The following is a 55,651-nucleotide window of genomic DNA, read 5'->3' as shown; positions in this document are numbered from 1 at the left end:
GACGGCGGGCTCGAGGTGCGGGAACTGACCGGGCCGTAACGTTTTCCGGCGGCTCGTCGCCGTTAGGGGCAGGGACGTACTCCAAGAAGCATCCCTCCCCAGGGGCGGCCCCGGCGTTCGCACCGCGCCGGGGCCGCCCGCTTTTTTGCGGGGCGACCCGCACAGTCATTCTTGCGAAACATGTTCGCCTCTGTCCCGCTGACGGGGAAATCCACCCAGCTCACGGTGTCGGTGCCGGCTCGTACGATCGGCTTGAACCGGCCGCCCCCGGGTCGGCCCGCCGTCGAGTTCGGAGACGTCATGGCAACCCTGAAGACCGCACCGACCGCCGCCAGCGTGGACGACTTCCTCGCCGCCGTGCCGGACGAGACCCGCCGCCGCGACGCCATCGCCGTCCGCGACCTGATGCGGCAGGTCACCGGCGAGCCGCCGACCATGTGGGGGGACGCCATCGTCGGCTTCGGGCAGCGGCACCTGCGCTACGCCAGCGGTCGCGAGTTGGACTGGTTCCTGGTCGGGTTCTCGCCGCGCAAGGCGGCCACCACCCTCTACCTCGGCGAGGGATTCCCCGAGAAGGAGCAGTTGACGGCCCGGCTGGGCCGGCACACCGTCGGCAAGGGCTGCCTCTACGTCAAGCAGCTCGCCGACGTCGATCTCGACGTGCTGACCGAGCTGGTCCGCGCCTCCGTCGCCCAGGCCCGCGCCGAGTGACCGTCACTGCGCGCTGGTGGTGATCAGCACCTTGCCGACCACCGAATCCTCCACCGCCTGGTGCGCGGCAGCCGTTTCGGCCAGCGGGTAGTGGTGCAGGGGCAGGCCGACCTCCCCGCCCACCCGTACGCCGCCCTGTGCCACCGCCGCCGCCACGTCGGTGACCGCCCGCGCCTTGGCCGCCGCCGGCTCGGTGTAGACCAGCACGAACTGCCAGCGGGCGTTGGGCACCATGAGCGGCCGGATCGGCAGGGTGACCTCGGCGCCCCCGTCGTCGGCGTACACGCAGACCGCGCCGCCGGGGCGGAGCAGTTGGACGTCGGTGGCGGCGTTGCGGGCGGCGGAGACCTCGACGATCGTGTGCACCCCCTCGGGGGCGATCTTGCGGACCTCCTCGACCACGTCCTGTTCCCGGTAATTGATCACGAAGGACGCGCCGGCCGCCGCCGCGAGCTGCGCCTTCTCCGGGCTGCTGACGGTGGTGATCACGCAGGCGTCCGCCCAGCGCGCGAGCTGGATCGCCGCGTTGCCCACCGCGCCCGCGCCGCCCTGCACCAGCACCACGTGGTCGCTGAGCGCACCGGCGTGCAGCTTGGTCGGCATGTACTCCCCGGCCGTCAGGCAGCGGTGCGCGGTGAGGAACGGGATGCCGAGGCAGGCGCCCAGGTCGAAGTCGGCGGAACCGAGGCCTACCGCCTGGCGCACCGGGACCACGGTGTACTCGGCTGCGGTGCCCCAGGGGCGCTGCCAGGCGGCCTCCCAGAGCCACACCCGCTTGCCGATCAGGATCTGGTCGACGCCCTCGCCGACCGCCTCGATGACCCCGGCGCCGTCCTGGCCGGGGGTCTGCCAGCCGGCCGGCAGCGGCCACTGCCGGCGACCCTTCCAGTCGGTCGGGTTCACCCCGGAGACGGCCACCCGGACCAGCACCTCGCCGCGCCCGGGTTCCGGCACCGGCCGGTCCACCAGCTTCAGCACCGAGGGGTCGCCGGTCTCCTCGTAGACGATCGCCTTCATCCCCGTCTCCCTCCGACAGTCGCGTCCCCCATCTTCGCCGATCCCGCGCGGGTCGGGGTGGCGTCGCCGGTCGCGATCACCTCCGGCCCGCGCACCCGCACCTCACCGGGGCGACCGTCGACCTCACCCTGTGTGACGTCGCCGGGCTGGAGTGCGGGGTCCGGTGCCGCCCGACCGATCCCGCCGGGCCCGCCGTCCGTATCACCGGATAGCCGGCGGAGGAGGGGTCATGCGGGACGTACCAGAGGTGGCGTCGACGCCACCCGTGACGCTCGGTGGCGGGGCCGGTCCGACCGACGCCGGGTGCGCGGCACCGGCTGAGGCGACCGGCGAACCGGGTCCGGCCCCGGCCGGCGACCGCCGCGACACCCCGTTCCTGCCCCGGTCCAGCCGCAGCCGCCGGATCTGACGGCCGGCCGCCTGCGCCGGGCGGAGGCGGGTCAGCCGAGCCCGGCCACCAGGTCCGGAGTGAGCTCGTGCACCGACGACAGCACCACGGCGGCGAGGGCCGCCGCATCCGGGTCCAGCGGGTACGACCCGTGCGGGATCGCCACCACCCGCATGCCGGCGGCGGCCGCGGAGCGTACCCCGTTGGAGGAGTCCTCCACCGCGACGCAGCGGGTCGGGTCGACGCCGAGCCGGTCGGCGACGGCCAGGTAGACGTCCGGCGCGGGCTTGCCCCGCGCGGTCTCCTCGGTGGAGAGCGTCACCCGGAAGGCGTCGGTCAGGTCCATGGCGGTCAGCGCCGCGGCGATCAGCCGGGTCGGCGACGAGCTGGCCAGCCCCAGCGACCACCGCGCGGCCACCCCGCGCACGACCCGGTCGGCGTCGTCGATCAGGGGTACGTGCCGCGCGTACCGCCGGGTCATCTCCTCGACCACCTCGGTGGCCACCTGCCCGGCGTCGCGGTCGACGCCCAGCTCGCCGCTGAGGTAGTCGGCCCACTCGCCGGTGCTCATCCCCATCAGCCGGCGCTGGGTGTCCGGCTGCCAGGTGCCGCCGTGCGCCGCCACGTACGCCCGCCGGACCTCCTCCCAGACCGGCTCGGAGTCCACGATCACGCCGTCGAGGTCGAACACCACCGCATCCACCGTCACCCGCCCATCCTCCCCGACCGGGGCCGGGGGCGGGGGTGTCAGCCCTGCAGGGCGGGCAGGCCGATCGGGCTGTTCTCCGGGATCACCGTGTGGCAGGCGCGGGCCATCGGTTCGAGCAGTTCGCGCAGGCGGTCGGTGCGGTCCGGCCCGAGGGTGCGCCAGGGGCGGGCGGCGGCGAGGTCGGTGGCATCCTCGACGGCCTGGAACCGGGCCCGCCCGACGTCGGTCGGCTCGCCGTCCGGGCCGAGCCAGCCGCGCTCGGCCAACCGGCCCCGCGCCGCCTGCCACTGCTCCTCGGACCAGCCCCGGCCGAGCAGGTTCTGCAGGGGCATGTCCACCGCGACCCGCCAGGCCAGCGTCTCCACCGGATCGAGGTCGGCGGCGACCAGGGCGGCGACGTGCCCGTCACCCCGGTGCTCGCGCAGCGTGGTGGCGGCCTGCCAGAGCCGGGCCAGCGGGTATTCACCGCGCGGCAGGGCGGCGTTGGCCGCGCCGAGCACCCGGCCGGCAGGCTCCACCGCCGCGGCCGCCTCCTCCAGCAGGTCGGCGGCCTCGACCAGGTGGGACTCGGGCAGCTCGTAGGTCAGCTCGGCGAGCGCCTGCACGGCGCCGGTCAGCCGGGCCCGCAGCGCCTCCTGCGGGGTGGCGAGCCGCCAGACCGCCGGCAGCGCCCGGCTCACCATCGGCGGGGCGAAGTTGAAGAACGCGGCGAGCACCGGGGCCGCCTCGGTGGGCCCGAGCGGGGCGGCCCGGCCGGCGAAGTACCCCCGCCAGTAGCCGCGTAGCCCGACCGCCTCGTACGCGGCGCGGGCGCGCGGATGGAAGTAGGTGACCGCGTGGACGGGTTCGAAGTGCGTCCACATGAGCCGGGCGGTCCGCCCGGGGTCGTCCAGCGCCGGCACGCGTACCTCCACGATGGTGAGGGGTCACCGTGCGGCGGTGTGGACCGCCCACGGTGACCCCGAACCTACTGCGCGTAGGTGACAGCCGGGAAGACCTCTGTGGGCTACTGCACCGCCAGCACGTCGACGATGAAGCGCAGCGGGCCGGACGGCGCGCCCGGGCGCTGCGGCTTGTCGCCGTACGCGAGGTCGGCCGGGATGTCGAGCTGCACCCGGCTGCCCACGGTCTGCCCCTGCAGGCCCTGGTCCCAGCCCGGGATCACGTTGCCCTGGCCGAGCATGAAGGAGAACGGCTCCGAGCGCTTCCAGGAGGCGTCGAACTCCTCGCCCGTCCGGTACGACACCCCGACGTAGTTCACGGTGATCTGCTGGCCGCTCTGGGCGGCGGCGCCGGTGCCCCGGATCAGCGGGGTGGCCTTCAGGCCGCTGAGCTCGCCCTCGCCCTTGCCGGCCGGCGGCTTGGTGCAGAGTGCCCGGTCGGCGCCGTCGGGCAGGGTCGGGAAGCCGCCCGGGCAGCCGGCGGGCGACGCGGCCGGCTTCGCGGCGTCGTCGTCACCGCCCCGGGTCACCACGAAGACGCCGACGATCACCGCGATCACCGCGAGGCCGGCGAGCGCCCCCAGCCAGGCCTGCCGGCGCTTCTTCGCCTCGGCGGCCTTCTGCGCCGCGAGCTGGGCGGCCAGCCGCCGCTGCGCCTTCGTCTCCGGGCCCTGGCCCGCCGACCGGTTCTGCGTACGCTCGCTCACGTCCTCGACTCCCTGCTGGTGTGGGTGGACCGGCCCGACGACCCGCGGCCAGCGCACACGGTACCCGGATCGATGCCGCCGGTGTCCCGTCGCCCGCCCGCTCTCCCACCCGCCGTCCCGCGCCTCCCCGTCATCCCGGTTCGTCCGGGTGCCGGAGCGCTTCCGGCGGTAGGTTCTTGACCATGGCGATCCTCACCGACGAAGACCTGGCCCTGCTCTCCGAGCCCCAGCTGGCCCACGTGGCCACCGTCGAAGCCGACGGCACCCCGCACGTCACCCCGGTGTGGGTGGACACCGACGGCGAGCACATCGTGTTCAACACCGCCCGGGGGCGGCAGAAGTACACCAACATCGAGCGCAACCCGGTGGTGGCGGTCTCGGTGGTGGACAAGGCCGACGACTTCCGCACCCTCTGGGTGAAGGGCACCGCCGAGCTGATCACCGAGGGCGCCGACGAGCACATCGACCGGATGGCCAAGAAGTACCTCGGGCAGGACACCTACCCGTTCCGGCAGCCGGGCGAGGAGCGGGTGATCGTCCGGATCACCCCCACCCAGAAGCTCGGCCGCGGCTGACCCGCCGGCGGGGTCTCCGGCGTACGACGGCGGAGACCCCGGCGTTCAGGCGGTCTTGCGGGGCGCGGCCTTCTTCGCTGCGGCCTTCTTCGCCGGCGCCTTGGCGGCCTTCTTCTCGGCGGTCTTCTTGGCGGCGGCCTTCTTCGCCGGCTCGGCCTTCTTGGCGGCGGCCTTCTTCTCCGCCGCCTTCTTCGCCGGGGCCGCCTTCTTCGCCGCCTTCGCCGCCTGCTGCGCGGAACGGGCCGACGAGATCGGCGTCGGCTCACCCGCGCCAGCGGCTGGCTGCTCGCCCCGGGCGGACCGGGCCCGCTCGACCGAGGCCTTCAGCGCCGCCATCAGGTCCACCGCGGCGGCCGGCGCGGCCTCTACCTCCTCCGGCTGCACCACCTCGCGCCCCTCGACCTTGGCGTCGATGACCTCCTGCAACGCCGCCCGGTAGTCGTCGGTGAAGGCGTCCGGCTCGAACGTGCCGGCCATCGAGTCGATCAGGGAGCTGGCCATCGCCAGCTCCGGGGGACGGACCTTCAGGTCCTCGTCCAGGAAGCCGAAGTCGGGGGTACGCACCTCGTCGGGCCAGAGCATCGTGTTGAGCAGCAGCACGCCCTCGCGGACCCGCAGGGTGGCCAACTGCTCGCGCTGGCGCAGCGCCACCTTGACGATCGCCACCCGCTCCGAGTCGGCGAGCGCGTCCCGCAGCAGCACGTACGGCTTGGTCGCCGAGCCCTCCGGCTCCAGGAAGTACGCCTTGTTGTAGAGGATCGGGTCGACCTGCTCGGCGGGGACGAACTCCAGCACGTCGATCGCGCGCGAGCTGGTCAGCGGCAGTTCCGCGAAGTCCTCGTCGGTCAGGATCACCATCTCGCCGCCGCCGAGGTCGTAGCCCTTGGCGATGTCGTCGTAGGTGACCTCCTCGCCGCAGACCTGGCAGGTGCGCTTGTAGCGGATCCGGCCGCCGTCGGCCCGGTGCACCTGGTGGAATCGGATGTCCTTCTCCTCGGTGGCCGAGTAGAGCTTCACCCCGATCGACACCAGCCCGAAGGACACAGCCCCCTTCCAGATCGCCCGCATGCCGCGCTCCTCTCCCCGGTTCTGCCCAAGGATCCCAAACGATCGAACGGGGCGCACGCTCTTCGCTGCCCAACTACAGTCGAAAGGTGCCCGGCGCGCCGCTGAAGCCGATGCTCGCGATGACCGGGCCGCTCCCGGTGGGTGACGGCTGGGCGTACGAGTTCAAGTGGGACGGCGTCCGGGCGCTGGCCGACATCACCGGCGGCCGGCAGCACATGTACGCCCGCAGCGGCGTGGAGATCACCGCCGCGTACCCCGAGTTGATCACCCTGGCCGAGCAGGTCGACGACGCGCTGCTCGACGGCGAGGTGGTGCTGCTCAACCAGACCGGGCAGCCCTCGTTCACCGCACTGGCCGAGCGGATGCACGTCCGGGACCCGGCGAAGGCGGCCCGGCTCGCGGCGGCGGCCCCGGTGACGTACATGATCTTCGACCTGCTCCGGCTGTGCGGCGAGGACCTGACCGGACGCTCCTACCGGGAGCGGCGGGCGGCCCTGGAGGCGCTCGGGCTCGGCGCGGCCCGGTGGGCGGTGCCCCCGGGCTTCGCCGACGGCGCGGCCACCTACGAGGCGGCCGGCGAGCACGGGCTGGAGGGGGTGATGGCCAAGCGGGTCGACTCGGTCTACCGGGCCGGCGTGCGCTCGCCCGACTGGCTCAAGGTCAAGCTGGAGGTGACCGGCGACTTCGTGATCGGCGGCTGGCGGCCCGGCGCGCGGAAGATCGGCGGGCTGCTGGTGGGGGTGCCCGGGCCGGACGGGCGGCTCATCTACCGGGGCCGGGTCGGCGGCGGGATCGGCGCGGCGCTGGAGCGGGAGCTGCTGCGCGAGCTGGAGCCGCTGCGCGCGGCGGCGTCGCCGTTCTCCGGTGACGTGCCACGCGAGGATGCCCGGGGCGCGATCTGGGTAACACCTTGGGTCGTGGTGGAGGTCAAGTACGGCCAGCGCACGCCCGACGGGCGGCTGCGGTTCCCCCGGGTGCTGCGGCTGCGGCCGGACAAGCCAGCGGAGGAGGTCGACGATGCCGGCTGAGCGGTTCCGGGTCGAGGTCGAGGGGCGGACGCTGGAGCTGTCCAACCTGGACAAGGTGCTCTATCCCGAGGCCGGGTTCACCAAGGGCGAGGTGATCGACTACTACACCCGGGTCGCCCCGGTCCTGCTGCCGCACCTGGCCGACCGCGCGCTGACCCGGATCCGCTTCCCCAACGGGGTCACCGGCGGCTCGTTCTTCGAGAAGAACGCCCCGGCCGCGACCCCCGACTGGGTACGCACCGAGACCCTGCCCGCCCCGGGGTCGAGCAAGGGACGGGAGACCATCGACTACGTGGTCGCCGACGATCTGCCCACCCTGGTCTGGCTGGCCAACCTCGCCGCGCTGGAGCTGCACACGCCGCAGTGGAAGGTCGGCGAGCACCCGGACATGATGGTGGTCGACCTGGACCCGGGCGCGCCGGCGGCGCTGCGGCAGTGCTGCCAGGTGGCGCTGCTGATGCGGGATCGGCTGGCCGGCGACGGGGTGGAGTCCTATCCCAAGACGTCGGGCAAGAAGGGCATGCAGCTCTGCTGCCCTATACGCGGCACCCAGTCCGCCGATGACGTGTCCGCCTATGCGCGTCGCATCGCACAGGAACTGGAGAAGGCGCACCCCAAGCTGATCGTGTCGAAGATGGCGAAGAACCTGCGGCCGGGGAAGGTCTTCATCGACTGGAGCCAGAACAACGCGGCGAAGACGACGGTGGCGCCGTACTCGCTGCGCGCCCAGTCGGTGCCGTCGGCGTCGACGCCGCTGACCTGGGACGAGGTGGAGGCCGGGGCGGCCGGGAAGCGACCGGCGACGAAGCCGTACACGGCGACCGAGGTGCTCAAGCGGGTGGAGAAGCAGGGCGACCTGCTCGCCCCGCTGCTCGAGGGCGGCCCGGAGCTGCCCGCGCCCTGAGGGGCATCCTCGCGGGTCGATGTCCCGATACAGTTGCGCATGGACAGCGGTGAACTCGTCAGCGCACTGCGCACCCTGCCGGCGCTCCAGGTTCGGCCCGACGGTCCCGAGCTGCGCGTGGCCGTGCCGGCCATCGCCGACGCCGTACGGCTGCACCCGGACTCCGTTCTCCGCGCTTCACAAATCTTCTCCCCGCGCGGAGATCCGGCCTTGGAGCTGGTGGTGCGGCAGGACGAGGCGCTGCTGCCACTGATCGTCCTGAACGACGACGTGGTGTGGGCACCGGTCGACCCCGCCGCCCAGCTCGACAGCGTCATCCCGGTACGGATCGCGGACGCGCCGCCGCTCGTCGCGTACACGGAGATGGAACGGAACGCCGTCGGCGCGGCGCGCGCCATGGACGGGCCGATGGTCGACGTGGATGCCGTCAGCGCCACCCTCGTGCTGCACCGCTGCTTCATCGTGGGCGCCATGCGGTTCGGGCTGCGGCCGGTACGCGCGGCGGCCTGGTGGCAGCACCTCGCCGCCAAACTGGGCGACGACTTCTGCCTCGGGCGGTTCCGACCCGACCGGGACTGGGACGGGCTGCTGGCGGAGGCCGGCGGGGTACGACTGCTCCACCCGGCGCCACCCCCGGCGCGGGATCTCCGGGCCGAGATCGACGCCATCACGATCGCCGACCTGACGGCGATGGAGCCGGTGATGACGGTGGCTCGGGCGGACGAGGAGTTCATCGCGTCGTGGCGGCGCTGGGTGCCGATTCCGCCGCGCCGGTTCCGCGAGCTGATGTCGGCGGGTCTGCCGGAGGCGCGGTTCGAGGTCTCGCTCTACCCCGACGGCGGCTGTGCCGTCGACCTGCGGATCGCGCCGGCCGGCACCGTGCACGCCCTGCTCGGAATGCGGTTCTCCTTCCCGGAGCGGCGCGCGTCGCTCGACGAGATCCGCCTCACCGACCAGGCAAGGGGCACCGGGCTGTTCCAACGACTCATGTTCAACACCGAGGAACTCAGCCGGGAACTCGGCATGGCCTCGCTCAGCGTCCTGGCCACGGGCGTCGGCTCGTACGCGCTGGCCAGGTACGGCGGCTATCCCCGGGACCCGGAGCTGCGCCGGTCGGGTGGGCTCAGCGGCGAAGCTCCCGACCCGCCAGGTTTCGCCGCAACTCGGCGAACGCCTCCGGCCCGACGGTCTCCCGAGTCGCCGTGAGCAACCCGGCGCAGAGCTGCGTCGCGGTCTCCAGCCTGGCCCGGGCCTGTTCGATGTCCCGCAGCACCGGGTCGCGCTCGGCGTCGGTGGCCGTGCGGATGTCCCGTACCTCCCGCCGGCGCACGCTGCGCATCTCGTCGGCCACCACCAGCACGAAATCTGTCCGGTCCAGGTCGAGCGAGGTGGCGTCGGGGCGGGGCCGGCTCGCCGCCACGGCCCGGGTGACGCTCTCGGCGGGCAGGAAGAGCAGCGTGGTGGTGGAGAACTGACTCGTGGCCGCCTGCTGCTGCCAGCGGGTCAGGAGCCCCGACTTCGCGTCGAGGAACGGCGCCACGCTCAGGGCGAACTCCACCTCGACGGTGGCGAGCAGCGGGCGCGCGGTCTCGATCCGGCTTCTGAGCTGGTCCACCAGCGTGGACTGCCGGCGGAGGGCGGCGGCGAACTCCGTCACGTCGTCGGGTCGCGCGGTGCCCGAGACGATCGTGGTGGCGAGGGCGAGGATCCGGTGTCCGGTGAGGCACACCTCCTGGAGGGCCAGGACGACGGCCATCAGTTCGGCGGCGACCTTCGCGTCCCGGGACACCGCCCGCCGGTCCAGCATCCTGGTGAAATACGAGCTGACGAGCTGCACGACTGTCGACAACAGTTCGCCCATTCGACTGCCCCGTTCCAGAGCGGATGTGGCCGCGAGTGTAGTCGGCCTGGCGTGGTGGCCGGCGCCGTCGGCGTTCTCGCTGGTCCCGCTCGGTCGGTAGGGTGAGGCGTCGTCGTCACGAGGAGGACGCCCGATGGACACCGTCCAGGACCCGGTCGTGTGGGGGCGGGCTGCGGCGGACGGCGGCGGCCCGCCGCTGCTGACGTACCTGGACGGGGCGACCGGCGAACGGACCGCGCTGACCGCGCACCAGCTCGGCGGCTGGGCGGCGCGCTGCGCCGGGCTGCTGCGCGACGGCTGCGGGCTGGGCCCGGGCAGCCGGGTGGCGGTGCTGCTGCCGCCGCACTGGCGTACCGCCGCGGTGCTGCTCGGGGCCTGGTCGGTCGGGCTGGCGGTGTCGTTCCGGCCGCGGGCCACCGCAGGGCTGCCGGTGCTCGAGCCGGGCGGCGACCGCCCGTACGACGCGGTGTTCGTGACCCCGGGGCGGCTGGACGACTGGCTGGAGGACGTGCCCGACGGGACGCACCGCTACCTGGTCGGCACCGGGCCGGGGTCGCTGACCGACGTGCCGGTGGGCTGGCTGGACTGGTCGGCCGAGGTGCTCCGGCACCCGGCCACCCCGCCCGACCACCGCGCCATCCATCCCGCCGACCCGGCCACCCCGGACGGCACCAGCTATGGCGAGTGGGGCGCGCTGGCGCACGAGGTCGCCGCCCAGCTCGGCCTGCGGGCGGGCGACCGCCTCCTGGTCGACGCGGGCGAGCACGAGCAACCGCTGAAGTGGCTGCTCGCCCCGCTGTCGGTCGGCGCGTCCGTGCTCATTCACCGCACCGTGGACGCCGACCGGCTCGCCACCGAAAGGGCCACCCACGTCCTCTGAACCCCGCACCGCGCCCGGTCAGGCGCGGCGTACCTCCATGACCATCACCGGGTACGGCCCGGCGGCCATCGCGGCCGTGGCCTGGTCGGCGGGGATCACGTTGTCCATCCGCATTCGCAGGGTCGCGGTGTCGGCGGCGTCGAACACGATCCGTCAGCGCCAACCGCCGCCGTAGTCGCCCTCGAACTGGAACGTGTCGCCCGCCCCCCGGCCCGCCGGGCAGCGCGACATCGGCACCGGCTTCTGATGCCAGGAGTCGCCCCACACGGCCGTGAGTGAGCCGTCCTCGCCGGCAGCGGCGATGAGGAGCAGGCCGTTCTGGTGTCCGTCGTCCGGGTGCCGCCAGGAGTAGGCGATCGAGGTGAGGTGTCCGCCGGCGGCCGTCGCCACGGTCATCGTGGCGGGAAACTCGGCGAGCAGATGATCGGGCATCAGCCGGAAGCCGTTGCTGCCCACCCAGGACCCGGCGAACTCGGAAAGGACCATCCGTCGACCGTAGGCCGCCGCGGGCGAGCCGGGAAGCGTCGTCGGTCCGACCGTTGCGAAACCGGCCCTTGCCATCTGGCAATCGACCCGCTCGTGGTCTGTTGTTAACGCCGCTGACGTGTTGTTATGACGGAACGACGATGTCGGTCCCGTATCCCGGTGACCCTCGTCCCTGCCGCTGACGTGGCTCATCCCCCGTACGTGAAAGGGCAACTATGCGCAGAAGAAGATCGGCTTTCCAACTGGCGGTCCTGACCGCCACCGCCGCCACCTTCCTGGGGGCCGGCGGAGCTTCCGGGGCGGTTGCCTCGGCAGCGCCCGCGACGACCTCGCCGGGTGCCGCGGCCTGTGCGCCCGGAGCTGAGGCGCAGAGCGTGGCCCGGGTAGCCGAGGGCGCCACTGCCCAGGAGCCGGAGCTGTACTCGAAGAACGAGGCGAACGCCTACGGCGTGATCAAGGATTCGCCGCGCCTGGCCAACGGCAGCGTCACCGTGCCGACGGTCTTCCACATGGTCTCCGACCACCCGCTCAGCGCGGCCGAGACGACCAGGTTCAACACCCTGATCGCCAACCAGATGAAGGTGCTCAACGACTCGTTCGCCGGCAGCACCGCCGCGAACGCCGCCGACACGCCGTTCCGGTTCGACCTCGTCAACACGACGTGGACGGTGAACAGCGACTGGTACACGGTCGTGCCGGGCAAGAACGAGCGGGACATGAAGCAGGCGTTGTACACCGGCGACGCCCGCACCCTGAACGTGTACGCGGCCAACATCGGCGGCGGGCTGCTCGGCTGGGCGTACTTCCCGAAGGGTTACAACAACGGCCGCGACTTCATCGACGGCGTGGTGATGCTCGACGAGTCGATGCCGGGCGGCACCGCCGGCAAGTACGCCCTGGGTGACACCCTGACGCACGAGGTCGGGCACTGGCTGATGCTGGAGCACACCTTCGCGCACGGGTGCTCTGCTTCCGGCGACTACGTCGCGGACACCCCGCGTGAGGCGCACCCGCAGTTCAACTGCCCGGTGGGCGCGGACACCTGCACCGCACCCGGGGTGGACCCGATCCACAACTTCATGGACTACTCGCAGGACTCCTGCATGGACATGTTCACCGCTGGACAGGCGGACCGGATGAGCGACGCCTGGGTGGCGTTCCGGGCCGGCGGCACCAAGTAACCCAAGCATTGCCGGGGGCTGGCGGGCCGCACTCAGCGGCCCGCCAGCCCCTTTCCTGTTGCGCCCACGTTCCCGGCCCCTTTCACCGCCGGTTGAGCCAGGGCGCGCGCCGGGAGCAGGGCGCGGTGTGGTCGGCCGGCAGGGCACACCGCCCGCCGCCGGGCAGTCGCCGGTCGCAGAAGACCCAGTGGCGTACGCCCTGCTGGTCCTCGGCCGAGACGGTCACCCCGCCCGGCTCGACGCGGGCGCTGAGCCGGGCCAGCACCCGGGCGGCGGTCCGGGCGAAGATCCGGGCCCGGAGCAGGTCGGGTGCGGTGACCGGCAGATGGATCACCCAGCGGTCGCTCATCGGTAGCGGTGGTTCGCCGACTGGGCGCTCTGCCATGCGCGCAGCGCGTTCTTGATCCGTACGTTCTCCTCCTGCACCGCGACCAGGGCGGTCTGCGCGACGGTGAGTTCGTCGGCCACGCGGTGCAGGAAGGTGCGGATCTCGACGGGGTCGAGGCCGCGCCGGCGCACGTTGAAGCACCGCTCGCGGATCTGCCAGGGCCGGAGGGGGTGTTTCTGGTTGGCTGCTGCCATCGGTGGTCTTTCCTCGCGTCGGCTCACCAGCCGGCGGATCAGGTCGCGCACGGGGGGACCGCCCTTCGTCGGGTCGCGTCGGAGTGGAGGGGGCGGCCTCCGCCGGTTGCGGTCGACGGAGACCGCCCCGCCCTGCCACCGCAGCCTCGATCGGCGGTACGGCAGCAGGGCCGCGCCGGGGGAGCGCGGAGGGTGGGGTCTCGGCGGCGATGCGAGACCGGTACGAGAGGCGCCAACCGACCGCAGCAGCACCGCATCACCGAGAGCGACGCTACCGACACCTCTCACCTCTGTCAACGCTCTCTTACCTGTCGAATCTGGCTGATGCTCCTGCCTGCTGCTCCTACGTCAGTTATTGCCGCTGTTTCACCTGTTGCTCGATACTGGGAGGGCCAACCGACTGCAAGGGGCCTCCACGTGCCGATTCCGCCGACCATGAACGAGTTGATCAACGATCTGCTGAGGCGGATCGAGGTGGGTGAGTTCCCGCCAGCGTCGCAGATACCGTCCACGCAACAGCTGGCTGACCACTATGACGTGTCGGTCTCGACGATCCACCGGGCGGTAGCGGCGTTGCGCGAGCAGGGCGTGCTGGTCGGCCGGCCAGGTCGCCAGGGCCCCGGCAAAGTCGTCAGGTGATGCCGAGTAGGGCCAGTGGTCGGTTGCTGTCGCGGGCGTGGTGGCGGTTGCCGGCGGCGATGTTGGTGACGCCGGCCTGGCGTAGGGCGCCGATGGCGGCGTTGCGTAGGGCTGCCATGACCTGGGGTCCGGTGCCGGTACGGATCTGGGATCGGTCTTCGTCGTAGGTCACGTCGCGGACCCAGTGGACTCTGTTCTCGATCGACCAGTGACCGCGGATCCACGAGGCGAGCTGCGCCGGCCTGGCCTGGTGAACGAGCAGGTCGGTGATCGCGTAGACGGTCTCGGTGGTGAAGCGTTTCGGCTGGTCGAGCCGGCGTCGACGCCGTCGGATCTGCAACGCCTGGGCGGCGTGGGGAAAATCGATCCCGGTGGAGACGGACAGGATCTTCAGGGTGCGGATCTCCCGGCGGCCATGGCCGCGGCAGGTGTCACGGTCGGCGTCAGGCACGGCCCGCCAGGGCAGAGCGGCCAACTGGTGGTGCAGGCTGGGCTGGTTGCCCTTCACCGTGAGGATCCAGTGGGCGCCGCGCTCGGCGAGGTAGGCGACGTGCTCACGTTGGCAATGCAACGCGTCGGCGGTCACGACCACGCCGTGCAGGTCTGGGATCTGGTCGAGCAGGGGTGCGAAGCGGGTGATTTCGTTGGTCTTACCGTTGACGTCGGTGCTGGCCAGCACGACACCACTGGCCTGGTCGGCGGCGGCGAGGACGTGCCGGGCGGTCGTGTCGCCGGTGCGGGAACCGCGGATCGTCTTGCCATCCACGGCGATCGCCCTGCTCGACCCTGCCGGCGCTGCGGGAGTGCATCCGGCCAGCCAGGTCCCGATCACGACGGCGAGCACCTCGGGGTCCAGGGCCTGCAGCAGTCGGCGGATCATGGCCTCGGACGGCCGGCGGCTTGCGTCGATCCCGAGCAGGACGGCGGTATCGGCGGGCAGGTCAGCGACCCACTCCCCGATCGCCGTGTAGGAGCGGTAACCGGCCACGACCGCGCAGACCGCCGCGGCGACCACGGTCACCAGACGGTGCCGTACTCCACGGCGGGCGCGAGGATCGGGCAGATCCGCCAACGCCGTGAGCAGCCCACCCGCACCATCCTCCACAGAGGTCCCGGCCGGTGCGGTTGACAACGATGAGATCAGCGATGATGGCAACGCGGGCATGACTCACTTCAGATAGATCAACAGGCCTCGAGAACCTCGATGATCTTCCGGAGCGGTCATGCCCGCCTTGCTACCCACACCCAGGGCGCGTCTGCACCAACCACCTCAAGCCGGACACCCCTCACGACTTTGCCGGAGCCCTGGCCAGGTCGCGGCGTCTTTGTCGCCGCTCAGAACCCACAACGCTGACCTGCCTCGCCATGCCGCTGGCAGCGTGATGACGATGTGGGCATCCGGGCCCGCTGCGCGGAAGCCGGTTGACCGGCCGGCCGGGGATCTTCGTCGGTGTTACGGTCGCGGAGAGGCGACTCTGGATGATGCCCCGTAACGCCGCAAGCGCGGCGACGGCGAGACCATGGTCTTTTGCCGCCGTCCTTTGCCGACGCGCATGTGCTTCTTGGGTGCGCCGTCTGGCAGACTCTGTCCATGCCGACCATGAACGCTGCACAGCCTGCGCCGCGAGGACACCGCATGAGCCGGCTCGCCGAGGGTGGCAGCGCAGAGCAGTCGGCTAAGGTCTCCCTTCAACGTGTGACCCGCCAATTCGCGCCTAGGCACCAGATCAACCCTTCTGAAAGTGAACGGTTCATACGGCGGCTCGCGTCGTGGTGCCGCGCCAATAGGCGTGATCCCATGCCTAAGTCGGCGGTTCCCGGTCCTACCGAGAAGGAGCGCGGCTTGCTAGCCGCGCTGGGAGGGGTTGCCGGTGCTCTACTCGACACCATCGATGAAGGCGACACGCGAAACTTGCCGCCTACTGTGGTTGCTTGGGCAAGTTCCGCTCCTCGATTAGACACCGATCTCCTTAATGAACTTCGCCGCAACTTAGAGCGTGGCTTGGAACCTCTTGCTGAGGTATACGAGCGCCTCGTTGCCGCCCCGCGACGCCGGCCGCTCGGCACATTCTTTACGCCTCCGTCAATTTCAACTTACATGACGGAACTCGTTAAGTCCCGCGGACTGCGGTTCGCTACGGTTGCCGATCCCGGTGCAGGAGTGGGCGCTTTCACTCGATCAGCGCTTGAAGCGTGGCCGAATGCCCACGTACACGCGATCGATGTCAATGTGGTGACACTCGGCCTTCTGGCTGCGACACCAGCCATCAGCTCATACGTGCCTAACCGGCTGAGCTTGCATGACCAGGACTTTTTAGAGTGGCTGTTTAACGGGTGGAAAGGAACCCCTGGGCCCCGGCTTATCTGGGGAAACCCCCCGTACACCAGACACCAAGGCTTGAAACCAGAGGTGAAGTTGCGCGCTCGCGCTGCATCAGGAAACCTCGCACCGGGCGGCCGCGCAGGGCTCTCGACCTATTTCCTCGCCGCCTCTCTCGCAAACCTAGCACCCCAAGACAGCTTGTGTCTTCTATTGCCTTCGAACTGGCTTGAGGCGGAGTATGCACAATCTGTCCGTGAGTATCTGTGGCGCGCAACTAGGCGGCCGATTGAACTGCACATATTTCCACACGGACTTAACCTCTTTCCCGTCGCGTCGGTTGCTGCGATGGTCATTTGGGTGGGGCCTGAGACGGGGCGCGAATCCCCGCTTCTGGTTCACCGGCTAGAGGGGCACTTGAGCTCGGGGTTTCGGACGGTGCAGACTGAAGCACGTGACCGAGTCGGTATAGCTCCAAAGAGCTTCCTGTTTAGTAGGAAGCAGTCCGGTGGTTGTAAGGAGTCGGGACAAGCGGTGGAACTTGCCCGCCTTGTGCAGATACGACGAGGTGTTGCTACCGGTGCCAACCGCTTCTTTCTGCTTACGGACGATCAGGTGCGCTGCCTCCCTCCCGGCACATTCGTCCCGGCCGCCACTCGTCTACGAGATCTAGCCAGCGACACGTTGGACCACCCGACCCACGACGCGCTAGGTCTGAAGGGCGATCGCCGGTGGCTCCTCTGGCTGACGAAGGAGGACGCAAACGATCCAGCTGTCAGCCAGCTTATTGATCTAGGCAAGTTCAATCGTGTCCACGAATCGTACCTGTGCTCGAGTCGCGATCCTTGGTACGCCGTCGAGCGAATCCCGGCACCCGACCTGCTGTTCGGACCGATGGCCAAGGGGCGATTCCGGATAATTCGAAATGACATCGGAGCCATCCCGACGAACACTTTCTATGGCATTACGTTCCGACGTCGACCGGCTAGTATGGATTCCATTGAAATCCTTGGGAACTGGATTCGGGGCCCCTTGGGGCAACGGGCACTTTCGGAACTCGCCCGACAGCATGGTGGTGGCACTCTCAAGATCGAGCCACGAGACCTGGCTCAGCTGCAGATCCCGGTCGAAGTCTTGGAGCGTCTAGACCGAGCGTAGCGGTGCCGCTACGTTCAACGAGCCGTCGAAAGGAGCAGGTGTTGGCGCAACGGGAGATCCGGGAGCAGTTCGGCTTCTCGGTAGACACCCACCTCTTCAGAGAGTTGGGCGAGCTTCTCGTGGGCCGCGATAGCACTGCCTTGATCGAGCTGATCAAGAATGCGTATGACGCGGACGCATCCTTGGTCGTGGTACGTGGTAAAAGACTCCGCTACGACGACGGACATATCGTCGTCAGTGACAACGGCGTTGGTATGACTCCCGAGGTGTTTCGCGGCGCCTTCCTGCGCATCGCGGGACGTTATAAGGAGAGAGGCAGCAGGCGAAGCCCAAAGTACGGCCGCCAGTACACGGGCGCGAAGGGCGTCGGTCGCCTCAGCGCCCACAAACTCGCCCGACGTCTAACCATCAAGTCCATACCAGCACAGGCACTCACTGTGCGCCGAGGCGTACAAGCGCTGATCGACTGGGAGCGAGTCGAAAACGACTATGAAACCATCGACGATGCCAAAAATGGTCTTGATGTTTTCACCTTCGACGTGCGGCACGATCAATCGCATGGTACAGAACTCAGGCTAGAGAAGCTCAGGCGGCGGTGGACTTCGCAGGCTCTGTCGACCTTCGTTACGCAGGTTGCCTCATGCAGGCCGCCGAATGAGCTTCTAATTGATCCACCCGGAAAGCTATTTGCTCCCGAAGCGTTCTTGGGCGAGTTGACCGTCTCCTCTCAGACCGACGGAGACCCAGGCTTTCGCATCAAATTCGAGGGCGATCTCAATGCAGGTGACGATCTCTGGCCGCTACTTCTTGAGCAGGCGGATTGGTTACTTGAAATATCCGCCCGGCCGGACGGTGTCCGCTTCAACATCCAACCATCGATAGCGCAGCAGACTAGCGACCACGAGCTGCGTTCGTACAAGCTTCGGCGGGAGCATCCAGACCCAAAGAATGGGCCGTTCTTTTCCGCGAGAATCTACGCCCGCGTTGGGCGGATCGGCGGAATCGGGGAGCGAACTGCAGCGCTTCAAAAGTTCGCAAGGGCATCGCGTGGGGTACGCGTCTACGTCGAAGGTTTTCGCGTCCTGCCCTATGGCGATGGTGGTGACGACTGGCTCTACCTTGACCGAGACTACTCGCGGCGGGAGCGAAGTTTCGAGGATCCAAAGCTTGATGCCGCGTCGAGCCGGCTATTGGAACCAGTTGGCACCGAAACCTTCTTGATGCAAGGCAACGATCAATACGCTGGCGCCGTCTTTATGACTGGGGATGACGCTGCGTCGTTACGCCCTGTGGTTAACCGCGAAGGCTTCGTGCAAGATGCTGCGTTCGAGACACTCCGGGAACTGGTCCGTAACGGCATTGATTTGCTTACGCGGGTTCGAGCGGCTCACAGGAACGCAGCAAAGCAACAGCGACAAAGCGCACTGAAGGAGGACCTGCAGCGCGCTGTTTCCTCGTCTGGCACCCAAACGCCTACTGCGGATCCGGGAGAGCGGCCAAGCTCAACGGCCCCCCCTTCGGGCGATGTCAGTGTGAACGAAGACATCAAGATGTCCATCTCAGTAACCCGTCGGCAGCTAAAAAGTCTGCAGAGTGAATTCGGCAGTGAATCGGAGGCAAGTGTACGACTGGAGATAATTGAGCGGGCGATCGACTATATTGAAGAAGCCCAAAAAGGTGATGAAGGGCGAGCCACCCTTCAGATTCTCGCCGGTGTTGGACTGCAGCTCGCTGCGTTCGTGCACGATATCAATGGCATTCTTGGACTTGCCCAGTCGGTCCGCACACTCGCCGTGGCGGCCCGGCGAGAAGATGATGCTACTCGACGTAGATCACTGCTCAAGGATGCCGAGGCTGCAGCTGACGAACTCGTCCAGTCCCTCGCTCGCCAAAGTAGCTATCTAGTGGAGGTTGTAGGCCCGGACGCACGGAGAAGAAGGCGTCGTCTGCCGTATGGTCAGGCGATTGAGCCAAGCCTTCGGTTGCTTACTACCTCCATTAGGGATCGCCAAATCGAGGTCTTACAGCAGCTTGAAGGCAGCGCAAGGACGCCTCCAATCTTCCCGGCTGAGATTACCATCATCATGACGAATGTTCTCACCAATGCAATCAAGGCAGCGGGAGACAAAGGCCGGATCCTTATACGGGCAGAACCATCTAGCGACGGGGGGCTTATTCTGCGTGTCGAGAATACCGGCGTTAAGGTTGACCTCGCGAACGCGGAACGGTGGTTCAGGCCGTTCGAGTCTACAACCACTGACGTTGACACTGTCCTAGGTCAAGGCATGGGCATGGGTTTGCCGATCGTGCGGCGGCTTCTCACCGAATACAACGGGAGCGTACGGTTCGTTGAGCCGTCCCCCGAATACCAGACCGCAATCGAGATACGAGTGCCGGGTCGGAGGATAGGCGAGTGAGCTCAAACACCCCTCGAGTTCTTGTGATCGACGACGAGGTCAAGAAGGAGGAATCAGTTGCCGCTGGCCTGCGTGCGTCCAATCTCGAGGTAGAGGTGCGCCCGCCGGACGCGGTAACGGCAGATGAAATGCAGTGGGCTGACGTCATCGCGATCGACCATCGGTTTGACTGGTCGACGATCTCGCATCCTCCTGAGTGCCTGTACTGGCCTCAGGATGGTCTCGCGATTGCTGCCGTGGTTTCGGGTCACCTGCGGAAACGTGACCATCACGCTGCGGTAGTCCTGCGCACGGGCGAACTTCCTGCACTTGCCGATGGACTTCCAGTAGAGATCCGCAAGCCTGCCATCGCCGCCCAATACGGCCTGGACTGGGTCCTTAAGAAGGAGGACGGCAATGTTGCGGATCAGCTCCACAGCCTTGCCGAAGCGGTCGAAGGGCTACGGCCACTGCTTTCTGATCCGTTGCGATGGAACGAGGGTAAGGGTTGGTTGAACTTGCCCGACGCGAAATGGACCGAGGGGGCATTAGCGGACGTTCAGGTGTGCAATCCCCCCGAAAATACTGTTGCCGCATATACCGCGGGCACCGCTTGGCTCCGATGGTTCGCACATCGCATCCTTCCTTTCCCGACGTTCCTCCTCCCCAGGCATTGGGCGGCGACCCTTCTCCGGCTCGACGTGGTTGACTTCGATGCGATCCTCCGAGGCACGTCCCCGCTCTCGGCCGCGCTGGGTGAGTGTAGGTATACGGGCCACCTCGCAGCATTGAGCGATGGGCGTTGGTGGCGTGCGGGTCTGGATGCGTTGGTTGACGATCTCCTGATGGAGGCGTCCCCCGAGCTCACCGAGGCGGCGGCCCTCGCGGAACAAATGACAGCGATGCACGGACAGCCGGTGCGCACGCTCAGCATGGACGCGCCCGTTATGACCATTGACAGCGACTACGCCCCGATTGACGTTGCAGATGCCTCTAGCTGTGTCCGCTTAGCGCCTGACTTCTGGCCAGTTTTCGCTCAGGAACCGTGGGCTCGGTTCGACGAGCTCCAGGACGACCGGGCTCTATACCGTATGATTGCGCGAGGCGACAGGCGGCGAGCGGAGGCGGGCAGCCAAGATGTCTGAGACAGCGTCTTTCCCAACGAAGATGGTCGCGTTCGACACTGGCCCGCTTTTGTGCTTTGGCGGCATGCCTGGCGGAGTTCGATTTATTCGAAGTAGATACCACCAGCGCATGCGATGGACTGCAGCGGTTGCGGACGAGGTTGCACATCACGCGCAGAGGCGTCCCTCAAGCCAGCGGAACCTTGAGCTTGCTGCTGCTGCACGACCGTGGATCGGAACCAGCAGGAGCGCTCTGGGGGAACCGCATGTGTGCGCGGACCGCGCACAGGTTGACAAAATGCGGGACCTTGTTCGTGCCGAACAGCGGGAGCCGTCCGCAGGAAATACGGATCTCGGTGAGTCGGAAACTCTAGTGTTTGCGCAGGAGACGGCGTCTATAGCGCTGATCGACGAGAGCCCGGCACGGAAAGTGGCCGATAATCTGGGAATTCGAGCGCATAGCACCGTAGATGTTTTGATTGCTGCTCTGCAGGAGGACGCAATCGCGCGCGTTAAGTTGAGAAGCATGTGGGAGCAACTTAGCGACAAGGGCCTCACTGGAGGGCTCGTGTTGCCGATGAGTCGGGAACAGTTGAAGCGGTGGCCAACCCCGGCGCCCAGGTAGCCCCTACTGCAGCATAGCGAAAATGAGAGGCGTGCTCTTGGTCTCCATTCGCATGGGCGGTAGGAGCGCGTTGCGGAAGAGCAAGAGGGTGCGTGTGGGGTGAGCCCGACGCCGCAATATCGCGGGAGCGGTCGACTGGCACGAAATCAATCGACGGTGGGCAGCTTCGGCCCCAGTACGTCATCCGCGTCCACGATCGTGTACGCGTACCCCTGCTCCGCCAGGAACCGCTGCCGGTGCGCCGCGTACTCCGTGTCGATCGTGTCCCGGGACACCACCGTGTAGAAGTGCGCCTGCCGGCCGTCGGCCTTCGGCCGCAGCACCCGTCCCAGCCGCTGCGCCTCCTCCTGCCGCGACCCGAACGTCCCCGACACCTGAATCGCCACCGCCGCCTCCGGCAGGTCGATGGAGAAGTTGCCGACCTTCGAAATCACCAGGGTCCGCAGCTCACCCGAGCGGAACGCGTCGAAGAGCCGTTCCCGCTCCTTGTTGGTGGTCGAGCCTTGAATGATGGGCGCGTCCAGGTATTCGCCGAGCTGATGCAGCTGGTCGATGTACGCACCGATCACCAGGGTCTGCTCGGCCGGGTGCCGGTCGACCAGCGCCTTCACCACCGGCAGCTTGGTCCGGGCGGTCGCCGCCATCCGGTAGCGCTCCTCGGCCTCCGCCGTCGCGTAGGACATCCGCTCGGCGTCGGTCAGCGTCACCCGTACCTCGGTGCACTGGGCCGGGGCGATCCAGCCCTGCGACTCGATGTCCTTCCACGGCGCGTCGTACCGCTTGGGGCCGATCAGGCTGAACACGTCGCCCTCCCGGCCGTCCTCGCGTACCAGAGTCGCCGTCAGGCCCAGCCGGCGGCGGGCCTGGAGGTCCGCGGTGAACCGGAAGATCGGCGCGGGCAGCAGGTGAACCTCGTCGTAGACGACCAGGCCCCAGTCGCGGGCGCCGAACAGGTCCAGGTGGGTGAAGGCGCCGCCGCGCCGCGAGGTGAGCACCTGGTACGTCGCGATGGTGACCGGCCGGATCTCCTTGCGCTCGCCCGAGTACTCGCCGATCTCCTCCTCGGTCAGCGAGGTGCGGGCGATCAGCTCCCGCTTCCACTGCCGGCCGGCGACCGTGTTGGTGACCAGGATCAGCGTCGTGGCCTTCGCCTCGGCCATGGCCGCCGCCCCGACCAGCGTCTTGCCCGCGCCGCAGGGGAGCACGACCACGCCCGACCCGCCGGCCCAGAACGCCTCCACCGCCTCCCGCTGGTACGACCGCAGCGTCCACGGCTTGCGGCCGTCCTTGCCGGCCTCGGCCAGCTCGATCTGGTGCGCCTCGCCGTCGACGTACCCGGCCAGGTCCTCCGCCGGCCAGCCGAGCTTGAGCAGCGCCTGCTTGAGCCGGCCGCGCTCGGAGGGGTGCACCTGGATGGTGTCGTCGTCGATCTTGTTGCCGAGCATGCCGGCGAGCTTCTTGCTCTTGGCTACCTCGATCAGCACCAGCCGGTCCAGTGCCCGCAGCACCAGGCCGTGCGCCGGGTCGTTGGCGAGCTGGAGCCGGCCGTACCGGTCCATCGTCTCGGCGACGTCCACCAGCAGCCCGTGCGGCACGGGGTAGCGGGAGTACTTGATCAGCGCGTCCACCACCGCCTCGGCGTCGTGGCCGGCGGCCCGGGCGTTCCACAGCCCCAGCGGGGTGAGCCGGTAGGTGTGCACGTGCTCCGGGGAGCGCTCCAGCTCGGCGAAGGGGGCGATCGCCATCCGACAGGCCTGCGCGTCGGGGTGGTCGATCTCCAGCAGCAGGGTCTTGTCCGACTGCACGATCAGTGGTCCACCGCTCACGCCAGCGTCCTCTCCTCGGCCGGGCTTGTCGGCTACCCGTCATCGGCGGGGACACCCCCGCCGCAGGCCGACCATCCAGTGTTGCACGGGGTCGGGGGCGCACAGAAAAATGCCCAAACGACGCAACGTTTCCCAACGGCCGAACGTCTACCCAGTGGGACGGCTATCGGGAGGCTCAATGAGGCATAGAGGTTTCACCATCCGGATGGCCGCCCTGGCGGTGGTCACGCTGGTCGGCGCCGGTGGATGCGCGCTCGACCCGCAGGCCGATCCGGGTGGCACTGGAGGAGGGCTCGCCCCGGTCGGCAATGCGGAACAGGTAACGGGGGCGAGCGGCGTCGCGCCGCCCGACCAGCTGACCCAGCCCACCACCCCGGCCCCGAAGCTGAAGGCCGCGGCGACGACGCCGCGCCTCACCACGCCGCCGAAGCCGGAGCGCGGCCGCCGGATCGCCAACCCGACGCCGCAGAACAAGACCCGCTGCGAGCAGGGGGAGTACCAGCGCGAGGTGGAGGGCTACCTCGCCCGGCTGGGCGGGTTCGGCACGGTCAGCGTCGACGGCCGGCAGTCCGACGCCGACTGCGCGGCGATCAAGAAGTTCCAGCAGCGGTACGACATCCGCCCGGCCGCCGGCCGGGCCGGACCGCTCACGTACGACGTGGCGAAGCGGCTGGCGAACACGGACACCAGCCGGTGCAACGCCGGCTCCGGCACCACCTTCTGTGTGGACCTGACCAAGCAGACCACCTGGGTGATGCGCGACGGCAAGGTGGTGGCCAAGCCGACGGTCACCCGCACCGGCATGTCCGGCTACGCCACTCCCGCGGGCACCTACAAGGTCAACCTCCGGAAGCTGAAGGAGTGGTCGGACCCGTACGACGTGTGGCTGCCCTACTGGCAGCGCTTCAACGGCGGGATCGGCTTCCACGAGACCACCACCTACCTGCACAACTCCTCGATCGGCTCGCACGGCTGCGTCAACCTGCTGCACACCGACGCGGTCCGCTGGTGGGAGCTCGGCTCGGTCGGCTCCCGCGTGACGCTGGTCGGCCGCCGCCCCGGCACCTGAGCCGCGGCCCGCAACATGAATCGCCGCCCCGACAGTCCGACTGTCGGGGCGGCGATTCAGGGTTTTGGCCCCTGGGCGGCCAGGAATCCGGGTGCCACGCTGGAGGGCGGGAGCCGGACGGGGCGGGAGGGCTGGCAATGAGCGTCGACCAGGAAACGGCCACCGACGACGAGCCGCCGCCGGCCGACGAGGTCTCCACGGCGACGCTGGTCGGCTACACCGCCGCCGCGCTCGCCCTCGTCGCCTGGTTCCTCTTCGGCTGGCTGGTGCAGCGGCAGGGCTTCGTCGCCTCGGGCGGCGAGACCGCCGGCGCCGCGTTCGCCCTGCTGCTCGCCGTCTCCGTGATCGGCACCGTGCGCCGCAGCCGGCGCTGACCGCTCAGTCCTCCCGCACCGCCGCGGTGATCCGGTGCAGCGCGAAGGTGTGCAGCATCTCCGTCCGGTCGTCCTCGGCGCGCAGGTAACCGGCGCCGATCGACACCGGCCGGAGCAGCCGGGACGCGGTCGCCCCGTGCGCGTCGACGTAGCCGACCCAGACCAGCGCCTTGTCCCGTACCGCCTGTTGCAGCACCGCCAGGGCCTCGCTGTGGCTGTGCGCCGGCATCGGGCCGGCGGCCACCCGGGCCGCGCTGCCGCGCACCACCGCCGGGGCCCGCCGGGCCGCCCGCGCCGCCGCGTCGCCCCGCCGGATCTGCTCCACCACGCCCAGCAGCCGGGGCATCGCCAGCTTCGGCGCGGCCAGCGGATCCAGCGCGCGGGTACTCACCGACGCCCGGGCGGGCGCCCGCCGGGTCTTCGGCCGGGACAGCACCGTCGCGCCGCTGGTGTCCTCCGGCACCGGCGCGTACCCGGCGTCGCGCAGCGCGATCAGCATCCGCCCCACCTGGTACGGGGTGACCAGCACCGTCGGCGCCAGCCGGCGGAACGCCATCGACTCCAGCCGCCGGTCGGCCAGCACCTCGGCGAGCAGCGCCTCGTCGTCGCTGCGCACGTACCCGCCGGCGGAGCCGAGGCGCAGCCCGCCGTGCTTGCGCGCCACGTCGTCCACCAGGTACGTCAACCCCTGCGGGATCGGGGTGCGCGACCGGCGGCGGAACAGGGCGTGCAGGTCGTCGGCGGTGTACCCGGCGTCCAGGGCGCGCCGCACGCTCGCCGTCGTGATCCGGTGCACGCTGGCCCCGCCGGCCGACTCGTGCTCGGCCACCACGTCCAGTTCGGCGGCGAGCGCCGGGTCGGGCGGGCCGGGCACCACCACGCTCAGGTCGGCCTGCACCAGGAAGTGGTCGACCGGGGCGGGCAGCAGCGCGTCCAGCGCCCGCACGGCGTTCGACGGGTCGCCGCTCTCGGCGTCCGAGCGCAGGCCGAGCGGGTCGTCGCCGCCGCGCTCGTCCGCCTCGGTGACGTCGGCCAGCAGCAGCCGCCCGTACGAGGTGAGCGCGCCGAGCCCGGTGACGCCCAGCTGGGCCGCCTCGGCCAACACCTCCCGGTGCGCGGCCTCCCGGCCCCGGCTGCGCCGGGGAGCGCGCCAGTCCAGCAGCTCCAGCACCTCGTCCGGGGTGGGTGCGGTGGCCGGCTCCAGGTCGGCCAGCACCCCGAGCACCGCCCGCCGGGCGGCCGGCGCACCGGCCCGTTCCGCCTCGGCGGAGAGGGCGCTGATCGGCCGGTCCCGGTCGTCGCGCTGGCCGACCAGCCCGACCTGCCGGGTCATCGTCAGCCAGGCCCGGGCGAGCTGCTCCCAGCGGTGGGCCAGCGACATCGCCCGCCACACCTCGTACCCGCCGGTGGGCAGCACCTGCTGGTCGGCGCCGTAGCGGCCGGTGGTGGTCCCGGGCAGGTCCAGCTCGCCGACCAGCCCGGCCGCGTACGCCACCTCGAAGACCAGCGCGGTGGCCGGCTCGTCCAGCCCGACGCCGCGGGCCAGCCGGCGCAGGTCACGGACGCCGACACCGCCCGAACGCAGCACCGGGGCCGGCTCGGCCGCCAGGCTCTCCAGCAGCGCCTCGGTGTGGCGTACCAGCTCCATGGTCTGCCCGGCCCCGGCGGAGTCGACGGCCTTCGGCTCGCGCGGCGGCGCGGTGACCGACGGCGGGCTGGTGCGCAGCGGGCCCAGCGGGCCGCTGTCCCGGCGCAGCAGCAGCCCCACCTCGCGGGGCAGCTCCACGGTGCCGGCCGAGACCGGCACGAGCAGCCGGGCGTCGACCAGCCAGCGGATGGGCGAGCCGGTGGGCGCGCCGCCGTTGGTGGCGTCCGGCGGCAGGTCGTCCTCCGCGCCGACCGGGGGCGCCTGGAGGGCGCCCGGCGGCACGCTGCCCACCGGCGGCCCGGCGGCGAGCCGGTCCAGGATCGCCCGGGCCGAGGGCGGAGCGGCCAGCAGCGTCCGCCGCAGCTTCGCCGGGTCCGCGCAGAGCGCCGCCGTCCGCGCGTCCAGCTCCGCCGCCGGTCGCCCCAGCCCCGCCGGGTACGCGGAGACCTCGTCGACGCTGCCCGCGACGTGCAGGGCGTGCTCCGGGCCGTACAGCAGGAAGCGCGCGCGCAGCCGGTCCACTGCACCCCGGACGGTGGTCGGGGCGGGCGGGTGCGGCCCGGCGGTGGCCATCGCGAGGACGGCGTCGGTGGAGGTGGTGCCCTCCTCGGGGTGCCGGGTGAGTCGGGCGGCGTCGAGGATCTGGAGGGTGAACTGGTCGAGCCCGTCCAGCGCGCGGGCCACGGAGACCCGCGACTCGGCCCGGATGGCGAGGGCGGAGACGTCGGCGGGCACCGGCACCACGAGGTCGGGCCGCAGCTGGAGCAGGGCGGCCAGCGACTCGTCGGGCAGGGCGCGCAGGTGGTCGGCGAGTGAGGTGGTCATCGTCGTTCCACGCTAGCCCGCTGCGAGCCTGTCCCGCCCCTCGGACGTCCGGCTCGGTCCGGCTTGGGCGGGTACGTTCTCGGGGTGCTTCCACTGATGGTCGGTTTCGACCTCGACATGACCCTGGTCGACTCCCGCCCCGGCATCGCCGCCTGCTTCCGGGCGCTCACCGCGCAGACCGGCGTACCCGTCGACGCGGACCTCGCGGTCTCCCGGCTCGGGCCGCCCTTGCGCACCGAGATCGCGCACTGGTTCCCGCCTGAGCGGGTGGAGGAGGCGGTGACGATCTACCGCGAGCTGTACCCGGCGTACGCGATCACCCCGACCGTCCCGTTGCCGGGCGCGCGGGAGGTGGTCGAGGCGGTGCACGCGCGCGGCGGCCGGGTGATGGTGGTGACCGCCAAGCTCGGCCGGCTGGCCCGGCTGCACCTGGAGCACCTCGGGCTGAGCGTCGACGAGGTGGCCGGGGACCTCTTCGCCAAGGAGAAGGCGACCGCGCTGCGCGAGCACGGCGCGACCCTCTACGTCGGCGATCATGTGGCGGACATGGCGGCGGCGGGCGCGGCCGGGGTGCCCGGCGTCGGGGTTGCCAGCGGGCCGTGCAGCACGGACGAGCTGTGGGCCGCCGGGGCGTACCAGGTGTTGGACGATCTCACCGGATTCCCGGCGGCGCTGGACCGGATCATCGGGCTAGCCTTGAGGCAGCAGTAGACGTCTCAAGCGAAGCAGGGGTTCTCAGGTGCCGACGGGTCGAGTGAAGTGGTATGACGCGGCCAAGGGATACGGGTTCGTCACCAGTGACGAGGGTGGCGACGTGTTCCTGCCCAAGGGCGCGCTACCCGCGGGTGTCACCGACCTGAAGGGTGGGCAGCGGGTCGACTTCAGCGTGGTGGACAGCCGCCGGGGCGCCCAGGCGATGGGGGTCAAGCTGCTGGACGCGCCGCCGTCGATGGCGGAGCTGCGCCGGCGCCCGGCCGAGGAGCTGCACGGCCTGGTCGAAGACATGATCAAGGTGCTGGAGGCGAAGGTCCAGCCGGACCTGCGCCGGGGCCGGTTCCCGGACAAGAAGACCGCGCAGAAGGTCGCTCAACTGGTCCACGCGGTGGCGCGCGAGCTCGAGGTCTGAGGGCCGGAGGTCGGTGGGATCAGCCCGGCGTCGGCGGCCCGGCCCAGCAGCGCCTCCACGGCGGCGAAGCCCGCGTCCCCCAGGTCCGCGGTGAACTCGTTGACGTAGAGGCCGATGTGCCGGTCCACCACGTCGGGCTCCATCTCCTGCGCGTGCGAGAGCACGTAGTCCCGGCTGGCGGCCGGATCGGCCCAGGCCTGGCGGACGGACTCCCGGATCCAGCCGGCCGCCGCCACCGGGTCGACGGCGCCCTTGCGGGCCAGGATCGCGCCGAGCGGGATCGGCAGGCCGGTGTCGCCCTCCCACCACTCGCCCAGGTCCACCAGCGCGGTGAGCCCGTGCCGGTGGTAGGTGAACCGCGCCTCGTGGATGACCAGCCCCGCGTCGTACTTCCCGGCGGCCACCGCCGGCATGATCTCGTGGAACGGCACCACCTCGATCCGCGCCGGCGGCCGCTCCGCTGACCAGAGCCGGAACAGCAGGTACGCCGTGGTCCGGTCACCGGGCACCGCCACCGTGGCCCCGCTCAGGTCGGCCCGGTCCGGCCGGCCGGCACCGGCGGTCGCTCCGTCGCCGGCTGCGCTGTCGCCGGCTGCTCTGTCGCCGGCTGCGCTGCGGGTGAGCACCAGCGGACCGCAGCCGCGGCCGAGCGCTCCGCCGCAGGGCAGCAGGTGGTAGTCGTCCAGCAGCCAGGGCAGTGCCGCGTAGCTCACCTTGACCAGGTCGAACGCGCCCCGCTCGGCGGCCGTGTTGGTGACGTCCACGTCCGCGTAGGTCACCTCGACCGGCGGCGCGCCGGGCACCCGGCCGTGTACCAGCGCGTGGAAGACGAACGTGTCGTTGGGGCAGGGCGAGATCGCCAGGGAGAGCGCCACGCTCCCACGGTAGCCCCGCCCGCGCGCCCCCACTCCACCCCGCCCACCCCCCTGTGACCCCACCCGCTCGCCGCCGCCGGTTGCCCGCCGCTGCCCGCTCGCCGCCGCGCTGCTTCCCAGCGCCCGCCGCTGCCCGCTCGCCGCCGCGCTGCTTCCCAGCGCCCGCTGCTTCCCGCTCGCCGCCGCGCTGCTTCCCAGCGCCCGCTGCTTCCCGCCGCCGTCACCTGCCGCCCCTGGTTTGCCGCCATGTCACCCGCCCGGCGTCGCGTCCGGCCCGGCGTCGCGACCCGCCCGGCCTTTCCGCGGCCCCCCGACGGGACGTGAGGTGTGCGTGTATCGCGCTACCAATCTGATGACGTGGACGAATCACCGGCACGACGGTCCGGTGACACCGCGTAGCGCCGACACCTCACAGCCGAGTCCCCGCCACCAGGGCGACGTCGCGGCGGGCGGTGATTGACGCCCTGGCTGCCGGTGCGGGAGTGGACAGCTGCCGGCTTGCCAGCTCCGGGTGAGAAGCGCACTTGGCGTGTCGGTGCCAGGTGCCCGGGGCCGCCGTCGGCCGCATGTCAACCGCGACGGAACGGTGAGTCATCCCCGTCATCAGGTCGGTAGCGACTCTCCGGGGCCCTTGTCCCCAGCTCCGAGCGTTGTCCACAGGGTTTTCCACAGGTTCCGGTGGGCTGTTGAAAACGGGAGGCCGCGCGGTCGAGCATGGTGTGGTGACGGAGCGGACACCCTCGGTCGATCTCGCCGCGGCGCTGCGGGCGCTGCGCCGGCAGGCCGATCTGAGCCAGCGGGAGCTGGCCGAGCAGTCGGGGGTGCCGCAGGCCACCATCGCGCGGATCGAGTCGGGGCGGACGACCGACCCGAGGTTCCGCACGGTCGAGCAACTCGTCCGAGCGGCGTCCGGGCAGCTCCGCATCTCGTTGGCGGCCCCTGGTGCACCCGTGGACGTGGGCGGCCCGGACCGCTCCGCAGGTGGCGCGAATGGCGGCGAGGTGAGGGAGGGCGCGTTGCCGGCCGTGCCGCACGAGGAGCAACGGAACGGCGCGTTGCCGGCCGTGCCGCACGAGGAGCTACGCGACGGCGCGGGGCGGCACTGCCCCGCGCACCTGGACGCCCGTGAGGTGCGGGAACCGAAGGACTGGCCGGGCGCCTGGTGGGCGCGGTTTTACGACCTGCCGCCCGAGCGGTGGCCGGCGCCGTTGCCCGCCGTCACCTACGAGCGGAACCGGGAACGCCGGGACCGGAGCCGTCGCCGGGAACGGGTCCGGCGCGAGGTCCAGGTACGGCGCGTCGGCCGGGACGAGCTGCCGGCGACGTCCTGGCGTCTGATCGCGGAGCTGCCCGACGGCGAGCTGGTCGGCGAACTTCGGGCGCACGAGCGCAGCGTGGACCTCCTGCTGGGCTACGACCTCGGCGATCGGCGGGAGCTGCTGCTCGACGGCGTGCTGGTCGCCGCCGACCATCGTGGGCTCGGCATCGGCCGCCGGCTGCTCGACATGCTCGTCACGGAGATGGACCGGTTCGGCGTCACCACGGTCCACGCGATCGCCGAGTGCGGCGGGATCGCCTTCCTCCTCGCCTGCGGCTACCGCCTCCAGGCCGGCCGACCCGAAGCGCTCCGGCTCGACCGGCCGGTCAGCGCAGGACGCGGGCGGCCGCCGTGAGGGCGGTGAACGCCTCCCGCATCCGCCACGCCCCCCGGTCCCGGGGGCCGATCGGGTTGGAGATGGTCCGCAGCTCGGCGAAGGGCAGGCCGGCGTGCGCGGCGGCCACCGCCACGCCGTACCCCTCCATGGCCTCGGCCACGGCGTCCGGGTGACGGTCGGCTAGGGCGCGGGTGCTCGCGGCCGTGCCGGTCACGGTGCTGACGGTCAGCACCGCGCCGACGACCGCCTCGGGGAGCGCCGCGCACAGGGTGGCCAGCAGCTCGGGGTCGGCGTCGACGGTCGGACCGCCACCCAGCAGCTCCGGCGGCATGCCCAGCTCGTCGACCGGGATGAACCCCTCGGGCGACTCCGCGCCCAGGTCCGCCGCCACGCTGCGGGTGCCGAGGACCGTCGCGCCGACCGCCACCCGGCCGGCGAAGCCACCGCCGATCCCGGCGCTCACCACCGCCCGGTACGGGCGACCCGCCGCCTCGGCCAGCGTCAGCAGCCGCGCGGTGGCGGCACCGGCCACCGCCGGCCCCACCCCGACCGGCCGTACGGTCACCGTCGGGTCGGTGAGGCCGGCCCGGACCGCCTCCGCCTCGGCCGGCACGGCGGTCAGCACCAGCAGACCCGTCACGACACCGACCCCGGCGACTGCCGCCGCTGGTCGTCGTCCGCCCCGCCGGGACGCGCCACGGCGGAGGACGGCCGGTAGATGTGGTACCCGGGCGGCGCCAGCCCGGCGTCGTCGCCGGCGGTGTCGGGGGAGCGGTGGCCGGTCGGTGCCGGTGAGGTCGGCGCGGCCTGGGCGGCGGCCGCCGTGGCGGCCTCCTCCGCCGCGTCGCGATCGTGCGAACCGGCGGTGTGCGGCTCGTGGGTCCGCCCCGGCCGGTCCCGGCCGGCGCCGTGCGGCTCGTGGGCCGGCCCGGGTCGGTCGCCGTTCGGGCCGTGGGCCGGCCCGGGTCGGTCGCCGTCCGGGCCGTCCGGGGCCGACGTGCCGGGTGTCGCGTCCTCCGGCACGTCGTGGTCCGCCAGTTCCTCGTCGGTGAGCGGGCGACCGATCAGCCGTTCGCCGCGCAGTCGACCGGCGACCACGATGCCGCGGACGGCGGCGAGCACGCCCACCCCGGCGGCGACCGCGATGCCGACCCGACCCTCGAAGGGGACCAGGCCCAGACCGCCGCCGGCCACGAAGGCCAGCATCAACGCGGTCTCCGAGTGGGCGAAGGAACTGGCCCGCAGCCGCTCCGGGATCCGCTCCTGGATCGAGGCGTCCACGGCCAGCTTGGAGATTCCGCTGGTCAGCGCGGCGACCAGGCAGAGCACCGCCACCATCGGCAGGGAGAACTTCACCGTGGCCAGGACGGCCACCCCGGCCACGATGACCATGCTGCTCGACTGGATCGCGGCGGGCCGGTGGATGTGCAGCCGGGTGCCGAGCGCGGTGGCCAGGAAGCCGCCCACCGCCAGCGCCCCGCCGACCAGGCCCAAGGCAGCCTGGCCGTTGAGTTCCCGACCGAAGAAGTCGGTGTTCAGGTCGCCCTTCTTGAGCGCGAACGCGAGGAAGAGCAGCAGGAAGCCGTAGAGCGCACGCGGTGCCGCCGCGCCGATCAGGGTGGCGATCACCAGGCGGCCGGCCGGGCGACCCCGGCCGAGGGGCCGGTCCCGGTCGGGGTTCAGCCCGCGCCACGGGCGGGGCACCCGCTCCGGCGGTTCGGAGTCCGCCTTCGGTGGCAGCCGCAACGCGATCACCATGCCGACCAGGAAGATCACCGAGGCCACCCGCAGCGGCCACTGCGGCCCGAACCAGAACGCGGCCAGCCCGATCGGCGCCACCAGCGCGCCGGCCACCGTGCCGTAGACGCTGGCCCGGGCACCCACCTGGGAGAGGCCGAGCCCCTCGGGCAGCAGTCGGGGCACGGCCGCCGAGCGGGCCACCCCGTACGCCCGGGAGAGCGCGAGCACGCCGAACGCGGCCGGGTAGAGCCCGAGGCCGCCGATGTAGTCCGAGATCAACCAGGCCAGGAACGCCCGGCCGAGCATGGTGGTGGCCAGGGCGTACCGGCGGCCGTGCCGGAAGTGGTCGAGCAGCGGGCCGACCACCGGCGCGAGCATGGCGAACGGCACCATCGTGACCAGCAGGTAGAGCGCGACCTTGCTGCGCGCCTCGCCGAGCGGGACGTCGAAGAAGATCGTCCCCGCCAGGCCGATCGCGATAAGCGTGTCACCGGCGCAGGAGACCGCGTGCAGGTCGAAGAGGCGGACCATGCCGACCTCACCGCCGGCTCCCCGGGCCCGCGCGGATCCCGCCCGGCGGGTCATCCAGCGTCCTCCGCGCAGTGATCCGCGGAACAGCAGACGTACGGAGCGGATGCCCGTGCCGACGGTCCGGCCGAGGACGGACCGCCCGGAGCGGGAGGAGAGCGGCATGTGCACCATCCTCGCCCATCTGATCCACGCCCGTCGCGCCACCTGCGGAAGACGTCATCGGGGAGTCCCTGTCAGGCGGCGACGCGCATGGGGAACAATGGACGGGTGACCAGGCCCGCCTCCACCCGCGCCGCCCGCCTCGACCAGGTCTGCGCCGCCGCCGTCGACGTGGCGCGCGACGCCATCACCGAGGTGGAGCCCTCCGACGTCGGTGATCACCTGCGCGCCGTCGCCGAGGGCGACCGGGTCGTCACGCACTACTTCGAGTGCCGGCTCGCCGGCTACCGCGGCTGGCGGTGGGCGGTCACCGTGACCCGGGTGCCGCGCAGCAAGCACGTCACGGTCTGCGAGACCGTGCTGCTGCCCGGCTCCGACGCTCTGCTCGCCCCGAGCTGGCTGCCCTGGCAGGAGCGGCTCAAGCCGGGCGACCTCGGCCCGGGCGACCTGCTGCCCACCGCGCCGGACGACGAGCGGCTGGCCCCGGGCTACCTGCTCTCCGACGACCCGGCGGTCGAGGAGGTCTCCTGGGAGCTCGGTCTCGGCCGGCCCCGGGTGCTGTCCCGCGAGGGGCGCTCCGAGACCGCCGAACGCTGGTACGAGGGCGACCACGGCCCGTCCGCGCCGATCTCGGTGGCGGCACCCGCCGCCGCCCGCTGCGGCACCTGTGGCTTCTACCTGCCGCTGGCCGGCGCGATGCGGCAGGCCTTCGGCGCCTGCGGCAACTTCTACGCCCCGGACGACGGCCGGGTGGTCAGCGCCGACCACGGCTGTGGCGCGCACTCCGAGGCGCTGGTCGAAGCGGCGGAGTCCCCGGTCGACGAGGCGCCCACGGTCTACGACGACAGCGCGGTGGAGGCCGTGTCGGTCAGTCGCGCGCCCGGGTCGGTGGAGTCGGCCGAGCCGGCGGAGCCGTACGGCCACTCCTGACGGTCAGTCCCGCGGGGACGATTCGCGACGGCGGCGCCGGTTGGCGTCGTGCCGCATCATCACGGCCAGGCCGGGAAAGCCCCACAGGAAACCGGCCAGGCAGGTCCAGAGCCAGTTCTGGTGCCCGTGCTCGGTGAGCCAGCCCCGAAAGAAGACCAGCAGGACGAGGCCGACGACCGCCCAGGCGATCAGCCCGGCGACCGCGAACGGGACCATCGGCGGGTCGAGCGGCTCGGGCCGCGGCGCTTGCTCCTGTGGCACGGGGAAAAGCGTACGCGATCAACTTTTCCTGCCGGCCGGTGATCTGGGACGATGCGCGCGACAACCGAAGATCACCTGCGAGGGACCTGATGGCCATTGCGCCGCCGGACAACGGCACTCCACCCGATCCCGCCCACCCCCGCACCGGTTTCGACCGGTTCTTCGAGATCACCGCCCGCGGTTCGACGATGAGCCGCGAGGTACGGGGTGGTCTGGCGACCTTCTTCACGATGGCGTACATCGTGGTGTTGAACCCGCTGATCCTGGGCGGCGCCGTCGACGGTGACGGCAAGAAGCTCTCGATCCCCGCACTGGCCGCCGCAACTGCCCTGGTCGCCGGCCTGATGACGATGCTGATGGGCGTCGTCGGACGATTCCCGATGGCGCTGGCCGCCGGTCTCGGCGTGAACGCGCTGGTCGCGTACGAGATCGCCCCGGAGATGACCTGGGCGGACGCGATGGGCCTGGTGGTGATCGAGGGTGTGATCATCGCCGTGCTGGTCCTCACCGGGCTGCGTACCGCGGTCTTCCGCTCGGTCCCCACCCAGCTGAAGACGGCCATCGGCGTCGGCATCGGCCTCTTCCTCACCATCATCGGCCTGGTCGACGCCGGCTTCGTCCGACGCGTTCCGGACGTGGCCAACACCACCGTGCCGGTGGGCCTGGGCATCAACGGCAAGATCGTCAGCTGGCCGATGCTGGTCTTCGTGGTCGGCCTGTTGCTGACCCTGGTGCTGGTGGTACGCCGGGTGCGCGGCGCGATCCTGATCGGCATCCTGGCCTCGACCGTGCTGGCGATCATCGTGGAGGCGGTCGCCAACGTCGGGCCGTCCTTCGTCGACGGCAAGCCCAACCCCAAGGGCTGGTCGCTGAACGTGCCGGAGCTGCCCAAGCAGATCGTGGACGTCCCCGACCTGTCGCTGCTGGGCAACTTCAACGTGCTGGACTCGTGGAGCCGGGCCGGCTGGCTGGTGCCGCTGATGTTCGTCTTCACCCTGCTGATCACCGACTTCTTCGACACCATGGGCACGATGGTGGCGATCGGCCAGGAGGGGAGCATGCTCGACGAGCAGGGCACCCCGCCGCGGGCGAAGGAGATCCTGCTGGTCGACTCGATCGCCGCCGCAGCCGGTGGCGCGGCGAGCGTCTCCAGCAACACGTCGTACATCGAGAGCGCCGCCGGTGTGGGGGAGGGCGCCCGGACCGGTGTGGCCAACCTGGTCACCGGCGCCATGTTCCTGCTGGCGATGTTCCTGGCGCCGCTGTCGGTGGTGGTGCCCTTCGAGGCGGCCTCGACGGCGCTGGTGGTGGTCGGCTTCCTGATGATGACCGCGGTGCGCACCATCGACTGGACCGACTACGAGATCGCCATCCCGGCGTTCCTCACCATCACCTTCATGCCGTTCACCTACTCGATCTCCAACGGCATCGGTGCCGGCATCATCAGCTACGTGGTGCTGAAGCTGGCCAAGGGGAAGGCGCGGGAGATCCACCCGCTGCTCTACGGGGTGGCCGCGCTGTTCGTGCTCTACTTCCTGCGCGGGCCGATCGAGTCCGCGGTGCTGTAGCTCGACCGCCGCTCCGGGCCGGGGCCGAACCGGATACCCGGCCCGGAGCAGCACAAACCCCTCGTGAGCCCGGTCATATCGCGTGTCGTTAGCCAGGCTCATTAGTTATGCTAACTACTGTGACGGAGCGGACGGTGACGGCGAAACGCGTGCCACCGGCGCAGCTGGCCCCTCAGCTGCGTGATGCGATCACCCGACTCAACCGGCGGGTCCGACAGGCCCGCCCGGTCGGCGACCTGACGGTCACCCAGCTCTCCGCGCTCACCAGCCTCAAGCTGGCGGGCGCGCTGACGCCCCGGGAACTGGCCGACGTCGAGCGGGTGCAGCCACCGACGATGACCAAGATCGTCGCGAAGTTGGAGGAGCGCGGCCTCGTGCAGCGCACCCCCCACCCGACCGACGGTCGTCAGGTCATCCTGGCGGCGACCGAGGGGGGCCTCGCCGTGCTCGAACAGTTCGAGCGGGCCAGGAACGAGTGGCTGGCCAGCCGACTCGCCGCGCTCACGGAGGACGAACGCGACACGCTGCGGCGCGCCGCCGAGATCCTCCAGCAGCTGGCAAGAGCCTGACACACCCGCACCTCGGGGTCCGCACCGTCCGTTGTGGATGAGGCGTACCACTGAGGAGGCGCACCAAGAGTGCAGGCGAAGCTGACGACGATGTTCCAGTCCCTACAGGTCCGTAACTACCGGCTATTCGCATCCGGGCAGCTGATCAAGCTGATCGGCGTCTGGATGATGTTCATCGCCCAGGACTGGCTCGTCCTCGAGCTCTCCGACGACTCCGCCACCGCGCTCGGCGTGGTGACGGCGCTCCAGTTCACCCCGGTGCTGCTGCTCACCCTGCTCTCCGGCCGGCTCGCCGACCGGTACGACAAGCGACTGCTGCTCTTCGTCGCCAACGCCTTCTGGACGGTGCTCGCGCTCGGGATGAGCGTGCTGGTCCTCACCGACCTGGTGCAGCTCTGGCACGTCTTCGCCTTCGCCGCCCTGCTCGGCGTCGCGAACGCCGTCGAGACCCCGGTCCGGCAGGCGTTCGTCTCCGAGCTGGTCGGCATGTCCCTGCTGCCCAACGCGCTCTCGCTCAACGCGGCGGTGTTCAACTCGGCGCGGATCGTGGGCCCGGCGGTGGCCGGCCTGGCGATCGCCGCCTTCGACGTCGGCCCGGTGTTCCTCTTCACCGCGGTCAGCTCGATCGCCCCACTGGCCACCGTGGTACGGATGCGCCCCGCCGAACTGCACCGCAAGGACCTCCCGCCGGTCGGCGAGCGCGACTCGGCCAAGGTGGTCGACGGGCTGCGGTACGTCTTCCGCCGTCCCGACCTGCTGCTGCCGATGGCGGTGATGTCGGTCATCGGGATGACCCTGTTCAACTTCCAGCTCACCCTGGCCGCGCTGGCCAAGACGGTGTTCCGTACCGGTGCCGCCTCGTTCGGCCTGTTCAGCACCGCGCTGGCGATCGGCGCCCTGGTCGGGGCGCTGGCCGGCACCGGGCGACGCAGCCGCCCCTCGGTCTGGGTGGTGCTCGGCGCGGCGGTCGGCTGTGCCGTCTTCGGCACCCTGGTCGGGCTGGCTTCGGCGTACTGGCTGGTGGTGGCGCTGCTGCTGCCCACCGGCTTCTTCATGGTCTTCTTCGCCCAGGCCGCCAACCAGCGGGTGCAGCTCGGCGTCGACGCCGCCTTCCGGGGCCGGGTCATGGCCCTCTGGGTGCTGGTCTTCCTCGGCACCAACCCGGTCGGCGCCCCGCTGATCGGCTGGGTCGCCGAGACCTACGGCGCCGGGGCGAGCATCTGGATGGGCGGCCTGATCTCGCTGGCCACCGCCCTGCTCGCGCTCACCTGGCAGCTGCGGCGGTCCGGTGCCCGGCTGCGCTTCCGGGTGCTGCCCATGCCGCGCTTCTACGTGGTCTCGTCGCCCGACTGCTGACCGACGCGCCGCCGGCCCGCCCCCGCCACGGAAAGGTGGGCCGGTTTCGCGTCAGATACCGGCAATCCGGTGGCGGGAGCCGGGCGTGGGCCTTAGCGTCGATATGTGGCAGGCGGTGGCGCACTGACGCTGGTACTGGCGATCCTCGCCGTGGCATGTCTGCCGGCGGCGTTCGCTCTGCTCTTCTGCCTCGACGAGATCTTCGACCGGGTGGCCTGCGGCTGGGCCGAGTGGCGCGACGGGCGACGCGAGCGGCGCACCATCGCCCGGCTGGACCGGGCGATCGAGGCGGACGCCCTCACCCGCGACATCGACCTGACCCAGCTCGACCGGGACGACCGGCAACCCCTGGAACGCATCGCCGCCGACCTGCGCCGCCTCGGCGGGCACCGGCTCGCCGCCCGCGGCCGTTCGGTGGTCTGGCACACCTCGGTCATCGACGCGTACGACGACCGGCTCCGGGCCGCCTGCCGGGCGCTGGCGATCACCGAGCACCTCACCGAGCTGGAGGGCGTGGACCGGGAGATCGAGCGGGTCCGGGTCGAAGGACTGCTCGCCCAGGCGGGGCTGGCGCTGCCGGCCGCCGCTGCCGGCCGCCGACCCCGTCACCGGCGGGCGTGAGACTCTTCGTCGCGGTCTACCCGCCGCCCGCCGCGGTCGCCCACCTGACCGACCGGCTCGCCGGGCTGCGGATCGGTGCCGCCTCCGCCGCCGGCATCAACGTACGCCTCGCCGACCCGGCGAACCTGCACGTCACGCTCGCCTTCCTCGGTGACGTGGAGGCGGACCGGCTGGTGGACGTGGAGAGCACCCTCGGGCTCGCCGCCGAGACATCCCGCGCGGGGCGCGTCGGCGCACCCCGGCTCCGGCTCGGCGGGGGCGGCCGGTTCGGCCGGGGCCGCTTCACCGTGCTCTGGGTGGACCTGCTCGGCGACGTCGAGGCGTTGAACGTGCTGGGCCGGTTGATCCGGATGGGGCTGCGCCGCAACCGCCTCCCGCACGACGAGAAGCCGTTCCGCCCGCACCTGACGATCGCCCGCCCCGGTGACCGGATCGACCCGACCGACGTGGAGGCCGACCGGGCCGCGCTCGGCGGCTACGAGGGGCCGGAGTGGCCGGCGACCGAGCTGGTGCTGGTCCGCAGCCACCCCGGCCCCCGGCCGACGTACGACCGGCTAGCGGCCTGGCCCCTCTGACCGGCCCTCCGAGTTCGGGGAGGCCCCGAGATGCGGCGTGTCGAGGTCATCCGGGACCGCGAACCGCGACACGCCGCAACCGGTGCGGAGCAGGTGCCTAACCGGCTTGGGTCACCAGGCCCAGGCCTCCGGGCCGGGGCCGCCGTTGCCGACCGGCGGGAACAGCTCATCGAGGCGCTTCTCCGTCGCCTCGTCGATGTCGACGGTCAGCGCGCCCAGGCTCCGGTCGAGCTGGTCCACGGTGCGCGGGCCGATGATCGGGGCGGTCACCCCGGGCCGGGAGAGCAGCCAGCCCAGCGCCACGTCGGCCGGATCGTGCCCGAGGTCCGCGCAGAGCTTCTCGTACGCCTCGATGGTCGCCCGGTGCTCGGCCAGCGCGTCGGCGGAGCGTCCGCTGGCACCCCGCGCGGCGCCGCCCTCGGCCATCTTGCGCAGGACCCCGCTGAGCAGGCCGCCGTGCAGCGGCGACCAGGGGATGACGCCCAGCCCGTAGTGCTGCGCGGCGGGGATGACCTCCAGCTCGACGTGCCGGGTGAGCAGGTTGTAGATGGACTGCTCGGCGACCAGGCCGAGGAAGTTGCGCCGGCCCGCGGCCGCCTGCGCCTGGGCGATGTGCCAACCGGCGAAGTTGGACGATCCGACGTAGATCACCTTGCCCTGGGCGACCAGGGTCTCCATCGCCTGCCAGATCTCCTCCCACGGCGTGCTCCGGGAGACGTGGTGCATCTGGTAGAGGTCGATCACGTCGGTCTGGAGCCGGCGCAGCGAGTCCTCGCAGGCCCGGATGATGTGGCGGGCGCTCAGGCCCTGCTCGTTGGGCCAGTCGCCCATCTTGCCGTAGACCTTGGTGGCGAGGACCACCTTGTCGCGCCGGCCGCCGCCCTGGGCGAACCAGCGGCCGATGATCTGCTCGGTGATGCCCTCACCGGTCTGCCAGCCGTACACGTTGGCGGTGTCGAAGAAGTTGATGCCGTGTTCCAGCGCCCGGTCCATGATGGCGAAGCTGTCCGGCTCGGTGGTCTGCGGCCCGAAGTTCATCGTGCCGAGGCAGAGCCGGCTCACCGACAGACCGGTGCGTCCCAGATTCGTGTACTCCATGGGTCCACCCTGGCACGCGCGCACTTAGAGTGCCTCGCGTACCAGGGTGGCCGGCCGATGGGTCAGGAGGACTCGCGGGCCGCCGGGCCGCTGCCGAAGAGGACGTCGTCCCAGCTCGGCAGCCGCTTGCGCGGCTTGCCGGAGGCGTCGGTGGAGTCGCCGCCGGCGGCCGCCGCCGAACCCGTGCGGCGGGGCCGGAGCACCGCCAGCGACGGTACGGCCGGGACCTCCTTCGGCGCGTCCGAGTCGTCGTCGAACGCCGAACCCTGACCGCCGCCGAGCAGTGCCGCCGCGCCCCCGCCGACGGCCCGCTGCCGGGGTGCGTCGGCGCCGGCCAGCGCGGCCGGGGAACGCGGGTCGAGCCCGCGACCCGAGGTGCCGCCGAGCGGCCGGTCGAGGGAGGCGAGCAGGGCGTCCCGCCCGGCCCGGATCGGGTCCCGCCCGGGACGGCTGTGCTCGCCGGCCGCCGGCAGGCCGTGCCCGCCCCGGCTCGGCTCGCCGCGCGACGGGCCGGGCAGCGCGTGCCCGCCCCGCTCCGGCGCCGGCTCCTGGCCGAGGATCGGCGTCGGACGCTCGGCGCACAGGTATTGCGCCATGTCGTCGTGCGGGGTGACGTTCTGCCGCAGCTTGTCGAGGTCCCAGACCGCCTGTGCGGTGGCCTTGCCCGACGGCCAGGTGGCGATGATCCGCCAGGTGCCGTCGTCGCGCCGGTACGCGTCCCAGGAGATCTTCTCGGTGTCTATCCCGTGCTGGGCCAGCCGGCCGTTGACCACCTCGGCCAGCGGGGTCGGCTTCTCCGCGCCCTTGAGCCGGGTGCGCCGGGCGTGCTGGGCGAGCATGGCCCGCTCCTGGAGCACCGGGCCGGCGTAGCGCAGCACCCGGTCGACCGGGACCCCCGCGATGCGGGCGACGTCCTCGGCGGACTCGCCGGAGCGGATCCGGGCCTGGATGTCCCGAGGGGAGAGCGACGGTGTCGGGTCGGCGGCGGTCGGCACCACCGCGAGCGGCGCCGCGCCGGGCTCGGCGTGCAGCACCGTGGCGATGCGTTCGTCGATGGGGAGGGCGAGCAGGCGCCCGACCTCGTCGGCGAGCACCAGAGCCTGGCCGTCCTCGGAGAGGGCGACGAAGCGTACTGGGCGCATGGCGTAGCCTCCGTCCCGCTTCGCTGGCCGTCACGCCACGAGCCGGCCACCCGGGCGTCCTCGGACCACCGTACGCTCTCCTACCCGAAGGTGGGGGATGCGACACCCGCATGTCGGGACTGAGCTGCGACGATGATCACGGTGGGTGGTCGACGGAGCCCCGTCGGCCACCCACCGTGACTGTCTACTGGAGCCGGTCCACCACGTAGTCGATGGAGGCGGTCAGCGCCTCCACGTCGGCCGGCTCGACCGCCGGGAAGAGCGCGACCCGGAGCTGGTTGCGGCCCAGCTTCCGGTACGGCTCGGTGTCCACGATGCCGTTGGCGCGCAGCGCCTTGGCGATCGCCGAGGCGTCCACCCCGTCGGCGAAGTCGATCGTGGCGACCACGTTGGAGCGCAGCGCCGGGTCGGCGACGTACGGCGTGGCCACGTCGGAGCGCTCGGCCCAGCCGTACACGATGCCCGCGCTCTCGGCGGTGCGCTTGGCCGCCCAGGCCAGCCCGCCCTGCGAGTTCATCCAGTCGGTCTGCTCGGCCGCCAGGAAGATGGTGGCCAGCGCCGGCGTGTTGTACGTCTGCTCCAGCCGCGAGTTGTCGATCGCGGTGACCAGGTCGAGGAAGGCCGGGATGTAGCGGCCGGATCCCTTGATCTCGGTGGCCCGCTCCAGCGCGGCCGGCGACATCAGGGCCAGCCAGAGGCCACCGTCGGAGCCGAAGCACTTCTGCGGGGCGAAGTAGTAGACGTCGGTCTCGCCGACGTTGACCTCCAGGCCGCCCGCGCCCGAGGTGGCGTCGACCAGCAGCAGCGAGCCGGGGTCGGCGCCGGGCACCCGGCTGATCGGCACCGCGACGCCGGTGGAGGTCTCGTTGTGCGGGGTGGCGTAGACGTCCACGCCGGCCTCGGCGACCAGCGTCGGCGCGCTGCCCGCCGCGGACTTGCGGACCGTCGGCTCGCCGAGGAACGGCGCGTCGGCGACCGACTTGGCGAACTTCGCGCCGAACTCGCCGAAGCTGGCGAACTGGGCGCGGTCGCGGACCAGGCCGAAGGTGGCGACCTCCCAGAAGGCGGTGGTGCCACCGTTGCCGATGATCACCTCGTAGCCCTCGGGGAGGGAGAAGAACTCGGCGATCCCCCGGCGCAGCCGGGCCACCTCGTCGCGGACGGTCTTCTGCCGGTGCGAGGTGCCCAGGTAGCTGGTGGCCACGTCCGCGAGTGCGGAGACGGCCGCCGGACGGACCTTGGACGGCCCGCAGCCGAACCGCCCGTCGGCGGGCTTGATGTCGTCGGGAATCCGGATGGTCGGTGCGTCAGCCACGGTTGTCGAGATCCTTCCGCAGGGGCGAGGGCGGGCCCTTCACCGGGCGGGGACCTGCGGCGGACGCGTGCGCGGACGCACGGGCGGCCGGGATCTCCAGCCCGGTCCGGCGGCACTGCCGAGCCTTCATCCTCGCACTTCGCCCCGGCCGTCCGGCGGCTGGTCCCGCCCCGCGCGCTGAGGGATGCGCCACAACCCGGCCGCCGCGGGAGCCGGGGGCACGCGAAGGGGCCCCGTCCGCGCGGACGGGGCCCCTTCGACGGGTACGCGGGTCAGACGCCGTGCGGAATGGCGTCCCAGCCCTCGACCTCCCGCGGCTTGCGGGGGTTGGGGCCGACGTAGCGGGCGGACGGCCGGACCAGCCGCTGGAGCTTCTTCTGCTCCAGGATGTGCGCGCTCCAGCCGCCCATCCGGGCGCAGGTGAACATCGAGGTGAACATGTGCGCGGGCACCTCGGCGAAGTCCAGCACCACGGCCGACCAGAACTCGACGTTGGTGGCGAGCACCCGGTCCGGGCGGCGGGCCTGGAGCTCGGCCAGCGCGGCCTTCTCCAGCGCCTCGGCGATCTCGAAGCGCGGCGCGCCCAGCTCCTTGGCGGTACGGCGCAGCACGCGGGCGCGCGGGTCCTCGGCCCGGTAGACCCGGTGACCGAAGCCCATCAGCCGCTCGCCGCGGTCGAGGACGCCCTTGACGTACCCCTCGGCGTCGCCGCTGCGCTCGACGGCCTCCAGCATGCTCAGCACCCGGCTGGGGGCGCCGCCGTGCAGCGGGCCGGAGAGCGCGCCGATGCCGGAGGAGATGCAGGCCGCGGCGTCGGCGCCGGTGGAGGCGACGATCCGGGTGGTGAAGGTGGAGGCGTTCAGGCCGTGCTCGGCGGCCGAGATGAAGTACGCGTCGACGGCCTTGACGTGCCGGGGGTCGGGTTCGCCGCGCCAGCGCTTCATGAAGCGCTCGACGATCGTCTCGGCCTTGTCGATCTCCTTCTGCGGCACGGCGGGCAGGCCGAGGCCGCGAGCCGACTGGGCGACGAAGGACAGCGCGGTGACGGAGACCCGGGCGAGGTCCTCGCGGGCCTGCTCGTCGGAGATGTCCAGCAGCTGGTCGAGCCCCCAGTACGGGGCCAGCATGGCGACCGCGGACTGCACGTCGACGCGGATGTCGCCGGAGTGCACCGGCACCGGGAACGGCTCGGCCGGCGGCAGGCCCGGGCCGAACCGCCCGTCGACCAGCAGTGCCCAGACGTTGCCGAAGGAGACCTGGCCGATCAGATCCTCGATGTCGACGCCGCGGTAGCGCAGCGCGCCACCCTCGCGGTCCGGTTCGGCGATCTCGGTCTCGAAGGCTACGACGCCCTCCAGGCCCGGTTTGAAGTCAGACATGTCGTCTCCTGGCTTCCGGCTCGGTGCGCCCGCCGCGGGCTCTGTCCGGCCCAGACCTTAGGCGACCCTCAGGGATGGTTTCGTGACATCTTGCCTGCTCGGTAACCAAATGCGCGACCCGCTGCGACTGTGCCGCACGTGACATCCCCGCCGGTGGAGGCCGTCACGCCCTCGGTGACACTCTTTCCTGGGGGCTGGCCAGCGTCGGGGGACGTGGGCGCCGCCGCGAGAGGGAGAAGCGACGTGACGGGCGACACACCACCGCCGGCGGCCATGCGTAACGAGTACGCCGCCGACCTGGGCCTTTCCGAGGCCGATCTGGCCGCGGACTGGTACACCCAGTTCGACCGCTGGTTCGCCGACGCGGTCGCCGCCGGGCTGCCCGAGCCGAACGCGATGATCGTCGGCACCGCCGACGCCGCCGGCCGCCCCAGCGGCCGCACCGTCCTGCTCAAGGGCTACGACCCGGAGGGCTTCGTCTTCTACACCAACTACACCTCCCGCAAGGGCGGCGAGGCGACCGCCAATCCGCACGCCAGCCTGGTCTTCCCCTGGTTCCCGATGCAGCGGCAGGTGGTCGTCGCCGGTCCGGTGGAGCGGGTCGACCGGGCGGAGACCGAGGCGTACTTCGCCAGCCGGCCGCGCGGGTCGCAGCTCGGGGCCTGGGCCAGCGCCCAGTCCCAGATCATCCCCGACCGGGCGGCGCTGGACGAGGCGTACGAGGCGGTGGTGGCGCGCTTCGCCGACGTGGCGCAGATCCCCGCGCCACCGCACTGGGGCGGCTTCCGGGTCCGGCCCGAGTCGGTGGAGTTCTGGCAGGGCCGGGTGAGCCGGCTGCACGACCGGCTGCGGTTCCGCCGTGCCGACGGCGGCGACTGGATCGTGGAGCGGTTGGCCCCGTGACCGCGACCAAGGAGACCCGGCCGCGCGGGGCGCGCCGCTGGGCGATCGACCTGCGTCCGCTGGCGGTGCCGGAGTTCCGGCGGATCTGGCTGGGCGGCGGCATCGCCATGCTCGGCTTCCAGTTCACGGCGGTGGCCGTGCCGGTGGAGATGTACGCGCTGACCCGGGACTCGTTCTGGGTCGGCCTGCTCGGGGTGGCCGCGTTCCTGCCGCTGCTGGTCTTCGGGCTCTGGGGCGGGGCGGTCGCCGACGCCCGGGACCGGCGGGGCGTGCTGCTGGTCAGTCAGGCGCTGCTCTGGGCCTCGATGCTGGCGCTGCTGCTGCAGGCGGTGCTCCGGGTGGGCAGCCCGGTGCTGCTGCTGGCCCTGGTGGCGCTCCAGTCGGTCGGCTTCGCGGTCAGCGGGGCGGCCCGCACGGCGAGCCTTCCCCGGCTCGTGCCGGCCGAGCTGGTGCCGGCCGCCAGCACGCTGAACTTCACCACGTACACCGCCGCGTCGGTGGCCGGGCCGCTGCTGGCCGGGCTGATCTTCGCGAGCTGGCGGACGGACGTCGCGCTGCCGATCGCGTACGGCCTGGACACGGTCCTGTTCACCGCCGCCGTCTGGGCGACCGTGCGGATGCCGGCGCTGCCGCCCGAGCCGGACCCGGACGGCGACGGCAGCCCTCGCAGAGCGGGCCTGGCCAGCATCGTCGACGGGCTCCGCTACCTGGCCACCACGCCGGTGCTGATGCTCTCGTTCGCCATCGACCTGATCGCGATGATCCTGGCCATGCCCCGGGCGCTCTTCCCCGAGGTGGCCCAGGAGCGGTTCGGCGGTGGCGCGGCGATCGGCTGGCTGTACGGCGCGATCTCGCTCGGCGCGATGCTCGGTGGGCTCACCTCCGGCTGGATCGGCCGGCTCCGCCGGCAGGGCCTGGTGCTGGTGGTGGCGGTGGTCGGCTGGGGCCTCGCGGTCGCCGCGGCCGGGCTGGCCCGCCAGCTCTGGCTGGTCGTGCTGCTGCTCGCCGTCGCCGGGGCGTCCGACCTGGTCAGCGCGGTGCTGCGGCAGTCGATGCTGCTGGTCTACGCGCCGGACCGGATGCGCGGCCGACTGCAGGGCGTCAACACGGTGGTCATCGCCGGCGGGCCACGCCTCGGCGACCTGCGCGCCGGCGCGGTGGCGGCCGGGTTCGGCACCGGCGTGGCCTGGGTGGGCGGCGGTCTGGTCTCCGCGGTGCTCGCCGTCGCGCTGGTGGTGGTCTTCCCGGCGCTGCTGCGCTACCGGGCCACCCCGGCCGCCGACCGGGACTGACCCTCCGCCGCGGGCGGGTGGGTCGCGGCGGACCGGGCGACCGCTGGGCGGGAAGCGGCTCGGCGGGTCCGACGGGGGCGGGGGCGGGCGACTAAGGTCCCCTGACATGGAGAAGGCCGGAACCCGCCCGCCGTCCGGGACACAGTGGACCATTGCCGCCGACGGCCACGAGGCGGTCATCGTCGAGGTCGGCGGTGGGCTGCGGTCGTACCGGCACGACGGCGTGGACTACGTCGACGGGTACGCCGTCGACGAGATCTGCCCCGGATCGGCCGGGCACGTGCTGGCGCCCTGGCCGAACCGGATCCGGGACGGGCAGTACACCTTCGGGGAGCGCTCGTTGCAGCTCGACCTGAGCGAGCCGGCCCGGCGCAACGCGATCCACGGCCTGGTCAACTGGGTGTCGTGGCACCTCGTCGAGCAGTCCGCCGACGCGGTCACCGTCGGGTACGACCTGCCGCCCAGCCCGGGCTACCCGTGGCCGCTGCGGCTGCGGAACCGGTGGAGCGTCGGCGCGGACGGCCTGCGGGTCGAGCACGAGGTGACGAACCTCGGCGCGGAGGATGCCCCGTACGGCTACTCGATGCACCCCTACCTGCGGCTGCCCGGCGTGCCGGTGGACGAGGTGTCGCTGCGCGTACCGGGGCGGATCCGGGTGCTGCTGGACGGCCGCCTGCTCCCCATCGCCGCCGCGCCGGTGGCCGGCACCGAATACGACTTCACCGAGCCCCGCCCGATCGGCGACGCGGTGCTCGACCTGGCCTTCGGTGACCTGGTGCGGGACGCCGACGGGGGCTCGGCGGTCACCCTGGCCGCCCCGGACGGCTCCGCCGCGGTGCACATCTGGGCGGATCGGGAGTTCGGTTGGTGGCAGGTCTTCACCGGGGACACGCTGACCGGAGAGCGGCACCGGCGGTCGGTGGCGGTGGAGCCCATGACCTGCCCGGCGGACGCGTTCCGCTCCGGCAAGGACCTGATCACGCTGAAGCCCGGCGGCACCTGGCAGGGCGCCTGGGGCCTGCGGCCCGGCGTCTGAGCGGCGGGGGCATGGAGTTCGGCGAGGTCGTCCGGCGACGGCGGATGGTGCGCAACTACGACCCGGACCGCCCGGTCCCGCCGGACGTGGTGGACCGGCTGCTCGACCACGCGGTCCGGGCGCCGTCGGCCGGGTTCGCGCAGGGCTGGGGCTTCCTGGTGCTGGAGACCCCGGCGGACCGGGAGCGGTTCTGGACGGCGGCCACCCCGGGCGGCGGTGGTCGGGAGCGCTGGCTGGCCGGGATGCGGCGGGCCCCGCTGATCGTGGTGCCGCACGCCAACCGCTCCGCCTACCTGGAGCGCTACGCCGAGCCGGACAAGGGCTGGGCGGACCGGACGGCGGAACGCTGGCCGGTGCCCTACTGGTACGTCGACACCGGCTTCGCCGCGCTGCTCATGCTGCTCACCGCCGTCGACGAGGGGCTGGGGGCCTGCTTCTTCGGCATCCCGCCACAGCGGCTGGACGCCTACCGGGAGGCGTTCGGGGTGCCCGAGGAGTACCAGCCGATCGGCGCGGTGACCGTGGGTTACCGGGCGCCCGACCACCGGTCACCGTCACTGCGTCGGGGGCGTCGCCCGGTCGGCGAGGTGGTCCGGCGCGGCCGGTGGAGTTGAGCGTGGTTCATGCGGTCCCGGGTGGGTATCGGCGGAAGCGAAAGCGACATGAGGGAGTAAAACGCAGTGTGGCGGAGGCGGTTAGGCTGGCACGGTCATCGGTGCCGCACCTCGCGGCACCACGGCGTGACCCGGCTCCGCGCCGTCGGTCGGCCCGGCCACGGGGAGGGGAGCGTGCCGTGATCTTCAGAGCGGTCCGGGACGGGCGTCCGTACCCGGAGCACAACTACACGCTCAAGCAGTGGGCGGAGATCCCGCCGCGCCCGCTGCGGCTGGACCAGCTCATCACCACCAAGCGGGAGCTGGCGCTGGACAAGCTCCTCGCCGAGGACTCGACCTTCTACGGCGACCTCTTCCCGCACGTCGTGCAGTGGAACGGCGGGCTCTACCTGGAGGACGGGCTGCACCGGGCGCTGCGCGCGGCGTTGCAGCAGCGCAACCAGATCCACGCCCGGGTGCTGGTGCTCGGCGGCCACGAGGGATGACGCCCTCCTGACGACTGGTTAAGGTGGCCCCCATGACCGCACCCCTGGACCTGCTCGACGTGGACGCCTCGCTCAGCGAGGAGGAGCGGCAGATCCGCGCCGTCGTGCGCCAGCTCATCGACGACCGGGTACGCCCGCACGTCGCCGACTGGTACGAGCAGGGCCACGTGCCGGCCCGCGAGCTGGCCCGGGAGTTCGGCAAGCTCGGCCTGCTCGGCATGCACCTGACCGGGTACGGCTGCGCCGGCGCCTCGGCGGTCGCGTACGGGCTGGCCTGCCTGGAGCTGGAGGCCGGCGACTCCGGCATCCGCTCGCTGGTCTCGGTGCAGGGCTCGCTCGCCATGTACGCCATCTGGCGCTACGGCAGCGAGGAGCAGAAGCAGCGCTGGCTGCCGGCGATGGCGGCCGGCGAGGCGATCGGCTGCTTCGGCCTGACCGAGCCCGACCACGGCTCCGACCCGGCCTCGATGGCCACCCGGGCCCGCCGCGACGGCGACGACTGGGTGCTCAACGGCGCCAAGATGTGGATCACCAACGCGCCGATCGCCGAGGTCGGCGTGATCTGGGCGCGCACCGACGAGGGGGTACGCGGTTTCGCCGTACCCATGGACACGCCGGGGGTGACGGCGCGCGAGATCCGGCGGAAGATGTCGCTGCGCGCCTCGCTGACCGGCGAGATCGCCCTCGACGACGTCCGGCTGCCGGCGGACGCCCAGCTGCCCGGGGCGATCGGGCTGAAGGCCCCGCTGAGCTGCCTGACCGAGGCCCGGCACGGCATCGTCTGGGGTGCGCTCGGCGCGGCCCGCGACTGCCTGTCGACGGCGCTGGACTACGCGACCACCCGGACCCAGTTCGGCCGGCCGCTGGCCGGCTTCCAGCTCACCCAGGCCAAGCTCGCCGACATGGCCGTCGAGTGGAACAAGGGCTACCTGCTGGCGCTGCACCTGGGCCGGCTCGCCGACGCCGGGAAGCTGCGCCCGGAGCAGGTCAGCGTGGGCAAGCTGAACAACGTGCGGGAGGCGCTGGCGATCGCCCGCCAGTGCCGCACGATCCTCGGCGCGAACGGCGTCTCGGGCGAGTACCCGGTGATGCGGCACGCCAACAACCTGGAGAGCGTGCTGACCTACGAGGGCACCTCGGAGATCCACCAGCTGGTCATCGGGCAGAAGCTGACCGGGGTCTCCGCCTTCGCCTGACCGACGCTTCACCCGATCGGGTCGCTCGACGCGCGGGTGTCGTATCCGGCCCGTACCGTCATCGGTAGACGACGTGTCTGACGAGGACGGTGAGGGCCATGGCCCGCGACGGTGACATCAACGAGCCCACCAGGGAGTTTCCCGGCTACCCGACCGCCGACACGCTTCCGGCCCGGTCGGACGACACCTCCCCGCCGCGGCCGGGCGGGTCGGCGCCCTCCGGCGGGCCCGCCCCCCGGGGCCTGCTCGTGTGGCTGGGCGCGGCGGCGCTGGCGGTGGTGGTGCTGCTCGGCGCCCAGGCGACCGGAATCTTCCCCGACTTCCGCAACCCGTTCGCCAAGGAGCAGACCGACCGCAGCCAGCCGCCGCTGCTCAAGTCGATCCAGGACCTCAGCCGCTACGTCGCCGCCGAGGGCAATTTCCAGGTCGTGGTCGACCTCCAGAACGACCGCAACAACGTGCCCGAGTTCCTGCTCAAGCAGCGGACCCTCTTCGTCGGGGCGGGCAGCGTGGAGGCGTACGTCGACTTCACCAAGATCTCCGAGGGGGCGGTGGTCGAATCCGCCGACGGCAAGTCCGTCGAGATCAAGCTGCCGGCGCCGCAGCTCGGCAAGACCAACCTCGACCTGCAGAAGAGCTACGTCTTCGCCGAGGAGCGCGGCCTGCTCAACCGGCTCGGCGAGCTGGTCAACGGCGACCCCAACCGGCAGCAGCAGGTCTACCAGCTCGCCGAGGAACGGATCACCGCGGCGGCGCGCGACAGCGGGTTGACCCAGCGCGCCGAGGAGAACACCCGCAAGATGCTGGAGGGCCTGCTCCGCTCACTCGGCTACGAGAAAATCACCGTCACGTACGCCGCTCCCTGACCCGAAACCGGCAGCGCCCGCCCCGAGATATCGGGGCGGGCGCTGCCGTGCGGGGAGGTCATTGACTTCCTCCACCGCCATGAATGGCGGGGATTCCCTCCGCGCTGCGCGCGGAACGCGCAACGCCCAGTTGGGTTCCTGCTTCACCGCGATCAGCCGGAGCGTGCTCCGGTCTTACGTCCGCTCCACAGGCGTTTTCCGTCTCCGCATGCCCTGCGGCGACGTCTGGTGCGGCGGGCTCCAGCTTGGTTATCGCTGGAGCCCGCCCAGATTTTACCACGGTCAATGGCACGCTCGGGGCCTGGCGGCCCCTCCAGTGCGGGCCTTCACCCGCCCTGAAGGGCGGAGCACTGGCCCGCATCTTGCTAGCGGGTGGCGGCGCGGTCCTCGTTCGGCATCAGCACCCAGAGCACCAGGTAGACGATCACCTGGGTGCCGGGCAGCAGCAGCGACAGCAGGAACAGCAGCCGGATCATGAACGCCGAGGTGTTGAACCGGCGGGCCAGGCCGGCGCAGACGCCGGCGAGCATGCGCCCCTCGCGGGGCCGGACCAGTTTGCGACTCATCGTCGTACTCCCACTCTGCGGCGATCCGCCGCTCTGCAACCAACGGTAGAAAGGGGTGGCCACCGCGCCCTCCGTCCGAAGACCGATCCGGCGGCCCCGGACCCGTAGGTGGTTACCCGCGCCGCCCCCGCCCGATGCACCCTTGGAAGGTGTCGTCACCTGCGGTGGAAAGGCGGGAGGTGCGGCGGGCGGGTAGGCTCGCCGGTCGGATGCCGTCCACCACCCCGGGCGGTGCCGACGGCCGCCGGAGACCTCGGCGGGCGGAACCCGAGTCGGACCCGGCACCACCGGGCGCGACGGCGAGGAAAGTGCAGCCATGATCAGTGTTTTCGACCTCTTCAGCGTCGGCATCGGGCCGTCCAGCTCGCACACCGTGGGACCGATGCGGGCCGCGCGGACGTTCGTCGCCGGGTTGAAGGGCGACGGGCTGCTCGCCGACGTCGTCCGGGTCCAGGCCGAGCTGTTCGGGTCGCTCGGCGCCACCGGGCACGGCCACGGCAGCGACCGGGCCGTGCTGCTCGGGCTGGAGGGCGAGGCACCGGAGACGGTCGACACCGACACCGTCGGCCCCCGGGTGGCCGCGATCCGCGCCGAGGGCCGGCTGCACCTGCTCGGCGTGCAGGAGATCGACTTCGACCCGGGCCGGGACCTGGTGCTGCACCGCCGCCGGTCGCTGCCGTACCACCCGAACGGGATGACCTTCGCGGCCTACGACGCGGCCGGGGCGCAGGTCAGGGCCCGTACCTACTACTCGGTGGGCGGCGGCTTCGTGGTGGACGAGGCGGCCGCCGGGGCGGACCGGATCAAGCCCGACACGACGCGGGTGCGGTACCCCTTCTACACCGGCGCCGAGCTGCTCGAGGTGACCGCCGCGACCGGGCTGTCGATCAGCGAGGTGATGCTGGCCAACGAGTGCTCCTGGCGCAGCGAGGCCGACGTGCGGGCCGGCCTGCTGGAGATCTGGCGGGTGATGCGGGAGTGCGTGGCGGCCGGCTGCGAGCACGGCGGCGTCCTCCCCGGCGGGCTGAAGGTTCGCCGCCGCGCCGCCGAGCTGCGCCGGAGCCTGGAGGCGGAGATCGACTCCACCGACCCGCTGCGCGCGATGGACTGGGTGACGCTCTTCGCCCTCGCCGTCAACGAGGAGAACGCCGCCGGCGGCCGGGTGGTGACCGCCCCCACCAACGGCGCGGCCGGCATCATCCCGGCGGTGCTGCACTACTACACCCGGTTCACCCCGCACGCCGACGAGGACGGCGTGGTCCGCTTCCTGCTGGCCGCCGGCGCGATCGGCGTGCTGTTCAAGGAGAACGCCTCCATCTCCGGCGCCGAGGTCGGCTGCCAGGGCGAGGTCGGCTCGGCCTGCTCGATGGCCGCCGCCGGGCTGGCCGAGGCCCTCGGTGGCACGCCGGCGCAGGTGGAGAACGCCGCCGAGATCGGCATGGAGCACAACCTCGGGCTGACCTGCGACCCGGTCGGTGGGCTGGTGCAGATCCCGTGCATCGAGCGGAACGCGGTGGCTAGCATCAAGGCGATCACCGCCGCCCGGCTGGCGCTGCGTGGGGACGGGGTGCACGCCGTCTCGCTGGACAAGGTCATCAAGACCATGCGGGAGACGGGCGCCGACATGAAGGTCAAGTACAAGGAGACGGCGCGCGGCGGCCTGGCCGTCAACGTGATCGAGTGCTGAGGGGCGTTCGTTCACCGACTGCTAACCTGTCGTCCGTCCTGGGAGGCGGGAGGCGACGGTGACCGCTGGCGTCGCGGCGTTGTGGTCGCACCGCAACTCGCTGCGGATCCTGGTCAAGCGGGACCTGGCGGTGAAGTACCAGCAGTCGGTGCTCGGTTACTTCTGGTCGCTGATCGAGCCGCTGGGCATGGGGGCGATCTACTTCTTCGTCTTCGGCGTGCTCTACTCCGGCGACACCGAGCGGCACCTCGGGCAGGCCGCCGAGTCGTACCCGCTCTTCCTGATCACCGGGATCTTCGCCTGGATGTGGACCAGTTCGGCGCTGAGCGAGGCGACCAACGCGCTGACCGGCCAGTCCCGCCTGATCACCACGATGAACGTGCCCCGGCAGGTCTTCCCGATCGGCCGGGTCACCGGCCGGTTCGCCGAGTACGCCGCCGGCCTGCCCATCCTCTTCGCCGTCGCCGCCGGCTACGCCGCGCACGGCAGGATTCACCCCGGCTGGTCGCTGCTCGCCCTGCCGCTGGCCGTGCTGGTGCAGGCCACCCTGCTGGTCGGGCTGTCGCTGCTGCTCTCGGCGGTCAACGTGCTGATGCGCGACGTCGAGCGCTTCATGCGGCTGATCATCCGGGTGCTCTTCTACGCCACGCCGATCATCTACCCGCTGAGCCTGGTCCGGGAGTCCGGGATGCCGGGCTGGGTGAAGGTCGGCTACGAGCTCAACCCGCTGGTCGGCATCTTCCAGCTCCAGCACGCGATCTGGTACCCGGACGAGTTTCCCGACGCCCGGCTGCTGGCCACCACGGTCGCCGGCAGCCTGCTGCTGCTGGTCGCCGGCTGGTGGGCGTTCCGCCGGCTCGAACCCGCCGTGCTCAAGGAGCTGTGAGGTGGCGCCGATCATCGAGGCCGAGGGCCTCGGTATCCGCTTCGTCCGCAACCGCCGGCGCCAGTTGCGGCTGCGTGAGCTGTTCATCCACCGTGGCGGGCGGGGCGCCGCGGCCGGGCAGTTCTGGCCGCTGCGGGACGTCTCCTTCACCGTCGAGCCCGGCGAGACGGTCGGGGTGATCGGGCGCAACGGCACCGGCAAGAGCACCCTGCTGCGGCTCATCGCCGGGGTGCTCATCCCCGACGAGGGGCGGATCCGGGTGCGCGGCGACGTCGCGCCGCTGCTGGAACTCTCCGCCGGCTTCTCCAACGACCTCACCGGGCGGGAGAACCTCTACCTCGTCGGCGGCCTGCACGGGCTGTCGTCGGCGTACCTGAAGCGGCACTTCGACGACATCGTCTCGTTCGCCGGCGAGCAGGTGGAGCGGGCCATCGACACCTCGGTCCGGCACTACTCGTCCGGGATGAAGGTCCGGCTCGGGTTCGCCATCATCTCCCACCTGCCGCACCCGATCCTGCTGATGGACGAGGTGACCGCGGTGGGCGACGCGGAGTTCCGCAAGAAGTGCTATTCGACGATCGACCGACTGCTCGCGGAGGGGCGCACCTTGGTGCTGGTGTCACACAACGAGAAGGACCTGACCCGGTTCTGCCGTCGGGGGCTCTACCTCGACGGCGGGCGGCTGACCGTGGACGGCACGGTCGCCGAGGCGCTCGACGCGTACCACGCCGCGGTCCCGCGGTGACCCTCGCGATCGTGCTCGCCGCCGGTGCGCCGGCCGCGGGCCTGCCCACCGGCGCCGGGGAGACGCTCGCCGACCGGCTGGCCGCCCAGTGGCGCCGGGCCGGGGCGGACGAGGTGCGCGCCGCCGCCGACCTGGACGAGCTGGCCGCCCTGGTGGGCGCCGCCAGCGGCCCGGTGATCGTCAGCGGGGCCGACCTGGTCGCGCACACCGCCGTACTGAAGCACCTGGCCACCAGCCCGGTCGGCCCGACGGTGGCCCTGGTGCTCACCGACCCGCCGGTCCCCGGCCGCACGGCCGTGCGCGAGGAGCGCGGCCAGGTGGTCGAGGCCGGGCCGGAGCTGGCCGACGCCACCGGAGTGTTCGGCGGCGCGCTGCGGGTCGGCGTGGAGGATCTGCCGGCCCTGGCGGCCGCCGCCCGGGCCGCCGCCGCCCGGCCCGCGACCGGGCCCGCCGTGGACGGGCTCTTCGCCGCGCTCACCGCGCTCGGCACGCTGACCTTCGCCCACCGGGTACGCCTGCTCGTGGCGCACCGGATCGGTGACGCCGCCGGGCTGCACACCGCCGAGGCGGCGCTGGCGGGGGTGAACGAGGACAAGGCCGAGCTGCGGCTCTCGGTCAAGGAGCGGGACGACTTCTTCACCACCTACTTCGTCAGCACCTGGTCGCCGTACGTGACGAAGGCGGCGGCCCGGATCGGGCTCGGCCCGACCGCGGTGACCATGCTGTCGGTGCTCTTCGCGGTCGCCGCGGCGGTGCTGTTCGGGGCCGGCGGCCGGCCCGCGCTGGTCAGCGGGGCGGTGCTGCTCTACCTCGGCTTCGTGCTCGACTGTGTGGACGGCCAACTGGCCCGCTACACCCGGCACTTCAGCGCCTGGGGCGGCTGGCTGGACACGATGGCCGACCGGGCGAAGGAGTACGTGGTCTACGCCGGCCTCGGCTACGGGGCGACGCACGCCGGCTTCCGGTACGGCTGGGCTCTCGCCATCGCCGCGATGACGCTGCAGACCGTGCGGCACATGACCGACACCTGGTACGGCGTGCTGCACGACGAGGCGGCCCGCCGGCCGAAGACGGCGGTGGGCGGGGGTGGCGGTGGCATCGGTGACCGGCTGAACGCCGCCTCCACCCGGGTGCAGGCCGACACCGGCTCGGTGTCGTACTGGCTGAAGCGGACGGTGGTCTTCCCGATCGGCGAGCGGTGGGCGCTGATCGCGCTGACCGTGGCGCTGTTCAACCCGCTGGTCAGCCTGATCGCGGTGCTGGTCTGGGGGACGCTGGCGTTCGGGTACACCGGGGCGCTGCGCACCTTGCGGGCCCGCTGGATGTGGGTGCCGGTGCTGGACACGGTCGACGCCACGCTGCACCGCGACGACGGTCCGCTGGCGGCGCGGCTGCCGGTCGTCCGCCCGATGGGACCGCTGACCCTGGCGGTG

General features: G+C 71.6%; 56 protein-coding genes and 1 pseudogene (2 of these 57 running past the window's edge). 35 read left to right on the top strand and 22 right to left on the bottom strand.

Annotation, left to right across the window (positions count from 1 at the left end; all coding sequences use genetic code 11):
* Both GA0074696_RS30555 and GA0074696_RS30550 read left to right on the top strand, forming a co-directional pair.
* Nucleotides 1-39, top strand: a pseudogene (locus GA0074696_RS30555) (fatty acid--CoA ligase); it begins 1,601 nt to the left of the window's first position.
* A 261-nt stretch (nt 40-300) separates the two neighbouring features.
* Nucleotides 301-711 (top strand): DUF1801 domain-containing protein, encoded by a 411-nt coding sequence (locus tag GA0074696_RS30550; protein ID WP_088964269.1) that lies wholly within the window; start codon nt 301-303, stop codon nt 709-711.
* A 3-nt stretch (nt 712-714) separates the two neighbouring features.
* Here GA0074696_RS30550 and GA0074696_RS30545 read toward each other — a convergent pair whose 3' ends face one another.
* The gene (locus tag GA0074696_RS30545; protein ID WP_088959187.1) at nt 715-1,728 is read right to left on the bottom strand and encodes an NADPH:quinone reductase; all 1,014 of its coding nucleotides are present in this window, start codon (nt 1,726-1,728) and stop codon (nt 715-717) included.
* A 229-nt stretch (nt 1,729-1,957) separates the two neighbouring features.
* Here GA0074696_RS30545 and GA0074696_RS30540 point away from each other — a divergent pair, with 229 nt between their 5' ends.
* On the top strand, nt 1,958-2,137 hold the full coding sequence (locus tag GA0074696_RS30540) for a hypothetical protein (protein ID WP_088959186.1): 180 nt from the start codon (nt 1,958-1,960) through the stop codon (nt 2,135-2,137).
* Nucleotides 2,138-2,168: 31 nt separating this feature from the next.
* Here GA0074696_RS30540 and GA0074696_RS30535 read toward each other — a convergent pair whose 3' ends face one another.
* The 3 genes from GA0074696_RS30535 to GA0074696_RS30525 all read right to left on the bottom strand — a co-directional run bounded on the left by GA0074696_RS30535 (nt 2,169) and on the right by GA0074696_RS30525 (nt 4,473).
* Nucleotides 2,169-2,825, bottom strand: coding sequence for an HAD family hydrolase (locus GA0074696_RS30535; protein WP_088959185.1), 657 nt, complete (start codon nt 2,823-2,825; stop codon nt 2,169-2,171).
* 38 nt (nt 2,826-2,863) lie between these two features.
* On the bottom strand, nt 2,864-3,688 hold the full coding sequence (locus GA0074696_RS30530) for an SCO6745 family protein (RefSeq protein WP_088964268.1): 825 nt from the start codon (nt 3,686-3,688) through the stop codon (nt 2,864-2,866).
* A 143-nt stretch (nt 3,689-3,831) separates the two neighbouring features.
* On the bottom strand, nt 3,832-4,473 hold the full coding sequence (locus tag GA0074696_RS30525; protein WP_088964267.1) for an FKBP-type peptidyl-prolyl cis-trans isomerase: 642 nt from the start codon (nt 4,471-4,473) through the stop codon (nt 3,832-3,834).
* Nucleotides 4,474-4,655: 182 nt separating this feature from the next.
* On the opposite strand from GA0074696_RS30525, the gene GA0074696_RS30520 reads away from it, so the two are divergent.
* On the top strand, nt 4,656-5,048 hold the full coding sequence (locus GA0074696_RS30520; protein WP_088959184.1) for a PPOX class F420-dependent oxidoreductase: 393 nt from the start codon (nt 4,656-4,658) through the stop codon (nt 5,046-5,048).
* A 45-nt stretch (nt 5,049-5,093) separates the two neighbouring features.
* Here GA0074696_RS30520 and ku read toward each other — a convergent pair whose 3' ends face one another.
* A complete protein-coding gene (gene ku, locus GA0074696_RS30515; RefSeq protein ID WP_088959183.1) occupies nt 5,094-6,116 on the bottom strand; it encodes a non-homologous end joining protein Ku in 1,023 nt (340 codons plus the stop codon).
* 86 nt (nt 6,117-6,202) lie between these two features.
* On the opposite strand from ku, the gene ligD (GA0074696_RS30510) reads away from it, so the two are divergent.
* The 3 genes from ligD (GA0074696_RS30510) to GA0074696_RS30500 are packed head-to-tail and all read left to right on the top strand — an operon-like array spanning nt 6,203 to nt 9,254.
* Nucleotides 6,203-7,144 (top strand): non-homologous end-joining DNA ligase, encoded by a 942-nt coding sequence (ligD, locus tag GA0074696_RS30510; protein ID WP_088959182.1) that lies wholly within the window; start codon nt 6,203-6,205, stop codon nt 7,142-7,144.
* Nucleotides 7,134-8,048 (top strand): non-homologous end-joining DNA ligase, encoded by a 915-nt coding sequence (gene ligD, locus GA0074696_RS30505; protein ID WP_088959181.1) that lies wholly within the window; start codon nt 7,134-7,136, stop codon nt 8,046-8,048. The genes ligD (GA0074696_RS30510) and ligD (GA0074696_RS30505) overlap by 11 nt, the downstream gene beginning before the upstream one ends.
* Nucleotides 8,049-8,087: 39 nt before the next feature.
* Nucleotides 8,088-9,254: a hypothetical protein gene (locus GA0074696_RS30500; RefSeq protein WP_088964266.1), complete on the top strand. Its 1,167-nt coding sequence runs from the start codon at nt 8,088-8,090 to the stop codon at nt 9,252-9,254.
* Here GA0074696_RS30500 and GA0074696_RS30495 read toward each other — a convergent pair.
* Nucleotides 9,172-9,909: a hypothetical protein gene (locus GA0074696_RS30495; RefSeq protein ID WP_157746158.1), complete on the bottom strand. Its 738-nt coding sequence runs from the start codon at nt 9,907-9,909 to the stop codon at nt 9,172-9,174. The genes GA0074696_RS30500 and GA0074696_RS30495 overlap by 83 nt on opposite strands.
* A gap of 133 nt (nt 9,910-10,042) precedes the next feature.
* On the opposite strand from GA0074696_RS30495, the gene GA0074696_RS30490 reads away from it, so the two are divergent.
* Nucleotides 10,043-10,789, top strand: coding sequence for a TIGR03089 family protein (locus tag GA0074696_RS30490; protein ID WP_088964264.1), 747 nt, complete (start codon nt 10,043-10,045; stop codon nt 10,787-10,789).
* A gap of 18 nt (nt 10,790-10,807) precedes the next feature.
* Here the strand turns inward: GA0074696_RS30490 and GA0074696_RS32375 are convergent, their stop codons facing one another.
* Both GA0074696_RS32375 and GA0074696_RS30485 read right to left on the bottom strand, forming a co-directional pair.
* Nucleotides 10,808-10,936: a hypothetical protein gene (locus tag GA0074696_RS32375; protein ID WP_269458700.1), complete on the bottom strand. Its 129-nt coding sequence runs from the start codon at nt 10,934-10,936 to the stop codon at nt 10,808-10,810.
* A gap of 6 nt (nt 10,937-10,942) precedes the next feature.
* Nucleotides 10,943-11,275, bottom strand: coding sequence for a hypothetical protein (locus tag GA0074696_RS30485; protein WP_231925207.1), 333 nt, complete (start codon nt 11,273-11,275; stop codon nt 10,943-10,945).
* 374 nt (nt 11,276-11,649) lie between these two features.
* Here GA0074696_RS30485 and GA0074696_RS30480 point away from each other — a divergent pair, with 374 nt between their 5' ends.
* Nucleotides 11,650-12,456, top strand: coding sequence for a zinc metalloprotease (locus GA0074696_RS30480; RefSeq protein ID WP_231925206.1), 807 nt, complete (start codon nt 11,650-11,652; stop codon nt 12,454-12,456).
* An 82-nt stretch (nt 12,457-12,538) separates the two neighbouring features.
* Here the strand turns inward: GA0074696_RS30480 and GA0074696_RS30475 are convergent, their stop codons facing one another.
* Both GA0074696_RS30475 and GA0074696_RS30470 read right to left on the bottom strand, forming a co-directional pair.
* A complete protein-coding gene (locus GA0074696_RS30475) occupies nt 12,539-12,805 on the bottom strand; it encodes a hypothetical protein (RefSeq protein ID WP_088964262.1) in 267 nt (88 codons plus the stop codon).
* Nucleotides 12,802-13,038: a DivIVA domain-containing protein gene (locus GA0074696_RS30470; protein WP_157746157.1), complete on the bottom strand. Its 237-nt coding sequence runs from the start codon at nt 13,036-13,038 to the stop codon at nt 12,802-12,804. Before GA0074696_RS30470 ends, GA0074696_RS30475 begins: the two co-directional genes overlap by 4 nt.
* A 417-nt stretch (nt 13,039-13,455) precedes the next feature.
* Here GA0074696_RS30470 and GA0074696_RS30465 point away from each other — a divergent pair, with 417 nt between their 5' ends.
* The gene (locus tag GA0074696_RS30465) at nt 13,456-13,677 is read left to right on the top strand and encodes a winged helix-turn-helix domain-containing protein (protein WP_172894519.1); all 222 of its coding nucleotides are present in this window, start codon (nt 13,456-13,458) and stop codon (nt 13,675-13,677) included.
* Here the strand turns inward: GA0074696_RS30465 and GA0074696_RS30460 are convergent.
* Nucleotides 13,670-14,782: an ISAs1 family transposase gene (locus tag GA0074696_RS30460; RefSeq protein ID WP_172894136.1), complete on the bottom strand. Its 1,113-nt coding sequence runs from the start codon at nt 14,780-14,782 to the stop codon at nt 13,670-13,672. The genes GA0074696_RS30465 and GA0074696_RS30460 overlap by 8 nt on opposite strands.
* A 486-nt stretch (nt 14,783-15,268) precedes the next feature.
* On the opposite strand from GA0074696_RS30460, the gene GA0074696_RS32705 reads away from it, so the two are divergent.
* From GA0074696_RS32705 to GA0074696_RS31070, 3 genes are read left to right on the top strand one after another with little or no spacing between them, the layout of a single operon-like run.
* Complete coding sequence (locus GA0074696_RS32705; RefSeq protein WP_407940522.1) at nt 15,269-17,155, top strand: Eco57I restriction-modification methylase domain-containing protein; 1,887 nt, start codon at nt 15,269-15,271, stop codon at nt 17,153-17,155.
* A 41-nt stretch (nt 17,156-17,196) separates the two neighbouring features.
* Nucleotides 17,197-19,572, top strand: a complete 2,376-nt coding sequence (locus GA0074696_RS30455) for an ATP-binding protein (RefSeq protein ID WP_157746156.1) — start codon at nt 17,197-17,199, stop codon at nt 19,570-19,572.
* 23 nt (nt 19,573-19,595) lie between these two features.
* Complete coding sequence (locus GA0074696_RS31070) at nt 19,596-20,696, top strand: hypothetical protein (RefSeq protein WP_157746155.1); 1,101 nt, start codon at nt 19,596-19,598, stop codon at nt 20,694-20,696.
* A 750-nt stretch (nt 20,697-21,446) separates the two neighbouring features.
* On the opposite strand, the gene GA0074696_RS30440 is transcribed toward GA0074696_RS31070, so the two are convergent.
* A complete protein-coding gene (locus GA0074696_RS30440) occupies nt 21,447-23,126 on the bottom strand; it encodes a DNA repair helicase XPB (protein ID WP_088964257.1) in 1,680 nt (559 codons plus the stop codon).
* Nucleotides 23,127-23,304: 178 nt separating this feature from the next.
* Between GA0074696_RS30440 and GA0074696_RS30435 the strand changes: the two genes are divergently transcribed.
* Complete coding sequence (locus GA0074696_RS30435) at nt 23,305-24,195, top strand: L,D-transpeptidase family protein (RefSeq protein WP_088959180.1); 891 nt, start codon at nt 23,305-23,307, stop codon at nt 24,193-24,195.
* Between the two features lie 137 nt (nt 24,196-24,332).
* Nucleotides 24,333-24,569, top strand: a complete 237-nt coding sequence (locus GA0074696_RS30430; RefSeq protein WP_088959179.1) for a hypothetical protein — start codon at nt 24,333-24,335, stop codon at nt 24,567-24,569.
* A 4-nt stretch (nt 24,570-24,573) separates the two neighbouring features.
* Here the strand turns inward: GA0074696_RS30430 and GA0074696_RS30425 are convergent, their stop codons facing one another.
* Nucleotides 24,574-27,042, bottom strand: a complete 2,469-nt coding sequence (locus GA0074696_RS30425) for a helicase-associated domain-containing protein (RefSeq protein WP_088959178.1) — start codon at nt 27,040-27,042, stop codon at nt 24,574-24,576.
* 84 nt (nt 27,043-27,126) lie between these two features.
* Between GA0074696_RS30425 and GA0074696_RS30420 the strand changes: the two genes are divergently transcribed.
* Complete coding sequence (locus GA0074696_RS30420) at nt 27,127-27,753, top strand: HAD family hydrolase (RefSeq protein WP_088959177.1); 627 nt, start codon at nt 27,127-27,129, stop codon at nt 27,751-27,753.
* Nucleotides 27,754-27,781: 28 nt separating this feature from the next.
* Entirely contained in the window at nt 27,782-28,168 is a 387-nt protein-coding gene (locus tag GA0074696_RS30415) for a cold-shock protein (RefSeq protein ID WP_088959176.1), read from the top strand.
* On the opposite strand, the gene GA0074696_RS30410 is transcribed toward GA0074696_RS30415, so the two are convergent.
* Nucleotides 28,129-29,043: a 1,4-dihydroxy-6-naphthoate synthase gene (locus GA0074696_RS30410; protein ID WP_088959175.1), complete on the bottom strand. Its 915-nt coding sequence runs from the start codon at nt 29,041-29,043 to the stop codon at nt 28,129-28,131. The two genes, GA0074696_RS30415 and GA0074696_RS30410, sit on opposite strands and share 40 nt — an antisense overlap.
* Nucleotides 29,044-29,765: 722 nt before the next feature.
* Between GA0074696_RS30410 and GA0074696_RS30405 the strand changes: the two genes are divergently transcribed.
* Complete coding sequence (locus tag GA0074696_RS30405) at nt 29,766-30,716, top strand: GNAT family N-acetyltransferase (RefSeq protein WP_157746154.1); 951 nt, start codon at nt 29,766-29,768, stop codon at nt 30,714-30,716.
* Here the strand turns inward: GA0074696_RS30405 and GA0074696_RS30400 are convergent.
* Nucleotides 30,688-31,338 (bottom strand): futalosine hydrolase, encoded by a 651-nt coding sequence (locus GA0074696_RS30400; RefSeq protein WP_088964256.1) that lies wholly within the window; start codon nt 31,336-31,338, stop codon nt 30,688-30,690. The two genes, GA0074696_RS30405 and GA0074696_RS30400, sit on opposite strands and share 29 nt — an antisense overlap.
* On the bottom strand, nt 31,335-33,131 hold the full coding sequence (locus GA0074696_RS30395) for an MFS transporter (RefSeq protein WP_088964255.1): 1,797 nt from the start codon (nt 33,129-33,131) through the stop codon (nt 31,335-31,337). Before GA0074696_RS30395 ends, GA0074696_RS30400 begins: the two co-directional genes overlap by 4 nt.
* An 87-nt stretch (nt 33,132-33,218) precedes the next feature.
* On the opposite strand from GA0074696_RS30395, the gene GA0074696_RS30390 reads away from it, so the two are divergent.
* Nucleotides 33,219-34,058 carry a DUF3027 domain-containing protein gene (locus GA0074696_RS30390; RefSeq protein ID WP_088964254.1) on the top strand — a complete coding sequence of 280 codons (840 nt, stop codon included), beginning with the start codon at nt 33,219-33,221 and terminating at the stop codon, nt 34,056-34,058.
* Nucleotides 34,059-34,061: 3 nt separating this feature from the next.
* Here GA0074696_RS30390 and GA0074696_RS30385 read toward each other — a convergent pair whose 3' ends face one another.
* Nucleotides 34,062-34,274: a DUF2530 domain-containing protein gene (locus GA0074696_RS30385; protein WP_218896793.1), complete on the bottom strand. Its 213-nt coding sequence runs from the start codon at nt 34,272-34,274 to the stop codon at nt 34,062-34,064.
* Nucleotides 34,275-34,408: 134 nt separating this feature from the next.
* Between GA0074696_RS30385 and GA0074696_RS30380 the strand changes: the two genes are divergently transcribed.
* The 5 genes from GA0074696_RS30380 (at nt 34,409) to thpR (ending at nt 39,008) form a co-directional block, all read left to right on the top strand.
* The gene (locus GA0074696_RS30380) at nt 34,409-35,887 is read left to right on the top strand and encodes an NCS2 family permease (RefSeq protein WP_088964252.1); all 1,479 of its coding nucleotides are present in this window, start codon (nt 34,409-34,411) and stop codon (nt 35,885-35,887) included.
* A 119-nt stretch (nt 35,888-36,006) separates the two neighbouring features.
* A complete protein-coding gene (locus GA0074696_RS30375; RefSeq protein ID WP_172894517.1) occupies nt 36,007-36,456 on the top strand; it encodes a MarR family winged helix-turn-helix transcriptional regulator in 450 nt (149 codons plus the stop codon).
* Between the two features lie 69 nt (nt 36,457-36,525).
* Nucleotides 36,526-37,812, top strand: coding sequence for an MFS transporter (locus GA0074696_RS30370; protein ID WP_088964250.1), 1,287 nt, complete (start codon nt 36,526-36,528; stop codon nt 37,810-37,812).
* A gap of 105 nt (nt 37,813-37,917) precedes the next feature.
* Nucleotides 37,918-38,433 carry a hypothetical protein gene (locus GA0074696_RS30365; protein WP_088964249.1) on the top strand — a complete coding sequence of 172 codons (516 nt, stop codon included), beginning with the start codon at nt 37,918-37,920 and terminating at the stop codon, nt 38,431-38,433.
* On the top strand, nt 38,430-39,008 hold the full coding sequence (gene thpR, locus GA0074696_RS30360; RefSeq protein WP_088964248.1) for an RNA 2',3'-cyclic phosphodiesterase: 579 nt from the start codon (nt 38,430-38,432) through the stop codon (nt 39,006-39,008). The genes GA0074696_RS30365 and thpR overlap by 4 nt, the downstream gene beginning before the upstream one ends.
* A 111-nt stretch (nt 39,009-39,119) precedes the next feature.
* Here thpR and GA0074696_RS30355 read toward each other — a convergent pair whose 3' ends face one another.
* The 4 genes from GA0074696_RS30355 to GA0074696_RS30340 all read right to left on the bottom strand — a co-directional run bounded on the left by GA0074696_RS30355 (nt 39,120) and on the right by GA0074696_RS30340 (nt 43,942).
* Nucleotides 39,120-40,106 carry an aldo/keto reductase gene (locus GA0074696_RS30355; RefSeq protein WP_088964247.1) on the bottom strand — a complete coding sequence of 329 codons (987 nt, stop codon included), beginning with the start codon at nt 40,104-40,106 and terminating at the stop codon, nt 39,120-39,122.
* 62 nt (nt 40,107-40,168) lie between these two features.
* Nucleotides 40,169-41,248: a septation protein SepH gene (gene sepH / locus GA0074696_RS30350; protein ID WP_088964246.1), complete on the bottom strand. Its 1,080-nt coding sequence runs from the start codon at nt 41,246-41,248 to the stop codon at nt 40,169-40,171.
* Nucleotides 41,249-41,432: 184 nt separating this feature from the next.
* Nucleotides 41,433-42,563: a phosphoserine transaminase gene (serC, locus tag GA0074696_RS30345; protein ID WP_088964245.1), complete on the bottom strand. Its 1,131-nt coding sequence runs from the start codon at nt 42,561-42,563 to the stop codon at nt 41,433-41,435.
* Between the two features lie 272 nt (nt 42,564-42,835).
* The gene (locus tag GA0074696_RS30340) at nt 42,836-43,942 is read right to left on the bottom strand and encodes a citrate synthase 2 (protein WP_088964244.1); all 1,107 of its coding nucleotides are present in this window, start codon (nt 43,940-43,942) and stop codon (nt 42,836-42,838) included.
* 273 nt (nt 43,943-44,215) lie between these two features.
* On the opposite strand from GA0074696_RS30340, the gene pdxH reads away from it, so the two are divergent.
* From pdxH to GA0074696_RS30305, 7 genes are all read left to right on the top strand, one after another.
* The gene (pdxH, locus tag GA0074696_RS30335) at nt 44,216-44,845 is read left to right on the top strand and encodes a pyridoxamine 5'-phosphate oxidase (protein ID WP_088964243.1); all 630 of its coding nucleotides are present in this window, start codon (nt 44,216-44,218) and stop codon (nt 44,843-44,845) included.
* Nucleotides 44,842-46,137 (top strand): MFS transporter, encoded by a 1,296-nt coding sequence (locus tag GA0074696_RS30330; protein WP_088964242.1) that lies wholly within the window; start codon nt 44,842-44,844, stop codon nt 46,135-46,137. Before pdxH ends, GA0074696_RS30330 begins: the two co-directional genes overlap by 4 nt.
* Nucleotides 46,138-46,243: 106 nt before the next feature.
* On the top strand, nt 46,244-47,173 hold the full coding sequence (locus GA0074696_RS30325; protein ID WP_088964241.1) for an aldose 1-epimerase family protein: 930 nt from the start codon (nt 46,244-46,246) through the stop codon (nt 47,171-47,173).
* An 11-nt stretch (nt 47,174-47,184) separates the two neighbouring features.
* Nucleotides 47,185-47,787 carry a nitroreductase family protein gene (locus GA0074696_RS30320; protein ID WP_088964240.1) on the top strand — a complete coding sequence of 201 codons (603 nt, stop codon included), beginning with the start codon at nt 47,185-47,187 and terminating at the stop codon, nt 47,785-47,787.
* A gap of 179 nt (nt 47,788-47,966) precedes the next feature.
* Nucleotides 47,967-48,272, top strand: a complete 306-nt coding sequence (locus tag GA0074696_RS30315) for a type II toxin-antitoxin system VapB family antitoxin (protein WP_088964239.1) — start codon at nt 47,967-47,969, stop codon at nt 48,270-48,272.
* A 32-nt stretch (nt 48,273-48,304) separates the two neighbouring features.
* A complete protein-coding gene (locus GA0074696_RS30310) occupies nt 48,305-49,468 on the top strand; it encodes an acyl-CoA dehydrogenase family protein (RefSeq protein WP_088964238.1) in 1,164 nt (387 codons plus the stop codon).
* A 98-nt stretch (nt 49,469-49,566) separates the two neighbouring features.
* Nucleotides 49,567-50,334, top strand: coding sequence for a DUF4230 domain-containing protein (locus tag GA0074696_RS30305; protein ID WP_088964237.1), 768 nt, complete (start codon nt 49,567-49,569; stop codon nt 50,332-50,334).
* Between the two features lie 365 nt (nt 50,335-50,699).
* Here GA0074696_RS30305 and GA0074696_RS30300 read toward each other — a convergent pair whose 3' ends face one another.
* On the bottom strand, nt 50,700-50,900 hold the full coding sequence (locus tag GA0074696_RS30300) for a PspC domain-containing protein (RefSeq protein ID WP_088964236.1): 201 nt from the start codon (nt 50,898-50,900) through the stop codon (nt 50,700-50,702).
* 316 nt (nt 50,901-51,216) lie between these two features.
* Here GA0074696_RS30300 and GA0074696_RS30295 point away from each other — a divergent pair, with 316 nt between their 5' ends.
* The 4 genes in view from GA0074696_RS30295 to GA0074696_RS30280 are tightly spaced (at most 58 nt apart) and all read left to right on the top strand, a layout consistent with a single transcriptional unit that may run on beyond the window.
* Nucleotides 51,217-52,587, top strand: coding sequence for an L-serine ammonia-lyase (locus GA0074696_RS30295; protein ID WP_088964235.1), 1,371 nt, complete (start codon nt 51,217-51,219; stop codon nt 52,585-52,587).
* Between the two features lie 58 nt (nt 52,588-52,645).
* Nucleotides 52,646-53,473 (top strand): ABC transporter permease, encoded by an 828-nt coding sequence (locus GA0074696_RS30290; protein ID WP_088964234.1) that lies wholly within the window; start codon nt 52,646-52,648, stop codon nt 53,471-53,473.
* Nucleotide 53,474: 1 nt separating this feature from the next.
* Nucleotides 53,475-54,218: an ABC transporter ATP-binding protein gene (locus tag GA0074696_RS30285; RefSeq protein ID WP_088964233.1), complete on the top strand. Its 744-nt coding sequence runs from the start codon at nt 53,475-53,477 to the stop codon at nt 54,216-54,218.
* Nucleotides 54,215-55,651 carry the 5' portion of a DUF5941 domain-containing protein gene (locus tag GA0074696_RS30280; protein WP_088964232.1) on the top strand. 516 nt of this gene lie beyond the right edge of the window, so only the first 1,437 of its 1,953 coding nucleotides appear in the window; its start codon is at nt 54,215-54,217; its stop codon lies beyond the right edge, outside the window. The genes GA0074696_RS30285 and GA0074696_RS30280 overlap by 4 nt, the downstream gene beginning before the upstream one ends.

It is taken from the genome of Micromonospora purpureochromogenes (genome assembly GCF_900091515.1).
GTDB lineage: Bacteria > Actinomycetota > Actinomycetes > Mycobacteriales > Micromonosporaceae > Micromonospora > Micromonospora purpureochromogenes.
This window is presented reverse-complemented; position numbering and strand designations above follow the sequence as displayed.

Bases quoted from the DNA above. Each gene is read 5' to 3' on its own strand.
- GA0074696_RS30550 (WP_088964269.1), top strand. From the start codon at position 301: ATGGCAACCCTGAAGACCGCACCGACCGCCGCCAGCGTGGACGACTTC.
- GA0074696_RS30545 (WP_088959187.1), bottom strand. From the start codon at position 1,728: ATGAAGGCGATCGTCTACGAGGAGACCGGCGACCCCTCGGTGCTGAAG.
- GA0074696_RS30540 (WP_088959186.1), top strand. From the start codon at position 1,958: ATGCGGGACGTACCAGAGGTGGCGTCGACGCCACCCGTGACGCTCGGT.
- GA0074696_RS30530 (WP_088964268.1), bottom strand. From the start codon at position 3,688: ATGTGGACGCACTTCGAACCCGTCCACGCGGTCACCTACTTCCATCCG.
- GA0074696_RS30520 (WP_088959184.1), top strand. From the start codon at position 4,656: ATGGCGATCCTCACCGACGAAGACCTGGCCCTGCTCTCCGAGCCCCAG.
- ku (WP_088959183.1), bottom strand. From the start codon at position 6,116: ATGCGGGCGATCTGGAAGGGGGCTGTGTCCTTCGGGCTGGTGTCGATC.
- ligD (WP_088959181.1), top strand. From the start codon at position 7,134: ATGCCGGCTGAGCGGTTCCGGGTCGAGGTCGAGGGGCGGACGCTGGAG.
- GA0074696_RS30500 (WP_088964266.1), top strand. From the start codon at position 8,088: ATGGACAGCGGTGAACTCGTCAGCGCACTGCGCACCCTGCCGGCGCTC.
- GA0074696_RS30495 (WP_157746158.1), bottom strand. From the start codon at position 9,909: ATGGGCGAACTGTTGTCGACAGTCGTGCAGCTCGTCAGCTCGTATTTC.
- GA0074696_RS30490 (WP_088964264.1), top strand. From the start codon at position 10,043: ATGGACACCGTCCAGGACCCGGTCGTGTGGGGGCGGGCTGCGGCGGAC.
- GA0074696_RS30485 (WP_231925207.1), bottom strand. From the start codon at position 11,275: ATGGTCCTTTCCGAGTTCGCCGGGTCCTGGGTGGGCAGCAACGGCTTC.
- GA0074696_RS30475 (WP_088964262.1), bottom strand. From the start codon at position 12,805: ATGAGCGACCGCTGGGTGATCCATCTGCCGGTCACCGCACCCGACCTG.
- GA0074696_RS30470 (WP_157746157.1), bottom strand. From the start codon at position 13,038: ATGGCAGCAGCCAACCAGAAACACCCCCTCCGGCCCTGGCAGATCCGC.
- GA0074696_RS32705 (WP_407940522.1), top strand. From the start codon at position 15,269: ATGCCGACCATGAACGCTGCACAGCCTGCGCCGCGAGGACACCGCATG.
- GA0074696_RS30435 (WP_088959180.1), top strand. From the start codon at position 23,305: ATGAGGCATAGAGGTTTCACCATCCGGATGGCCGCCCTGGCGGTGGTC.
- GA0074696_RS30430 (WP_088959179.1), top strand. From the start codon at position 24,333: ATGAGCGTCGACCAGGAAACGGCCACCGACGACGAGCCGCCGCCGGCC.
- GA0074696_RS30425 (WP_088959178.1), bottom strand. From the start codon at position 27,042: ATGACCACCTCACTCGCCGACCACCTGCGCGCCCTGCCCGACGAGTCG.
- GA0074696_RS30395 (WP_088964255.1), bottom strand. From the start codon at position 33,131: ATGCCGCTCTCCTCCCGCTCCGGGCGGTCCGTCCTCGGCCGGACCGTC.
- GA0074696_RS30390 (WP_088964254.1), top strand. From the start codon at position 33,219: ATGGGGAACAATGGACGGGTGACCAGGCCCGCCTCCACCCGCGCCGCC.
- GA0074696_RS30385 (WP_218896793.1), bottom strand. From the start codon at position 34,274: ATGGTCCCGTTCGCGGTCGCCGGGCTGATCGCCTGGGCGGTCGTCGGC.
- GA0074696_RS30380 (WP_088964252.1), top strand. From the start codon at position 34,409: ATGGCCATTGCGCCGCCGGACAACGGCACTCCACCCGATCCCGCCCAC.
- GA0074696_RS30355 (WP_088964247.1), bottom strand. From the start codon at position 40,106: ATGGAGTACACGAATCTGGGACGCACCGGTCTGTCGGTGAGCCGGCTC.
- sepH (WP_088964246.1), bottom strand. From the start codon at position 41,248: ATGCGCCCAGTACGCTTCGTCGCCCTCTCCGAGGACGGCCAGGCTCTG.
- GA0074696_RS30340 (WP_088964244.1), bottom strand. From the start codon at position 43,942: ATGTCTGACTTCAAACCGGGCCTGGAGGGCGTCGTAGCCTTCGAGACC.
- pdxH (WP_088964243.1), top strand. From the start codon at position 44,216: ATGCGTAACGAGTACGCCGCCGACCTGGGCCTTTCCGAGGCCGATCTG.
- GA0074696_RS30325 (WP_088964241.1), top strand. From the start codon at position 46,244: ATGGAGAAGGCCGGAACCCGCCCGCCGTCCGGGACACAGTGGACCATT.
- GA0074696_RS30320 (WP_088964240.1), top strand. From the start codon at position 47,185: ATGGAGTTCGGCGAGGTCGTCCGGCGACGGCGGATGGTGCGCAACTAC.
- GA0074696_RS30310 (WP_088964238.1), top strand. From the start codon at position 48,305: ATGACCGCACCCCTGGACCTGCTCGACGTGGACGCCTCGCTCAGCGAG.
- GA0074696_RS30305 (WP_088964237.1), top strand. From the start codon at position 49,567: ATGGCCCGCGACGGTGACATCAACGAGCCCACCAGGGAGTTTCCCGGC.
- GA0074696_RS30300 (WP_088964236.1), bottom strand. From the start codon at position 50,900: ATGAGTCGCAAACTGGTCCGGCCCCGCGAGGGGCGCATGCTCGCCGGC.
- GA0074696_RS30295 (WP_088964235.1), top strand. From the start codon at position 51,217: ATGATCAGTGTTTTCGACCTCTTCAGCGTCGGCATCGGGCCGTCCAGC.